Below are 57,671 nucleotides of genomic sequence, written 5' to 3' on the forward strand. Positions count from 1 at the left end.
CCCACCCGGGCCCGGCGGGCGGGGGGGGCGGGGGCCCCCGTCTCCCCCCGCCGGGGGGGGGGGGGGGGGGGGGCGCCCCCCCCCCCCCCCCCCCACGCCGCTAGCGCCGGGTTCGGAGAACCTCGCCGACGGCAGGTGCCTAGCGCCGGGCGAGCTCCTGGGCCAGTTCGACGGCGGCCCGCGCGGGGTCGTCGCCGAACCGGCTCCCGAACGCGTCGTGCACCCGCCACCCCGCGTGGGTGAGCGCGCGCCACCGCGCGAGGTGTGCCCGCACCCCCGACGGGTGCGGGCGCGTCTCCACCGCCACCGCGTCGTCCTTCTCCCCCACCACGAGGTCGACCCGCCACTGCCCCACCGGGTACCCGGTCCGCACGGCCAGCCCGGCCGCGCGCAGTTCCGCGGCCAGGTTCGCGGTCCACGCGTCCTCGGGCTCGGTCCCGGCGGTCTCGGTCGGCGCCACGTCGGCGTGCCGCAGGTACCCGCCGACCAGGCCGGGCGGTTGTGCGGCAGACGTGATGACGTGCACCTTCCGGCGGGCACGGGTGGTCAGCACGGCGAGCAGGTTGGGGTCGTTCACGAACCGCCACGCGCCCGGCTTCGCGTCCGCCGCGAGGCTGATCACGACCTCGTCGAACTCGCTGCCCTGCACGCCGTGGACGGTGCCGACGCGCACGCCGCCGGTGGTGATCTCGTCCAGCGTGAGCTCGCTGAGCAGCGCCTCCTCCAGGGCGTCGGCCTGGGCGCGGAACGGGGTCACGACACCGATCGACCGCGCGCCCGCCGCGACCCGCTTGCGGACGTGGGCCAGCACGGCGTCGACCTCGACCTGGTTGACGCCCTTGGCCGTGCGCTCGCCCGCGACGCGTTCGGTGTCGATGCAGTCGACGTCCGCGATCGACGGGTGTGTGGTGAGCAGCGCGATCTTGCCGTCGTAGAACTCGGTGGCGGCGTAGCCGATCAGGTGCGGGGCGCAGCGGTGGTGCTCGTCGAGCCAGTGCACGCCGGCCGTGGCCGCGCCCGCGTCGAACAGGCTCACCTTCGGCACGTCCAGGCGGTCGCGCAGGTCCCGGGTGCCCTCGGCGTCGACCGCCGCCTGCACGGCTTGGTCGCTGACGAACGACACGTGCCGCAACTGCCTCGGGTCGCCGCCGATCACCGCGGTCCGGCCGCGCAGCAGCGCGGGGGCGGCGAGCGGCTGGTCCACGTGGCTCGCCTCGTCGATGATCACCAGGTCGAACATGCCGGGCACGGGCGGGAGGATGTCCTCCACGTCCGACAGGGTGCCGACCCACAACGGCAGTGCCGCCACGAGGTCCGCGCTGTCGATCTCGGCGAGGCCGCGCCGCCGGGCCGCCCGGCCCGAGCGCAACGCCTTCGCGAGTGCCGCCACCGCGCGGCGCGCGCCCGTGCCCCGGCGGCTGACCGAGTACTCCCGCAGCCACGCGGCGGTCGCGGTCCCGCTCGCCGCGTCCTGGTCGGCGAGCAACGGCCGCAGCTCACCGAACGCCGTGCCGCCGGCCGTGCCGATCCGGACCGACGCCGCGGTCTGCTCGGCGGCCTCGACCGCGGCCGCCAGGTCCTCAGTGGACACCTGCCCGGCGCCGGTCAGGCCGCGCGCCTTGCGCAGCGCCCAGGCCGTGCGCAGTCCACCGAGAAATCCGGTGCGCGGCGCTAGAAGTCCGTGCAGTGCGGCGAAGTCCACGTCCGCGTCGAACGCTTTCGGCGCCACGGACCGATGCGCCGGCATCAGCGCCTGGTGCTTCTTGCCTTCCGCGGCAAGCTGTTCGTCTGTCAACGAGCTACCTGCCGTGCGTTCGACGCGGGCCACAGCGGCGGCGGCCGCGCGCCGGACGCGGTCGAGCTCGTCCAGCTTCTCCGGGCTGCTGGTGGCGGCGAGTCCGTCGCTCAGCTCGCGGGCCATCTCCTGCCGCAGCTCGGAGTCGCCGAACAACACGGGCACCGGCCCGCCCGCCTTGCGCAGCGCGGCACCGAGCACATCGGCGGCGTTGCGCGTGCGGCTCGCGAGGAGCACCGACTTGCCCGCGGCCACGGCGTCCAACGCCAGTGCCGCGAGAGTGTGCGTCTTGCCCGCACCGGGAGGCCCGCCCACGACCGTGACGCGCGCACGGCGTGCGTGCTCGACCGCGCGCATCTGGCTGTGGCTGAGCGGCAACGCGGAACTGATCGGCTCGTCGTGCTCGTCCGGCTCCGTGGCAGCCCCGTAGAGCGCCGCGAACGCCGTGCCGTCGATGCCCTTCTTGGCCGACCAGTCGTAGAGCGCCGTGCCCTGCTCGGTCTTCACGACGGGTTCGCCCGCGTGCAGCCCGGCCCCCACCGCCACGACCAGCTCGCCACCGGAGATCAGGTTCTTCGGGTCGTCGTGGACGATCGGCACGTTCTCGAACCCGGCGGTCCGCAGCGTCTCGGTGATCCACTCCTCGGTGGGCGCGAGCGCGGCCTCCCGCTCGGCGGTCTTCGCCCAGTCGTCGATCAGCGGGAACACCCCGGCGTCACCGGCGACGTGGAAGGCGTAGCCGAGGCCGAGCCCGTGGTGCAGCCGCACCGGCCGGGACACGAGCGGCAGGCAGACGCGCCGCCGTTGCCCGCCGATCTGCGCGGGCCCGGCGAGGAACGCCCAGCCCAGGCGCAGCAGCCGGTCCTCCTGGTGCAGCGCGTCGAACGCGGCCAGGCGCGCGACCTCGTCCCTGGCCCGCTTGGGCGCGGTCCACGGCACCGGCGTCCACTGCGGACCGTCCTGCACCAGCGTGATCGCCCGCCACGACGGCTCGTGGTCGCCGAGCCAGAGCAGCCCGGCCGCCTTGGTGAGGTCGAGCTGGAGCTTCTGCGGCTGTTCGGCGGCGCTCAGCCGGGCGAGGGTGCGCAGGACGGCGGGGACGGTCACGCGGGACATCCTCGCACCAGGCCCGGTAGTTTCGGGGCTCGTGGAGGATCTTCCCGCCGGACTGCCCGAGCCCGACCTGCACGCCGGGCTCGCCCGCTTCGGCATCACGGGGACGCCGGTCTACGCGCCTGTCGGCTTCGGCGACTACCACTGGACGGTCGGCGACCGCTGGTTCACGTCCGTGTCGGACCTGACGACCAAGCCGCTCATCGGGCTGCGGCGGGCGATGGAGACGGCGGCGGCGCTGGGCGAGCGGCTGCCGTTCGTGGTCGCACCGGTCCGGTCGGACGACGGCGAGGTGGTGGTGCCGCTGAACGAGCGCTACGCGCTGAGCGTCTTCCCGTTCGTCGCGGGGAGATCCGGCTCGTTCGGCGATCCCGTCGACGCGGGGGTGCGCGACCTGCTGGCCGCCCTGCACCGCTGCGAGCCACCAGACGACACGCCCGTCGCGGAGATCGACGTGCCGGGCCGTGACGCGCTCGCGGCGTTGCTCGACGACCCCGGCGACTGGTTCTCCGCCCCCGCGCGCGAGGTCTTCACGGAGCACGCCGACGTCGTCCGCGCCAGGCTGGACGACCTCGACCGGCTCGCCGCCCGGTTGCCGGACGAGCGGGTGGTGACGCACGGGGAACCCCACGCGGGCAACGTGATCCGCACGCCCGCGGGCCTCGTGCTGGTCGACTGGGACACGGTCGGGCTGGCCCCGCCGGAACGCGATCTCTGGCTGCTGGGCGGCGAATCCGGCTTCTACGCGCTGCGCTGGGCCGTCGCCGACATCGCCGACTTCACCGAAAAGCTCCGCGCCCCGCACGAACAGTCGCGGGACGCGGAGCTCACGTTGCACTACTTCACTTCGACGCTCAGGAACCTCTAGACGCGCGGATCAGCCGGCGAGCGCGAAGAGGTCGTCGCGGTCTCCGGACTGCTTGAGCTGGGCGAGCGACTGCTTCTCCAGCTGGCGGATCCGCTCGCGGGTCAGGCCGAGCTCCTGCGCGACCTCCTGCAGAGTGCGGGCACGCCCGTCCTCCAGGCCGTAGCGCAGCCGCATGATCCGGCCCTGCCGCTCGGGCAGGACGTCCAACAGCGACCGGACGCCCTCGGTGAACTCCTGCTGCTCCACCAGGTCCGGCGCGGACACCCCGTCGGTGTCCTGGATCAGGTCGCCCAGCACCGAGTCACCCTCGTCACCGACCGGCGTCTCCAGCGACACGCAGGTACGTGCCGCGTCGCGCAGGTCCTGCACGCGCTCCGGCGAGCACTTGGCCTCGGCGGCGATCTCCTCGACCGTCGCCTCGCGCCCGAGTGCCGAGGACAGCTTCTGCCCGATCTTCTTGAGCTTGTTGACCTCTTCGACCACGTGCACCGGCAGGCGCACGGTGCGCGTCTGCTCGGCCAGACCGCGCTCGATCGCCTGGCGGATCCACCACATCGCGTAGGTGGAGAACTTGTAGCCCTTGGCGTAGTCGAACTTCTCGACCGCGCGGATCAGGCCGAGGTTGCCCTCCTGGACCACGTCGCCGAACGGCAGGCCGCGGAACGAGTGCTTCTTCGCGACCGACACGACGAGGCGCAGGTTCGCGCGGATCATGTGGTCCTTGGCGCGCTCGCCCTCGACCACGAGCCGGCGCAGCGCGCGGCGGTCGCGGTTCGTCTCGCCGGTCTCCAGCAGGTGCGCGGCGTAGACGCCCGCCTCGATGCGGCGCGACAGGTCGACCTCCTCGGAGGCGGTGAGCAGCGGCGTGCGCCCCACCTCGCGCAGGTACTGGCCGACCGAGTCCCCGTCCTGCGTTCCGGACGCGCGGTTCTTCAGATCTGCAGGCACGACAAATCCCCCCGTTTCCGTTGGCAGGTGGTGCAGCCAGACGCGAGTTCGCGCCGGCCGTCCGGTTGCCCCTTCGGGTCAACCGCCGCAGGCGATTCGGCGCGAAGCGGCGGCCGGATGGCCGGCAGCCGGGCGAACTCGCCGCCGTCTGCGGAGCAGCGGCCCCATACACCGCTGCACTCGTGTGTAACGGTTCAGAGGCCCACTTCATTCCGCGGTTTCGGCTGTGACCTCAGCCTCATCTCGCTTCGAGCGCCTCAGCGTCACCTTCGTGACCGCGTGGTGCTCGACGGCGCGGACCTCGATCTTCCACCCGGACACCTCCACGACGTCGCCGGGAACCTCCGGGATGCGGCCGAGCATCAGCAGCACCAGTCCGGCGACCGTCGAGTACGGACCCTGCGGCGCGTCGCGGAGCTCGACGCCGACGTCGACCAGGTCGTGCACCGGGAACGTGCCGGGCAGCTCGATGGAGCCGTCCGGCGCGGCCTTCACCGCGACGACGTCCGAGTCGGTCTCGTCGTAGATCTCACCGACGATCTCCTCCAGCAGGTCCTCGAGTGTCACGATGCCGTCCACCGCACCGTGCTCGTCCACCACCAGCGCCAGCTGCTCGTGCTCGGCCTTCATGCGCCGCAACGCGTCCGTGACGCGGACCGAGTCCGGCAGCACCATCGGCGCGCGGGCCACGTCCGCCACGGCCACGGCGTCGTCGAGCAGGTCGCGCAGGTGGACGACGCCGATCACGTCGTCCAGGTGACCGTCCTTGGTCACCGGAGCCCGGGAGTGTCCGGACTCCGCCAGGACTTCCCGCGCGGTGGCGGTGTCCAAACCTGATTCGAGGATCGTCACCTGCCTGCGGGGCACCAGGACCTCGCGCAGCCTGCGCTCGTGGATCTCCAGCGCGCCGGTCATGATCGTGCGTTGTTCCTGGTTCAGATGTTGTTGCACCTCAACGAGATCACGCAGTTCCTCGGCGGACATCTGCTCCTCGTCGGCGTTGGGGTCACCGCCGAACACGCGCACCACGACGTCGGTCGACTTGCTGAGCAACCAGACCGCGGGCCGGGAGATGGTCGAGAGGAAGTCGAGGGTGCGGGCGACGATCTTGGCCCAGCGGACCGCGTACTGCATCGCGAGCCGCTTCGGCGCGAGCTCGCCGAAGACGAGTGTGACGAACGTCAGCACCACGGTGACGAGGGCGATCGCGACGCCGTTCGCGGCGCCGCCGAGGAAGCTCAGCAGCGGCACGACCGGTGCCGCGAGCGAGACCGCCGCGGTCGCCGAGGCGAGGAAACCGGACAGGGTGATGCCGATCTGAATGGTCGCGAAGTACCTGTTCGGATCGCGTGCGAGCCGCACGAGCCGACGGTGCCCCTCGCGTTCCAGCGAGCGAAGTTGACCTTCGCGCAACGACACGAACGCCATCTCGCTGCCGGCGAAAGCCGCGTTGAGCAACACCAGGACCGCGACCAGCGCGAGGTTGAAGCCATAGCCATCCACACGTTTGGGGTAGCACGCACAGTGGTATTTCGCACCCTGACGGCCGTCTTGAGCAACCAGGAGGGCCTGGGCCGAACTGAGGTGGGATGGAGATGGACACCCCCGAGGTGCTGAGCGCCTCCGCGAGGACCTTGCACACCCTGCCGGAGGACGAGCCCGACCTCGCGGCGATGCGCGTGTGGATCGGGACCCTGCTGAAGGACCTGTCGGAGGACGTGCGGCTTGACGTCCTCCTCGTGTGCACGGAACTCGCCAGCAATGCCTATGAGCACGCCGAGGGTCCTCGGGCCGTGCGGGTGCAACGACATACCGATTTCGTCCGGGTGGAGGTCGACGACCACACACCGGCGGAGCTCCCGCGCCTGGGGCAGTCACGGCTCGGTGACTCGCGCGGACGCGGGCTGATGTTGATCGGCCAGATCTCGCGGTGCTGGGGCACCCGCGAGTTCACCGGCGGGAAGACCATCTGGGCCGAGGTCGAGGTGCCCGAGGTGGACGCATAGGTCGTCTGGGCGTTTCGCACAGACAGGTCATGACATCGCACGGATGGGTTCTGCGGCCCTGCTCTCCGATGCTCGGTGCATGACAACAACGGTTTCACCGGCGGTACGGCCGCTGGTCCGCCACGGCGTCGAGATGCTCGTGGCGATGCTGGTCGGGATGGCCCTGCTGGGGCCCCTGTGGACGCCCGAACGGGTCGAGCTCGCCGCCCTGTGGATGGCGGTGTCGATGTCCGTGCCGATGGCGTTGTGGATGCGCTATCGCGGCCACGGCCGGATCGTCGAGATGTGCGCGGCGATGTTCGTGCCGTACCTCGTGCTGTTGGTGCCGTACTGGGCCGGATGGGTCGACGGCGCCATGGTGGAGATGGGCGGCCACGTGCTGATGCTGCCCGCGATGGCGTTCGTGCTCATCCGGTACCGCGACGAGCACGGCACGCCCAGCGCGAACCCGGTGGTCAGGACCCTGGGCGACCGCTGGCCCGCGGTGATCGCGCTCGCGGTCACGTTCGACTTCTGGCAGGCGCCGGTGGTGCCTCCCACGTGGACGCTGCTGCTGTGCCAGGCGGTCTACCTGTTCTGCGGGTGGCGGGCGCCGCGGGTGCAGCTCTTCGTGTTCGGCCTGTACGTGGCGCTGGCGGCGGCCGTGCTGTTCGTGTCGCCGCACTACGGGGTGGGGCTGATCGCGCTCGGGTGGGGCGCGCACGCCGTGTGGGATCTCGTGCACCACGTGCGCAACGCGGTCGTGCCGCGGTGGTGGTCGGAGTTCTGCGGGGTGTTCGACCTGGTCATCGCGGTCACGATCCTGCTCGTGTGGCTCTAGGCTGCCCCGTGATGAACGATCTTCCGCACGCCGCGCTGCGCGGCACCCTGCACGTGCTGTGGATGGGCTCGCTCGTCGTGCCGCTGGTGTCGGTGCTGCGCGAGCCGTCCGGCCTGCGCTGGCTCGGCGTGCTCGGGCTCCTGGTGCTGGCCGTGGCGTACGCGGTGACGTTGCGCGGCGGCCCGCTGTGGGTGCTGGTGGCGGCGACGCTCGCAACGATTCCGCTGGTGGCGCCGGTCGGGCCGGACGAGTTGTCGACGTGGGCGTGGATCGGTGGCGCGGCCGCCGGCTTCGCTCCGCTGCTGCTGACCGGCCCGTGGCGGTGGCTCGCGGCCATCGGCGCGGTGGTGGTGTCGGGCCTGGTCGGGTTCTTCGTGACGCGCGACCAGACGACGTACCAGATGATCGCGGCGTCGGTCGGCGCGACGATCATCGCGATGGCCGGTCTGCCGATGTGGTTCGCGGGCCTGCTCGGCCAGGCGCGGGCGGGCCGCGAGGCGCAGGCGGAGCTCGCCGTGAGCGAGGAACGGCTGCGGTTCGCGCGGGACGTCCACGACCTGCTGGGCCACCGCCTGACCGTGATCGCGCTGAAGGCCGAGCTGGCCGGGCGGCTGGCCGACAGCGATCCGGAACGGTCGGCGGCCGAGGCGTTCGAGGCGCAACGACTGGCGTCCTCGGCGCTGGAGGAGGTGCGTGACGCCGTGCACGGCTATCGCGCCGTGGACTTCGCGGACCAACTGGAGGCCGTGCAGAACGTGTTGACGGAGGCCGGGATCCGGTGCACCGCAACGGAGGTCGCGGTGCAGGGCGAACCCGCCACGCAGCTCGCCCTGGCACTGCGCGAGGCGTGCACCAACGTGCTGCGCCACAGCCACGCCACGTGGTGCATGATCGACGTCGCCGCTGGGTCCGGGGAGGTGCGGATGACGGTGACGAACGACGGCGCCGAGAAACCCTCCGTCGAGGGCAACGGCCTGCGCGGCCTCCGTGAGCGCCTCGCGGCGGTGGGCGGTCAGGCGTCGGCGGAGAAGTCCGGCGACGTGTTCACGCTCCAGGTCGTGGTGCCCGCATGATCCGAGTCCTGCTGGCCGACGACGAGGAGCTGATCCGCGACGCGCTCGCGGCGCTGCTCGACCTCGAACCGGACCTGACGGTGGTCGCTCGCGCGGGAGACGGCCGTGCCGCCGTCGAGGCCGCGCGGGCGCACCGCCCGGACGTGGCCGTGGTGGACCTGCAGATGCCCCTGCTGGACGGCCTGGAGGTCACCGAGGAACTCGCCCGCGTGCTGCCGTCGTGCGCGGTCGTGATCCTCACCGGCCGCGGCCGCCCGCCCCACCTGCAGCAGGCCCTGCACGCGGGCGCCAAGGGCTTCCTGCCGAAGGGCTCGCCCGGCGGCACGCTGGCGGACGTGATCCGCCGGGTGCACGGCGGTTCGCGCTGGGTCGACCCGGCGCTGGCCGCCGACGCGCTCGCGGCGCCGCCGTGCCCGCTGACGCAGCGGGAGCTGGAGGTGTTGCGGCTCAGCGAGTTCGGGACGCCGGTGGCGGAGATCGCGGCGCGCACGTCGTTGTCGGCCGGGACGGTGCGCAACCACCTGGCGGCGGCGGTGTCCAAGCTCGGGGTGGGGAGCCGGGGTGAGGCGTTCTCGGTGGCGCACGAGCACGGCTGGCTCTGACGCTCTCGAGGCTTGGGGCTTGGGGCTTTAAGGCGTCTAGCGCTTTCGGGCTCTTGGGCCTTTCGGGCTTTGGTGCTCTTCCCGGCGTTCGGTCACCGTTCCGCCGTCAGCACGTCGAACGCGTGCCGGCGGTGCTCCGCGAACAGCTTCAGCGCGCCCTCCACGTTCCCCAGCCGCAACGCCGCCACCAGGTCCCGGTGCTCCTCCCGGATCTGCTCCAGGTAGCCGTCCGTGCTCACCTGCACGCGCGTCAGCAGGAACAGGTGCACCTGCGACCGGATCGCCTCCCAGGCCGTGGTGAGCCGTGAGTGCCCGGCCGCGGCGTACACGGCGTCGTGGAACGCGATGTCGCACCGCACCATCTCGTGCGGGGTCGCGGCCCGTTCCATCTCCAGCGCCGCCGCCGAGATCTCCTCCAGCGACGCCCCGGTCGCCACGACCCGTTCCACGGCCAGGACCTCGAGCGCCCCGCGCAGGCTGTCCAGCTCGGCCACGTCTTGAAGCGACAACGCGGTGACCGTCGTCCCCCGATGCCACTCGGTGCGCACCAGCCCCTCGCGCTCCAGCGTGCGCAGCGCGTCCCGCACAGGCCCGCGCGACACCTCCAGCGCCTCGGCGAGCTCCACCTCGCGCAGCGAACTGCCCGGCGGATAGCCGCCGTCGAAGATGGCCTGGCGGATCATGTCCGCGACCTCGCTGCCGAGCCCCCGCCGCCGCGCCGGTCCCACTGTCATGTGAGCAATGTTAACAAGACACCACCTTGTCGCAATGTTAACATTCCTACATGCCGAACATCCCCCGCTTCCACCTCGCCATGCCGGTAGACGACCTCGCCGCCGCCCGCCGGTTCTACGGCGAGACCCTCGGCCTGGAACAGGGTCGCAGCTCCGACACGTGGGTCGACTGGAACCTGCACGGCCACCAGTTCGTCACCCACCTCGCCCCGAAGACCGAGCGGGTCAGCAACCCGGTCGACGGCCACGACGTGCCGGTCCCCCACTTCGGCCTGGTTCTGACCGTCGACGAGTTCCAGGTGCTCGCGGAGAGGCTCCGGTCCGCCGGCACGACGTTCGTGATCGAGCCGTACGTGCGGTTCAAGGGGGAGCCCGGCGAGCAGTGGACGATGTTCCTGCTGGACCCGACGGGCAACGCGCTCGAGTTCAAGGCGTTCGCCGACGACGCGCAGGTGTTCGCGGTCTAAGGCTTGGACGCCGAAACGACCCCGGTGGGTGTGATTGGACGGCCCGCGTGCGATACCGACGCGGGCCGTTCGGCGTCGGCGCTACCCCCAGCGGTGCAACTGGACGGCTCGCGCGCAACACCAGGCGGGCCGTTCGGCACCGGCGCGACCCCCAGCGGTGCAACTGAACGGCTCGCGCGCGACACGGGGCTGGCTGTCCGGCACCGGCGCGACCGCCGGCGGAGTGGTTTTCCGGCCCGTGCACAACGCCGGCACGGGCAGCACCAGCGCCACACCCCGCAGCGTGACCGCCCGGCCCGCGCACAACACCTGCGCGAGCCGGGCGCCGTGCGCGGGCGGTGCGCAACACCCGCGCGGGCTGGCGGCGGCACGCGGGCCATGCACGACATCGGCGGGGCGCCCAGCCGCACGCCCACGGCAGGCGCGCTGGAGGGCGTCGCGGTCGTCGAGTTCGACGGCTCGGTGTTCGCCGCGTCCGCCACGGCCCAGCCGAACAGCCGCTCAGCCACCCCGCCCGACGGCCCCGCCACCACTCAGCGCCCCAGCAGCGAGCCACCCGACTGCTCCCCAGCCCACCCGGCTGCTCCGCCACCAGCCCACCCAGCTCACACCCTCAGCGCAGCGCGGCCTCCCCGACCGCCGCAGGCGTTCCTAAAGCCCTGTTAAAAATCTTGCACAACGCGCAAGTTTCGGTAGCGTGGAGGTGACGCCGAGCCACGACCCGGTCACACCGGGTCAGACAGGGAGAGGCCATGACCACGGCCGAGCGGCAGCGCAGTGCGCAGGAGCTCATCCGCCCGCAGTTGCCCGCCGAACTCACCGAGCGCGGGAAGTGCCCGTTCGACCCCGCCGCCGGGCTGACCGAGCTCAGCGAGCGCGGGCGGATGCACCGGATCGAGCACAACGGCGACACCGTCTGGCTCGTCACGGGGCACGACGAGGCGCGGGCGGTGCTCGCGGCGCCGCAGATGAGCTCGGACCGGATCAACAGTCCTCGGGCCAGGGCGTTGATCTCGCCCGAGCTGCACGCGGAGCTGTTCCCGCCCGAGCGGCAGGCCGGGTCGTTCATCATGATGGACGCCCCGGAGCACACCCGTTTCCGGCGGTTGCTGACCGGGCAGTTCACGGTGCGGCGGATGCGGGAGCTGACGCCGCGCATCCACGAGATCGTCACGACTCGGCTCGACGCCATGGTCGAGAAGGGGCCTCCTGCGGATCTGGTGCACGACTTCGCGTTGCCGGTGCCTTCGCTCGTCATCTGCGAGCTGCTGGGGGTCGACTACGGCGACCGCGACGAGTTCCAGCGCCGCACGGCGACGTTGCTCAGCCTCAACACCACGATCGACGACCAGATCAAGAACACCACCGAGCTGCGCCGGTTCATGCACGGGCTGGTCCTCGCCAAGCGGCGGAGCCCCGGTGGTGACCTGCTGTCCGGGCTCGTCACCGACACCGACCTCACCGACGACGAGCTGACCGGCATCGCGAACCTGCTGCTCATCGCGGGCCACGAGACCACGGCGAACATGCTCGCGCTCGGCACGTTCGCGCTGCTGGAGAACCCCGACCAGTTCGCGAAGCTGCGCGACGACCCCGGGCTCGTCGAAAACGCGGTCGAGGAGATGTTGCGCTACCTGTCGATCATCAGCCAAGGGGTGTCACGGCACGCGAAGGAGGACGTCGAGATCGGCGGCGTCACCGTGCGCGCCGGGGAGACCGTCGTCGTGTCGGTGCCGGCGGTCAACCGCGACGAGCGGCAGTACGACGACCCGCACGCGTTGCTCGTCGACCGGCCTCGCGGGCACCACGTAGCGTTCGGGCACGGCATCCACCAGTGCCTCGGCCAGCAGCTGGCGCGGGTCGAGATGGCGGTCGGGTTCACCGAGCTGTTGCGGAGGTTCCCGACGCTGCGGCTCGCCGTGCCCGCCGCCGAGGTGCCGCTGCGCACCGACATGTCGATCTACGGCGTGCACCGGCTGCCCGTCACCTGGTGAAGCCGGCGCCGAGCTGGTCGATCATCCGGCCGACCAGCTCGGTGACCTCGAACCTGTCCGTGGCCTGCGGGGTGTCGAGCCACCACTGCACGACCGCGCGCATCGAGGCGAGGAAGGTCGACGCCATCACCGCCGGGTAGGGGTCGGTCCGCGGGTCGGCCCCGCAGCGCTCGGCGATCGCCGCCGTCAACGCCTGCTCGCGTGCGGAGTAGGCGGCGAACACGTGCGGAAGCAGCGCCGGGTGCTGCCGGAGCTGCCGCAGCTGGCGCAACCGGTCCAGGTCGACGTAGCGCGGGTAGATCGACTTCAGCGCCTCGCGCAGCGCGACCAGCACTGGTTCGCCGGCGGGCCGGGCAGCGAACTCCTCGACCAGCGCGAGTGCCGTGGCCGTGTCGCCCGCGACGACCGCCTCCTCCTTCGAGGAGAAGTAGTTGAAGAACGTCCGCAGCGACACCCCGGCCGCGCGCGCGATCTGATCCACCGTCACCCGGTCGAGGCCGTGCTCGACGCACAGACTCCAGGCGGCGTCGCCCAGCGCTTCCCTGGTCGCCGCCTTCTTGCGTTCACGCAGGCCCGTCACGGTACGAAGATTAGGCCGTACCGGAAATTGGTGTAGACCTTGTCAGCAGGTGATCACCTCAATACGGTCCGTGAGAACGCTCCCACAGACCTACGGAGGACCGGGTGCGCGTACTCGGAGTCGTTGTGCTGGCCGGTGCCCTGCTGACCGCGGGTCACGCCCATGCCTCTCCCCCACCAGCGGAGACGTCGCCGTCGTCCGCACCCACCATCAGGTTGATCACCGGCGACGAGGTCCACACCGGACCGAGAGCGATCCGGCCGGCGCCCGGACGTGAGCGCGTCCTGTTCTCCACCTACACGGCCGGCGGGCACGAGTACGTGGTGCCGCACGACGCCATCCCGCTGATCGCGGACGGCCGCCTCGACGAGCGCCTCTTCGACGTCACCGAGCTCGCGACCTACGGCGGCGCCCTGCCGGTCATCGCCACCTACGCGCCGGGCACCCTGAGCGCCCAGTCCGGTCTCCAGCTGCGCAGCATCAACGGCGTGGCGTTCGACGCGGCCAAGACGCCGGTTGTCGGGATGTCGACATCCCGCACCTCGGCTGACGGGATGTCGACATTCGACATGTCGACGTCCGGCATCCAGCGGATCTGGCTCGACGCGCGCCGCACGGCGACCCTCGACCAGAGCGTCGCCCAGATCAACGCTCCCGCCGCCTACGCCGCCGGGCTCACCGGCAAGGGCGTCACGGTCGCGGTCCTCGACACGGGTGTCGACAACACGCACCCGGACCTGGCGGACCGCGAGATCGGCGAGCGCAACTTCACCACCTCCCCCGACAACGGCGACCACTACGGCCACGGCACGCACGTGGCGTCGATCGTCGCGGGCACCGGCGCGAAGAGCGGCGGCAAGTACCACGGCGTCGCGCCGGACGCGCGGATCCTCGACGTGAAGGTGCTGGGCGACAACGGCTCCGGCGCGGACAGCGGGATCATCGCCGGCATGGAGTGGGCGGTCGAGCAGGGCGCCCAGATCGTCAACATGAGCCTCGGCGGCTACGACACCCCCGGCGTGGACCCGATCGAGGAGGCCGTCAACCGGCTCTCCGCCGACCGGGGCGCGCTGTTCGTGATCGCCGCCGGCAACTCCGGTCCCGGCTCGCGCACGATCGGGTCGCCCGGCACCGCCGACGCGGCGCTGACCGTCGGCGCCGTGGACGACCAGAACCGGATCGCCGAGTTCTCGAGCCGCGGCCCGACGGCGTCCGGCACGCTGAAGCCCGACCTCACCGCACCGGGCGTCGGCATCGTCGCCGCACTGCACTCGGACGGCCGGATCGGCGCGCCGGTCGTCGACGGCTACACCTCGCTCGACGGCACGTCGATGGCCACCCCGCACGTCGCGGGCGCCGCGGCCCTGCTGCGCCAGCAGCACCCGGACCTGACCGGCACGGCCCTCAAGGCCCGGCTCACCGGCAGCACCACCCCCACGGCGGACCTGACCCCGTTCGAGCAGGGCACCGGCCGCGTCGACGTGGCCAAGCTCATCAAGCAGAACGTGACGTCGAGCCCGACCTCCGTCAGCTTCGGCGCGCACCAGTGGCCGCACGCCGGCGAACCCGCGCTGACGCAGGAGATCACCTACTCCAACGCGGGCACCGAGGCCGTCACGCTCGACCTGTCGGCGGACACGAACGGCACCCTGTTCAGCGTCTCCCCCGCCACGCTCGTGGTCCCGGCGGGCGGCTCCGCCAAGGCCACCGTCACCGCGGACATCGCCAAACAGCCGGCCGGTGGCGTGTTCGGCGGCGCGGTCGTCGCGAGCGGCGTGCGCACGGCCGTCGTCGCCGACCTGGAGGTGGAGAGCTACGACGTCAAGGTCACCGGCATCGAACGGTCGGGTGTCACGACGACCTCGACGTTCGCGTACCTGATCAACGTCGACACCGGCGCCCGCGTCTGGCCGAACAGCACGACCGGTGTCGCCCGCGTCGCCAAGGGCCGCTACGTCCTGTCCGGCAGCGTGATGTCGTCGTCCGGCGCCTACACCCACGACGTCGTCAACTACCCGAACCTCACCGTCTCCGGCCCGACCACGATCGACCTCGACGCCCGCCAGGCCAAGCCGGTCCGGGTGACCCTGCCGGTCGCCGCGAAGCTCTCCTTGCTGCAGACCGGTTTCGAACGCGTCGTCGGCGGCACCAGCTACACCATCGGCAACTTCTCGGTCGGCGGCGTCGTCGACCACCTCGGCGTCGCGAGCATGGGACCCGAGTCGAAGGAGGTCACCGGCAAGACCGCGACGTTCTGGACCGCCGGCCCCGACTTCTACGGACTGGCCTGGTACCAGAAGGGCGCCGCGCCGTCGGGCCTGACCAAGACGATCGCGAAGCGGGACCTGGCGACCGTCAAGGTCGACATGCCCGCGCTGAAGCCGGGCCAGAGCGCGTCGATCGGCCACACCTCGTCCCCCGAGGGCCGCGCCGACTGGACCTACGGCTCGCTGGACAACTTCGTCCCCGGCCCGCGCACCGAGTACTACGGCGGTGAGGGCGGTGACTGGTCGCGCCGGTTCAACCTGTTCGACGAGACCGGCAACATCGGCGCGCTCGTCACCCCGCTGCGCCACTACCGGCCGGGCCGCTCGTACGTGGAACCGTTCAACCGCGCGGTGTTCGGCCCCGCCCTCCCACCGGCCCGGGACGTGCCGCACTCGTTCCGCACGGGCGACTTCGTCCGCGTCACGGTGCCGCTGTACGGCGACAGCGCGGGCAACGAGGGCTACGGCCCGGTGACCGGGGCGCGGACCGCCCTCTACCGCGACGGCGTGAAGGCCGTGGAGACGGCCGAGGCCGGCTGGGCGATGGTCGACGTCCCGCCGGGCGCCGCGAACTACCGCCTCGAAGCGTCCGCGACGCGCGCCAACGCCCTGAGCTCCGCGGTGTCCGGCGTGTGGACGTTCCGCAGCGACACGACGGCCGAACGCACGGCGCTCCCGCTGTCGGTCGTCCGCTTCACCCCGCAGCTGGACGACGACGGGTACGGCCGCGCCGGCCAGATGCTCGCCGTGCCGGTCTCCACGCAGTCGCAGGTGGACTCGGTGCGCGTCACGTCCGTCGAGGTGTCCTACGACGGCGGCACGACGTGGAAGCGCACGCAGCTCACCGGCAACCGCGTGCTGCTCGCCCACCCGCAGGACGCCAAGTCGGTCTCGTTGCGCGCCAAAGCGTCCGGCCACGGGCAGACCGTGGAGCAGACGATCGTCAACGCGTACCTCCTGCGCTGACGAAGGAGCCCGCGCGCTCCCGTGCCCACGAGGCGAAGGAGCGCGCGGGCCTGCCCAGCACGTCCTCGACTCCCCGGTCGACGGTGTACCCCACCGCGGGCATGTCCCGCCTCCACCGGAGCAGGAAGTCGGCCACCTCGGGCGGCCTGCCCTGCGCGAGCATCTCCTCCCGCGCCTGCGCCTCGGTCAGCTCGACGTACCGGATCTCCCGGCCGATCGCCGCGGAGATCGTCGCCACCTGCTGCGGCACGGTCAGGGCCTCCGGACCCGTCAACGTGTACGTGCGGCCGCCGTGCCCACCCCTCACGAGCACGGCGGCCGCCACCGCGCCGATGTCGCCCTCGTGCACGAGCGCGCTCCGCGAGGAGGCGAACGGCTCGCGCACCACCCCCTCCCGGCGCACCGACTCGGCCCAGACCAGCGTGTTCGACATGAAGTCCACGGGCCGCAACACGGTCCACTCCAGCGCACTCGCGGTGACCGCCTCCTCCAACGGACTGGGGGAGCCGCTCCACAGCACCGTGGCCCTGCGGACGCCGGCCTTCTCCACCCGCGCCACCAGTTCCGGTCCGGTGGTCAGCTCGGCGTAGTCGTCCCCCGCGGTGGCCAGCAGGTGCACACCGGTGACCCCCTCGAGCGGGATCGTCTCCGGCCTCGTCAGGTCGCCCTCCACGACCTCGACGCCGGCGGGGAACCGTGCCGCCGCCGCGTTCCTGGTGAGCGCGCGCACCGGACTTCCCAGCGCGAGGAGTTCCCGCACCACCTGAGCTCCGGCGTTCCCGGTTGCCCCCGCCACGAGAATGGTCATGGGCTCGACCGTAGGACCTGGAGTTAACTGGAGATCAAGCGAAGGAGCCGCGCGTGCGGGAACTGACCGATGAGATCGCCGTCGACCACGTCCCGCCTCCCACCGAGACCGCACCACCCGCCGTGCGCGTCCCCGGCCGTCACGTCGCCGAGGTCGCCCGGCACGCCGACGGACGGCTCGCGGTGATCACGTGGTCGTCGCCGGAGATCGACCCCGGTCTGCTGAACCCGGCGCTGCACGTGATCGGCACCGACGGCACGGTCACCGACCTGGGCGCGACGCCCGCGGACGCCGGCAAGCCGGTCTGGTGGGGCGACGAGGTCTGCTACCTCGCCCTGACACCACCGCACCTGCAGGCCGGCAACGCGGTGTTCGACCAGCGGCACCGCAACCTCACGGAAGGGCTGCGAGCCTGCCCGGTCGACCTCGTGCAGGACGACGGGGGCGCGCCGATCGTCGTCGTCGCGACCGGCCTCGACACCGAGTTCCACCGGCTCGGCGGCGGCCTGCTCGGCCGCGTCACCGGATCGCACCGGCCGGACCGGCGCGGCGCGGCCGACTACGACATCCGCTGGGGCTCCCAGGAACGCCTCGGCTACCGGGCGCGCGACGGCCTCCACCTCGACGGCCTCCTCGTCCTCCCGCCCGGCAGGACCAGGGACGACGGGCCGTTCCCGCTCGTCACGATCGTCCACGGCGGCCCGTACGACCGGTGGGCGGACGACCTGCAGCTGCACTGGGTGCCGTCGGCGCAGTGGTTCGCGCACGACGGGTTCGCGGTGTTCCTGCCCAACCCGCGCGGCGGACTCGGGCACGGCCACGAGTTCGCGCACGCCGTCGCCGGGAAGGTCGGGCAGGAGGAGTGGCACGACATCGAGGACGGCCTCGACCTACTGGTCGCCGAGAACGTGGCGGACCCGGACCGGCTCGGCATCGCCGGGTGGAGTCACGGCGGGTTCATGGCCGCGTGGGCGACCACCAGGACGAACAGGTTCAAGGCCGCGCTGGTGGGCGCGGGGATCTCCGACTGGCCGCGGCTGGTCGCCACCGGCGAGTGGGGCGCGTTCGAGGCGGCGCTGGGCGACGGGCCCAAGCACAGCCCGCTCACCTACGCGGACCGGATCCGCACGCCGATGCTGATCGTGCACGGCGCCGAGGACACCAACGTGCCGGTGGAGCAAGCCGAGCGCCTGCACCGCGCGGTCGGGCACTCCGAACTCGTCGTCTACCCGGGCGAGGGGCACTCGCTCCGGCGGCGTGAGCACAGGCTGGATCTGCTGAACCGAACCAGAAGGTTGTTCGCGAAGCTCTGAGACTTGCGCAACCCTTACGCAAGCCGAGCAAGCAGACGGCAAGCGAGCGCAAGCCGCCAGATCGAGGTCGAATCAATTTTTCCGGCAGGTTCGGGTCCGAACCTGCCGGAAACCGGTCCGTCCAGCCGCTGGTGATCGCCCTTGCGCACGCTGGGACACTGTTCGAGCACGGGAACGAACACCCGTCTTTCCTGTTCAGAGCGCGATGTCGCAAATTTGCGCAATCACGTCGAGATATTGCGGTAATCTGCTGGTCACTTCTACGGTGAGGCGCGCCACACCCCCTCGCGTCCCCACCGAGAAGGGCCAAGCACGCCATGTCACCGATGACACGCGCTCGCTCCCTGCTAGCCCCGACAGCCGCTGTGATCACCGCGGCGGCGACCCTGACGTTCGTCCCCGCCGCCCAGGCCGCTCCCGTCAGCCTCGACCTCGCCCAGCAGACCCGGATCGACCAGGTCACGCTCACGGCAGGCAAGAACGGCACCGAGACGTTCGCCGTCCAGACGAGCCTCGACGGCAGAGGCTGGTCGACGTTGGTCGCGGAGCGACCACACGACTTCAAGAACGGCAAGGTGACCTTCCAGGTCGACCCGACGGTGGTGCGGCACGTCCGCGCCACCAAGACCACCGCGAAGCTCGAGGTGCGCGAGGCGGCCGCCAGCGCCGCGCTCCAGGCCACCTACAGCGCCAGCAGCACCAACCAGAACTACGGGCCGGGCAACGCGGGCGACGGCAACCAGGGCACGTACTGGGAGAGCGCGAACAACGCGTTCCCGCAGTGGCTGCAGGCCGACCTCGGCGCCGCGGTCAAGGCCGACCGGGTCGTGCTGAAGCTGCCGACCTCCGGCTGGGGCGCGCGCACGCAGACCCTCGCCGTGCAGGGCAGCACGGACGGCAACACCTTCAGCGATCTCGTGCCCAGCAGGGGCTACGAGTTCAACCCGGGCTCGAACAGCACGGTGACCATCGACTTCAGCGCCGCCACCACGCGGTACGTGCGGCTGCGGATCACCGCGAACACCGGCTGGCCCGCCGGGCAGATCAGCGAGTTCGAGGTGCAGGGCCCGACCGGCGGTGACACGCAGGCCCCCGCCGCGCCCACCGGTCTCGCCCTCACCCAGCCGCAGGCCGGGCAGATCCGGCTGACCTGGAACGCCAGCACGGACAACGTCGGCGTCGCCGGCTACGACGTCTACGCCAACGGCACGCTGCGCACGACGGTCACCGGCACGACCTACACCGACAGCCAGCCCGACGGCCTGCGCGTGAGCTACCACGTGATCGCGAAGGACGCGGCCGGCAACCAGTCCCCCGCCAGCGGCACGGTCACCCGCGAGGGCGCGACCGGCACGAACCTGGCGCAGGGCAAGCCCGTCACCGCGAACAACAACGTGCACAACTTCGTGGCCGCCAACGCCAACGACGGCAACGTGCAGACCTACTGGGAGTCCAACGGCTTCCCGGGCACGCTGACCGTCCAACTGGGATCGAACGCGGACGTCAGCTCGGTCGCGCTCAAGCTCAACCCCGACACCGCGTGGGGTTCCCGCACGCAGAACATCGAGGTGCTGGGCCGCGAGCAGAACGCGACCGGCTTCACGAGCCTCGTCGCCGGGCGGGACTACCGCTTCGACCCCGCGACCGGCAACAGCATCACCATCAACGCCTCCGGGCGCGTCGCCGACCTCCAGGTGCGCGGCACGTCCAACACCGGCGCGCCCGGCACGCAGGTGGCGGAGATCCAGGTGTTCGGCACCCCTGCCCCGAACCCCGACCTCACCGTCACCTCGACGTCGGTCACGCCGGCGAGCCCCGTCGAGACCGACCAGATCACGCTGAACGCCACCGTCCGCAACGCGGGCACGGCGGCCAGCACGGCCACCGACGTGACGTTCTTCCTCGGCACCACCGCCGTCGGCACCGCGAACGTCGGCGCCCTCGCGGCGGGTGCGCAGGCGAACGTGAGCACGACGATCTCCGCGCGCCCGGAGGGTTCCTACCAGTACACGGCGAAGGTCGACGAGACCAAGAAGGTCGCGGAGCAGGACGAGACCAACAACGCCCGCCCGCACCCGTCGCCGATCGTCGTGACGCCGGTCCCGAGCTCCGACCTGGTCGCCGTCGGCTCCTGGTCGCCCAGCAACCCGAGCAACGGCCAGACCACGACGTTCAGCGTCGCGATCAAGAACCAGGGCAGCATCGCCAGCGCGGCGGGCGCCCACGGCATCACGGTCACGATCCTCAACAGCAGCGGCCAGACCGTCCGCACGCTGACCGGCAGCCACACCGGCGCGATCAACGCCGGCGCGACGACCGCCGCGGTCAACCTCGGCACCTGGCCCGCCGCCGACGGCCGGTACACGGTCCGCACCGTCATCGCGAACGACGGCAACGAGATCCCGGCCAAGCAGGGCAACAACACCAGCGAGCAGTCGCTGTTCATCGGCCGCGGCGCCAGCGTCCCGTGGCAGCACGTCGAGGCCGAGGACGCGACCGTCGGCGGCGGCGCGCAGGTCCTCAGTCCGAACAGGACGATCGGCGACCTCGCCGGTGAGGCGTCCGGCCGCCGCGCCGTGACGCTGAACGGCACCGGCCAGTCGGTCGAGTTCACCACGAGCGCGCCGACCAACACCCTCGTCACCCGGTTCTCCATCCCGGACAGCGCCGGTGGCGGCGGCATCACCAGCAACCTCAACGTCTACGTCAACGGCCAGTTCCACAAGGCCATCGACCTGACGTCGAAGTATATGTGGCTCTACGGCAACGAGGCCTCGCCGAACAACTCCCCGGGGTCGGGCGGGCCGCGCCACATCTACGACGAGGCGAACGTGATGCTCAACTCGACGTTCCCGGCGGGCACGAAGATCAAGCTGCAGAAGGACGCGGCCAACACCTCGAACTACGCGATCGACTTCGTGAACTTCGAACAGGTGCAGGCCGCCGGAAACCCCGATGCCGCACGCTATGCCGTGCCCGCCGGGTTCACCCACCAGGACGTGCAGAACGCGCTCGACCGGGTCCGGATGGACACGACCGGCACCCTGATCGGCGTCTACCTGCCTGCGGGCACGTACCCGACGCAGCAGAAGTTCAACGTCTACGGCAAGGCGATCAAGGTGATCGGCGCCGGTCCCTGGTTCACCCGGTTCCAGGCACCCACGACCCAGGAGAACACGGACCTCGGCTTCTCCGCCCAGGCGTCCGCGAGCGGCTCGACGTTCAGCGGGTTCGCCGTGTTCGGCAACTACACGCAGCGCAACGACGGCCCCGGCAAGGTGTTCGACTTCGCCGGCGTCCAGAACATGACCATCGAGAACATCTGGGTCGAGCACATGATGTGCCTGTTCTGGGGCAACAACGTCGACAACAACGTCATCAAGGACAACCGCATCCGCAACATGTACGCGGACGGCCTGAACATGACGAACGGCTCGTCGGGCAACCGGATCGCCAACATCGAGGCCCGCTCGACCGGTGACGACGCGTTCGCGCTGTTCGCCGCCACCGACAACGGCGGCACCGGCCAGCAGAACAACGTGTTCGAGAACCTCAGCGTCACGACCCCGTGGCGCGCGGCCGGTCTCGCGGTGTACGGCGGCAAGAACAACGTCTTCCGCAACATCTACATCGCCGACACGCTCACCTACTCCGCGGTGACGATCAGCTCGCTCGACTTCGGCTACCCGATGGAGGACTTCGGGCCCGAGCCGACGACGTTCAGCGGCCTCACCCTGGTCCGCTCCGGCGGCCACTTCTGGGGCGCGCAGACGTTCGGCGCCATCTGGATGTTCTCCGCCTCCAAGAAGTACACGGGGATCCGGGTGAGCGACATCGAGATCATCGATCCGACGTACAGCGGAATCATGTTCCAGACCAAGTACAACGGTGCCGCCGAGAACGTCTTCCAGGACACGGTGCTGTCCAACGTGAGCGTCTCGGGTGCGCGCAAGTCCGGCGACGCGTTCGACGCGAAGTCCGGGTTCGGGTTGTGGGCCAACGAGATGCCGGAGCCCGGTCAGGGTCCCGCCGTCGGCGAGGTCACGTTCAACGGCCTGAGGTTCAGCAACAACTTCCAGGACATCAGGAACACCACGACCACCTTCAAGATCAACATCAACAACTGATACCCCTGCCACGAAGGACAATTCAATGAGAAACACGCTACTGAAGCGTGCGGTGAGCGCTGCCGTCGTCAGCGCCCTCGCACTGTTCGGATTGACACCCACGGCAGGAGCAGCGGTTGTCCGGCTGTCCGCGAACCTGACCGCGTCCAGCAGCAACGGGCCGTACGGCGCCGGCAACGCCGGGGACGGCAACCAGGGCAGCTACTGGGAGAGCACGAACAACACGTTCCCCCAGTGGATCCAGGCCGACCTGGGTGCCGAGCGGAGCGTCAGCAAGGTCGTGCTGCGGCTGCCCTCGAACTGGGAGCAGCGCACGCAAACGCTTGCCGTGCAAGGGAGTGCGAACGGATCGCAGTTCGGCGACCTGGCCGGGTCGGCGGGCCGGGTCTTCTCGCCCGGCTCGAACAACACGGTGACGCTGGACTTCGCGGCGACGACCACGCGGTACGTGCGCGTCACGGTCACCGCGAACACCGGCTGGCCCGCCGCGCAGCTCAGCGAGTTCGAGGTGCACGGCGAGTCCGGCCCGGTCGACCCGCCGCCCGCGGGCGACAACCTCGCCCAGGGCAAGCCGGTCGAGGAATCAGGGCACGTGCACAACTTCGTCGCCGCGAACGCGGTCGACGGCAACACGGGCACGTACTGGGAGTCCAACGGCCTCCCCGGTCACCTGACCGCGAAGCTGGGCTCGAACGCGGACGTCACCTCGGTCGTCGTCAAGCTCAACCCCGACAGCGCCTGGGGTGCGCGGACGCAGAACTTCGAGGTGCTGGGCAAGGAAGCCGGTGCTTCCTCGTTCGCGACCCTGAAGGCGCGCGCCGACTACCGGTTCGACCCGGCCACCGGCAACACCGTCACGGTCCCGGTGAGCGGGCGGGCCTCCGACGTGCGGCTGCACTTCTACTCGAACACCGGCGCGCCCGGCGGCCAGGTCGCCGAGTTCCAGGTGTTCGGCGCGTCCGCACCGGCTCCCGACCTGACCGTCACGAACCTGACGTGGACGCCCGCGAACCCGAGCGAGGCCGACGCGATCAGGCTCACCGCCACCGTGCGCAACGGCGGCTCCGTCGCGTCCGGCGCGACGACGCTGAACGCCACGCTCGGCGGCACCGTCGCGGGCAGCGTCGCGGTCGGCGCGCTCGCTCCTTCCGCCACGGCCACCGTCAGCGTCGACGCAGGCCGTCGGGGCGCCGGGTCCTACGCGGCCGCGGCCACCGTGGACCCGGCCAACCAGGTCGCGGAGACCAACGAGGGCAACAACACCTTCACCTCCGGCTCTCCCCTGGTCGTCGGCCAGGCCCCGGGACCGGACCTGCAGATCACCGGTGTCACGCCGAACCCGTCGTCCCCGGCGGCGGGCCAGCAGGTGACGTTCGCGGTGTCGGTGAACAACCGCGGCACGTCGGCGGCGGGCGCCTCGGTGACCCGCGTGGCCGTCGGCGGCAGCACGCTCACCGCCAACACCGGTGCGATCAACGCCGGCCAGACCGTCACGGTCAACGTCGGCACCTGGACCGCCACCAACGGCGGCGCCACGGCCACGGCGACCGCCGACGCGACGAACGTCGTGGCGGAGACCAACGAGACCAACAACACCGCGACCCAGTCCATTGTGGTCGGACGCGGTGCCTCGGTGCCGTTCACGAGCTACGAGGCCGAAGCGGGCCGGCACAACGGCACGCTGTTGCAGGCCGACGCGAAGCGCACGTTCGGGCACACCAACTTCGGGTCCGAGTCCTCGGGCCGCAAGTCGGTGCGCCTCGACGCGCAGGGCCAGTTCGTGGAGATCACCTCGACGGTCAGCACGAACTCGATCGTCGTGCGCAACTCCATCCCGGACGCCGCCGCGGGCGGTGGCCAGGAGGCGACGATCAGCCTCTACGCGAACGACCAGTTCGTGCAGAAGCTGACGCTGTCGTCGCGCCACAGCTGGCTCTACGGCACGACGGACGACCCCGAGGGCCTCACGAACCGTCCGGGTGGCGACGCCCGCAGGCTGTTCGACGAGACCTCGCAGCTGCTGGCCTCGAGCTACCCGGCCGGCACGAAGTTCAAGCTGCAGCGCGACTCCGGTGACAACGCGGCGTTCTACGTCATCGACCTGATCGACCTGGAGCAGGTGGCCCCGGCCGCCTCCAAGCCGGCCGACTGCGTCTCGATCACGCAGTACGGTGCCACGGCGAACGACCAGACGGACGACACGGACGCGTTGCAGCGCGCCGTGACGGCCGACCAGAACGGCGAGATCCCCTGCGTCTGGATCCCGGAGGGCAGGTTCCGCCAGGAGAAGAAGATCCTCACCGTGTTCAACAGCGGTGGTGACAACCAGGTCGGCATCCGCAACGTCACGATCCGCGGCGCCGGCATGTGGCACTCGCAGCTGTTCTCGCTGATCCAGCCGCAGGACGCGGACACGATCAACCACCCGCACGAGGGCAACTTCGGGTTCGACATCGACGACAACACCCAGATCTCCGACATCGCCATCTTCGGCTCCGGCCGGATCCGCGGCGGTGACGGCGGTGCCGAGGGCGGCGTCGGCCTCAACGGGCGGTTCGGCAAGAACACCAAGGTCACCAACGTGTGGATCGAGCACGCCAACGTCGGTGTCTGGGTCGGCCGCGACTACACCAACCTGCCGGACCGCTGGAACCCCGGCGACGGCCTGCAGTTCAGCGGCATGCGCATCCGCGACACCTACGCCGACGGCATCAACTTCACCAACGGCACCCGCAACTCCACCGTCTTCAACTCGTCGTTCCGCACCACGGGCGACGACGCGCTGGCGGTGTGGGCGTCGAAGTACGTGAAGGACCAGAACGTCGACGTCGGCAGCGGCAACGCGTTCCTCAACAACACGATCGCGCTCCCCTGGCGTGCCAACGGAATCGCGATCTACGGCGGGTCGAACAACCGCGCGGAGAACAACATCATCTCCGACACGGCCAACTACCCGGGCATCATGCTGGCGACCGACCACGACCCGCTGCCGTTCGGCGGGACCACGACGCTCGCCAACAACGCCCTGTACCGCACCGGCGGCGCGTTCTGGGGTGAGGCGCAGGAGTTCGGCGCCATCACGCTGTTCTCGCAGAACCTGCCGATCCCCGGCGTCGTCATCCGCGACACCGAGATCCTGGACTCGACCTACGACGGGATCCAGTTCAAGGGCGGCGGCAGCGGCATGCCGGACGTGCAGATCAGCAACGTCCGGATCGACAGGTCGAACAACGGGTCGGGCATCCTCGCGATGGCCCAGGCCCGCGGGTCGGCGAAGCTGACGAACGTCACGATCACCAACTCGCGTGACGGCGACATCACGATCGAGCCGGGCTCGCAGTTCGTCATCAACTAGATCACCTTTAGAACCACCTCCGATCGGGTACTTCCCGGTCGGAGGTGGTTTTCTCATGTCCACTGTCGTCGTCGGGTTCGACGGCTCCGACCTGGCCCGCCGGGCGGTGCTGTTCGGTGCCGAGGAGGCGTCCCGCCGCGGCGCGGCCCTGCGGGTCGTCCACGCCATCCGCGCGCCGTTGCCCGAGCCCGTCTTCACGCCCATGTCCGTCCCGGTGCCGGAGTTCGTCACCGAGGAGACGATGTCCAAGGCCGCCGAGGACCACCTCACCGAACTCGCGGCCGAGCTCAGGCAGTCCTGGCCGGATCTCGAGATCGCCACGCACGTGCGCATCGGCCGCCCGGTCGACGTCCTCGCCGCCGAACCCGGCGACCTGCTCGTGCTGGGCTCGTCGGGCCGCACCGGCATCGCGAAGATGTTCCTGGGCTCCACCGCCGCCGAACTGGTGTCGACGGGAGGGCGCCCGGTCGTCGTGACGCGGTCCGGCCCGGTCGACGGCCGCGTGGTCGTCGGCGTGGACGGCTCCGAGACCTCGACGGACGCCATCGCGTTCGCCTTCGAGCACGCCGCGCGCCACGGCCGTGAACTGCTCGCCATCCACGCGTGGAACGACGCCGGCTGGGCCGAGCTGCCCGAGCAGGACTTCGACCACGTCCGCGTGGACCTCTCCAAGCTGCTGGACGAACAGCTCGCCCCGCACGCCGCGCGGTGGCCGGACGTGCACGTGGCGCAGGAGGTCGCGTTCGACGCCCCGGCCCGCGCGTTGCTCCAGGCGGCTGACGGCGCGGCACTGCTCGCGGTCGGCAGTCACGGCCGTGGCGCCGTGACGCGTGCGATCCTGGGTTCGGTCAGCCACGCTGTGCTGCACCACGCACCGTGCCCGGTCGCGGTGGTCCACCGGAGGTGACGTGAGATGCGCGGGTTAGCGGCCGTGTTGCTGTGTCTGGTGCTTGCTTCGTGCGGTCAGGTGCCTCCTCCCCCGGAGGCACCGGCGTCGAGCTCTCCCACCACCGACACGACCACACCGAGCCTCCCGGCGCCGTTGCCGCCGTCGTCCACCCCGCTGCCGGTTCCCACGCAGCCGGTTCCCACGCTGCCGACGCCCTCGCGGGCGCTGGAGCCGGGCACGACGGTGGTGCGTGGCACGATCTCGGCCGGAGTCGAGTCGGGATGCCTGTTGCTGAGCAACGAGACCGCGCAGTACCTGCTGCTCGGCGCCGACCCCGCGATCGCCGTGGCCGGCGCCGTGGTGGAGGTGACGGGGCGGCCCGATCCGGGGGCGATGACGACCTGCCAGCAGGGCACGCCGTTCCACGTGGCGAAGACCCAGCGGGGCTGACGCCACCGGCGCATCATGGACGGGTGACGGGCGGAGAGCCGGACAGACGGCTCGAGCTGGTGTTCTCGGAGTCGTTGCGCGCGCTGGGCTACCAGCAGGGCGCGCTCGACAACCTCCGCTCGCGGGTCACCCTGCTGCTGGCCGGCGCGGCCCTGGTCAGTTCCTCGTTCGTCGGCACGGCCCTGCAGGGCCCGCACTGGGGTGTGGCCGCGGTCGTCGCGATCACCGCGATGACCGGGGTGCTCGTGCTGGCGCTGGTGGTCTGTGCGCCGGTGTGGCGGTGGACGTTCCTGTCGAGCGCCTCGCGGCTGCTCCGCGCCGTCGACCTCGGGCACGACCTGGACTCGATGCGGCGGCACCTCGCGACGGACTTCGAGCAGTGGCTGACCGACAACGAGAGGAAGCTCCGCAAGCTGCAGTGGTGCTTCGTGGCCGGGCTCGTCCTGCTGCTGGTCGAGGTGGCGGCGTGGTGCGTGCAGCTCGCCCAGGTGAAGGGGTGGCCGTGATGGCCGAGAAGCCTGACGAGACCGGCACGTCCGCCGAACCGCCGTGGCCGGTGGTGGGCCGAGGGATGATCAACTACGACCCGGAGTCGACCGGGGGGATCCCGACCGCGGCCTACCAGCCCGGAGCGCACGTCGAAGCCACCGCTGCCGGAAGAACCGGCGTGCGATGGCTTCGGATCGTGCTCGTGTTCGGTGTTCTTGTCGTCGTGACGGCGCTGGTGGTCTACGCGCTGGTCAGCCCTTGAGGGCGTTGCGCAGGAACGCGGTCGCCTGGTTGATCGCGGCCTCGGCGGCGTGCGTGCCGCGCAACGCGTTCAGCATCACGAAGTCGTGGATCGCCCCGGCGTACCGGACGGCCGTGACGGGCACACCGGCCTGGCGCAGCTTGTCGGCGTAGGCCTCGCCCTCGTCGCGCAGCACGTCGGCCTCGGCGGTGATCACGAGCGCCTGCGGCAGGCCGGCGAGCTGGTCGAGCGTGGCGCGCAGCGGGGACGCGGTGATCTCGGCGCGCTCCTGCGGGTTCGTCGTGTACTGGTCCCAGAACCACTGCATGCCGTCGCGGCGCAGGAAGTAGCCCTCGGCGAACTGCAGGTACGAGTCGGTGTCGAAGGACGCGTCGGTCACCGGGTAGAAGAGGACCTGGGCCTTCAGCTCGACGTCGCCGCGTTCCTTGGCCTGCAACGTGAGCGCTGCGGCCATGTTGCCGCCGACCGAGTCACCGGCGACGGCGACGCGCGAGGGGTCGAGGCCGTGGGAGGCGCCGGCGCTCTGGATCCACCGGGCGGTGGCGTAGTTCTGGTCGATCGCGACCGGGTAGCGGGCCTCGGGCGAGAGCGAGTAGTCCGGGAAGACCACGGCGGCGCCGGTGCCGACGGCGAGCTCGCGGACCAGGCGGTCGTGGGTGTGGGCGTTGCCGAAGACCCAGCCCGCGCCGTGGATGTAGAGGATGACCGGGAGCTGTCCGTCGAGACCCGCCGGCCGGACCACGCGGACCTTGAAGCCGTCCAGCTCGACCCACTGCTCGTCGACCTCGGGCTTGTCGACGGCGCCCGACTGCACCTCGTCGACGGCCTTGCGGCCCTCCTCGGGGGCGAGGTCGAACAGGAACGGCGGCTGGGCGGTGGCGGCGGCGAACTCGGCGGCGGCGGGTTCGAGGACGGGGCGCTTCATGGCTTCCTCCTGGCGTTCCGGGGTGATGCCATAAAGCTAGTGCGCGATTAAATCGCGCACAACGTAATTACCGCCTCACGGCGTCCGGGAATACCTCCGCCGCCGCGCGCACCGAGGCGCTGACGGCGTCCAGGCAGGCGTCGAAGTCCTCGCCCGTCTCGCTCCAGCGCTCGATCGCCTCCTGGAAGCACACGGTGACCAGGCGCGCGACCAGCCGGGCCTCGTCCTCGGCGGCGCCGCGCTTCTTCAGCGCCTCTTGGAGAGCGGCGGTGATCACGGCGCTCTTGGTGCGCTCGCGTTCCTGCAGCTCGGGGCTCGACGCGATCACCGCGCGCCGCTCCGCCGTCCGGTCCACGCGCGCCACGAACAGGGCGCCGACCCGCCGGGCGGCGTCCAGGGCGATGGCGGGCGGCGTCTGCTCGGCCGAGGAGAGCACCGCCTCGGCGATCGCGGGCGGCAGCGCCTCCGAGCCGCCGAACAGCACCTCGCGCTTGTCCGGGAAGTAGCGGAAGTACGAGCGGCGGGTGATGCCCGCCCGTTCGGCGATCTGCGTGACGGTCACGTCGTCGTAGCCGTGCTCGGCGAACAGGTCGAGCGCCGCCTGCCTGAGCCGGTCTTCCGTTCCGGGGTACCACCTGGCCATCACCCCACCCTACCAAGGTGATGTCTCACTGTGCCGTCACCGGGGAGGGCAGGACCGCCCTCCCCGGTGGTCCGTCAGGCGACCGTGAAGCTCGCCGTCGCCCCGGTGAAGCCGGTGATCTTGCCGGTCCAGCCGGACTTCTCGTCGCCGTGGTGCACGATCCGGTAGGTGCCCGCGGGCGTGTCCGCCGGGATCTGCCAGGTGATCGTGGCGTTGGAGAAGGCGATGCCCACCCGCTGCCACTGGTAGCGCGTCGACCAGTCGCCGTCGTCGTGCACGCGCACCCACTGGCCGTTCACCTGCCGCTGCACCTCCAGGAAGGTGTGGTTGCGGTGCAGGTTGTTCTTCGGGTGCCCGGCGACGAACACGGCCGTGACGGTCTCGCCGCGCCCGTACGACGACTTCGGCGAGGTCAGCACATCGCCGTACTTCTTGTCCGCGGGCTTGTCGTCGAGCACGACGCCGGTCTGCAGGTTGATCTCGGTGAACGGCGGCTTGGTGGGGATCGGCCCGGCGGGCAGCGCGGACCCGGCCCTCATGGACGCGGCGAGCTTGCCGAACTCCTGCTGGTAGGCCGGGGTCGTGTTGCGGCCGAACAGGGTGGAGCCGCCCTCGTACTGCTGCGAGTCGTACTCCTCCGGCGTGGTGACGTACTGGCTGTAGTCGTTGGCGTAGCCCTGGATCAGCACGTTCTGCAGCGGTACACCGGCTTCTTGGGCGACGGCCTTGCGGATGCGCAGGCCCGCGGTGATCGTGACCTCGCCGGGCACCGCGACGAGGTGCAGCTGGCCGATGCGGACGAGCTGCAGCGGCACGATGTTCGGCGTCGCGCCGATCAGGCCGGTCGGCACCAGGGAGGCCTTGGGGAACTGGCAGTCCCGCAGCCACTGCGGGACCTCCATCTGCAGCGGCTCGAAGAGCTTCTTCCACGGCGACTGCATGCCCTCGGAGAAGCCGGGGATCGCCGGGCCGTCCTCGATGCTGCCGGCGATCGTCGAGGCGCCGACCACACCGGAACAGGTCGTGCCCGCCTTGCCGTCGCTGGTGAACCGGCCGTCGACCTGCACGGTCGACATGTCCACGAACCGCATGCGCGCGTCGACCCCGCCCGAGACGGCGGACTGCGGGCCGCGGTAGATCTCCTGCGCCTTGCGGTTCTGGCGCTCGCCGATGATCCGCGCGTTCTCCCACTCGTTCTCGGTGGGGCCGGAACCGGGCTTCAGGTTGAGGTTCGGCGACATGTCACCGGCGTTGGTGTTGGGGAACGCCGCGACGAAGCCCGCCGTGTTGTCGAGGTAGCGCACGCCCTCGTCGTCGTGCTCCCACTGGTACGCCGCGTAGCCCTTGTTGTCCGGGCTGATCAGCGTGTTGGCGTTGGTGACCGACGTGTTGTGCGTGGCGAACCAGCTGATCGCGCCGACGTTCTCCGCGCCCTGCTTGAACTTCAGCACGGTCATCTGCGGGTCGATGCCCGCCGGGAACGCGCCCTTGTCGGGGTTGCGGTCGAACGCGACGCGCGAGCGGTTGACCGACGCGTTCGTCAGTTCGCCGACGCCGAGGCTGATCGAGCCGGGCTTGAGGTCCTCGTGCGCCTCGACGACGGACTCGGTGATGCCGTCGACCACGGCGGCGAGCGCCTGCGGCTGCAGTCCGAGGATCGACAGGTTGTAGGCGAGGTTGTGCGACTGGCCGCCGGGACCGCTGTGCGTGTGCGTGGCGGACAGCAGCAGGTTCTCGCGGGTGTAGGTGCTGCCGTACCTGGCCTGCAGCTTGGTGAGCACGCCCTCCTGGACCGCGCGGAAGATCATCGCGAGGTCGGCGTTGACGTACGCGACGCGCTTGCTCGTGGCCCGGTCGACCACGACGTAGGCCCGCGACCGCAGCCGCTGGTGGATGCCCGACGTCTTCTGGTCGAACTTCGAGTAGCCCATCATGCCGTTCTCGGCGGCCGGGCCGGTGACGTCGGAGATGCCCCGGCCCACCAGGTACGGCTCGGGTTCCGCCCAGGCGAACGGTCCGCTGACCAGCGCCGCACCGACGAGTGCGGCGACCACCGTCAAGACTTTCGTCCGCATGAGCACCCCGCTAAGTGAATTGGATTCACATTTCAGGGTCGACGGTAGGTGATCCAGACCACTTGCTGCAAGTCACGGCGAGTGCGTTGGCGGTGACGACGAGCAAGATGCCCGTCCAGTGGTGCAGTGCGAGCGTCTCTCCCAGCAGCACGAGACCGGCCAGCGCGGCGAGCACCGGGTGGACGCTGCACACCAGTCCGAACAGCCGCGCCGGCACCTTGCGCAACGCGATCACGTCGGCCGCGTAGGGCACCACGCTGCAGAACACGCCCGCCGCCACCGCGTAGAGCACCGCCATGCCGGTGAAGTGCCCCTGCACGATCAGGAACACCGCGACCGGCACGTAGAGCAGCGCGGACACGCTCGTCGCCGCCGCCGGTGCCTGCAGTCCCGGCAGCCGCTGCCCGACCAGGCGGTTGAGCAGGATGTACGCGGCCCAGCTCGCCGCCGCGAGGAGCCCAGCGCCGATGCCGAGCCAGTCGCTCGACGGCCCCGGCAGCACCAGCACGTAGACGCCGAGGGCCGCGATCAGCACGAACAGGAAGTCGCGTTTCGCGCGGGACCCGGCCAGCGCGACACCGAGCGGACCGAGGACCTCGAGCGTCACGGCGAGGCCCAGCCCGATCCGGTCGACGGCGGTGTAGAGGCTCAGGTTCATCGTCGCGAACACGACGCCGAGCGCGATCGTCGGCCACCACTGCGCCCAGGTGAAGGTGCGCGGGTTGGGGCGGGCGACCGGCAGCAGCACGGCGGCCGCGACGAACTGCCGCACGGCCACGACCCCGGCCGGGCCGATCGAGGCGAACGCGTGCGCGCCCACCGCCGCACCCAGCTGGCTGCTGGCGGCGCTGGCCGTGATCGTGGCGAATCCACCGAGGCTCTTCATGCCGTCCAGCCTGCGTCCGCGCCGTTGATACGGGAAATGCATCAGCCGCGTCACCTATACGCTGGACGCATGGATCTGCGACACGTGCGGGCGTTCGTGGCCGTGGTCGACGCGGGCACGTTCACCGACGCGGCAAGGGAACTGGAGCTCACCCAGGCCTCGGTGTCCCGCTCGGTCGCCGCGCTGGAGGCGGCGCTCGGCGTGCGGCTGCTGCAACGCTCGACCCGCCACATCGCTCTCACCGCCGTCGGCACGCAGGTGCTCGAAGGCGCGCGCCGGGTGCTGGACGAGGTCGCCCACCTGCACCGGATCGCCTCGCAGTCGCTGACCGAGCTGCGGATCGGCTACGCCTGGGCGGCGCTCGGCAAGCACACCCGGCGCGTGCAGAAGGCGTGGGCGGGCAAGCACCCCGGGCTGCCGCTGGTGTTCGTGCAGTCGAACTCGCTCACCGCCGGACTAGCCGAGGGCACGGCCGACGTCGCGGTCCTGCGCAAGGCCCTCGACGACGCGCGGTTCGAGACGGCGCTGCTCGGCACCGAACGCCGCTACGGCGTGGTCGCGACCGACAACCCGTTGGCGCGCAAGCGTTCGCTCAAGCTCGCGGACCTCGCGCGGTACTCGCTGGCGGTCGACGACCGCACCGGCACGACCACATTGGACCTGTGGCAGCCCGGCAAGGCACCGGCCGTCGTGCGCAACACGCACAGCGTCGACGAGTGGCTGACGCTGATCGCGGCGGGACAGGCCGTCGGGATGACGTCGGAGGCGACGGCGAGCCTGAACCCGCGGCCCGGTGTGGCGTACCGGGCCGTGGTGGACGCGCCGCCGATCGCGGTGTGGCTCGCGTGGTGGAAGGACCAGCCGCCGCAGCACCTCACCGACCTGGTGGCGCTGGCGTGCGAGGCATACCGGGGGTGAGTACGCCGGTGGGCGAGGCTTGTCGGGTGTGGGAGATGCCGGCGCGCGAGGCCTGTCCGGTGTGAGGACGCCGGCGTGCAGGGCTCGCCGGGTGCGGGAAACGCCGGCGTACGAGGCCCGTCCGGTGTGAGAACGCTGGCGTGCAGGGCTCGCCGGGCGCGGGAAACGCTGGCGTACGACGCCTACCTGGTGTGAGAACGCCGGCGTGCAGGGCTCGCCGGGCGCGGGAAGCGCCGGCGTGCGAGACCCGTCCGGTGTGAGAACGCTGGCGTGCAAGACCCACCGCGCGGAAACGCTGGCGTGCGAGGCCTAACAGGTGTGGGAAAGCGCCGCCGCGGCGCGGGAACCAGTGGACGTTTCCACCCTCATGCCCGCCGAGGAGCTCACTTACCGTGACTTCCCATGGACGGGCTGATGCAACCCCGGCCGCTCACCCTCGCGCACGTGCTGGAGCGGGCCGAGCGGCTGTACGCGCACAAGCAGGTCGTGACGGCCGGCGTCGAGCGGGTCACGTACGCGGACGTCACCGCGGGCACCCGACGCCTCGCCACCGCGCTCGACGCCCTGGGCGTGCCGGCCGGCGCGCGCGTCGCCACGTTCGCGACCAACACCCGGCGGCACCTGGAGCTGTACCTCGCGGTGCCGGTCACCAAGCGGGTGCTGCACTCCCTCAACATCCGGCTCTCGGCGGAGCACCTCGAGTACATCGTCAACCACGCCGAGGACGACGTGGTGTTCGTCGACCGCGCGTTGCTGCCGCGAATCTGGCCGAGCGCCGACCGGATGCCGACCGTGCGGCACTGGGTGGTGCTGCCCGACGACAGCGGCGAGGAGATCCCGGCCGATCCCCGCGTGCTGCACTACGACGACCTGGTCGACGCCGCGGAACCATTCGCCGGCTCGTTCGAGGACACCTTCACGCTCGCCGACGAGCACCTGGCGTCCGGTCTCTGCTACACCTCCGGCACGACCGGTCCGCCGAAGGGCGTGCTGTACAGCCACCGGTCGACGATTCTGCACTGCCTGGGCACGCTCGCCGCCGGGTTCATCGGCCTGTGCGAGAGCGACGTCGTGATGCCGATCGTGCCGATGTTCCACGCCAACGCGTGGGGACTGCCCTACGGCGCGATGATGACCGGCGCGTCGTTGGTGCTTCCCGGGCCTTCCTCGGATCCCGTGCACCTGTTGGCACTGATGGAGTCCGAACGTGTCACGGTCGCCGGTGCGGTGCCGACGGTCTGGACGAGTCTGGCGCCGCACCTGCCGTCACGCGACCTGAACGCCACGCGGTTCCTGCTCGGCGGCGGCTCGGTGATCGCGCCGGCGCTGTCGGAGACCTACCGGGCCGCGCTCGGCGTGCCCATCACGCACTCGTGGGGCATGACGGAGATCAGTCCGGTCGGGACGATCGGCGGCACCCGCACCCAGCACCGGGATGGGACCGAGGCGGAGCGGACGGCGGTTCGGGCGGCGCAGGGCCAGCCGTTGCCGTTGGTGTCGCTGCGGATCGGCGACGTCGAGACGGGCGAGGAACTGCCGCGCGACGGGCGGGCGATCGGCGAGCTCCAGGTGGCGGGACCGTGGGTGGCGGGCGGCTACTACGAGGTCGAGTCGCCTGCGAGCTTCACCGCCGACGGCTGGTTGCGCACCGGGGACCTCGCCACCATCGACGCCGACGGCTACGTCCGGCTCGTCGACCGGATGAAGGACCTCATCAAGTCCGGCGGCGAGTGGATCTCGTCGGTCGAGCTGGAGAGCGCGCTCACGTCCCACCCGGACGTCGTGGAGGTCGCCGTGGTCGCGCGGCCGGACCCGCGGTGGGACGAACGGCCGGTCGCCTACGTCGTGCTGCGCGAGGGCAGCACCGCCACGGGCAACGACCTGCTCGCACACATCACGCCGATGGTCGCGAAGTGGTGGCTGCCGGACGAGGTCGTGTTCCGGGCCGCGTTGCCGAAGACCGGCACGGGCAAGCTGTCCAAGGCCGCCCTGCGGGACCTAAAGAGCGCGCAACCGGTGCAGGCGCAGGCCTAGCTGCAGTTCCAGGTCGTTCTCGGCGCGCCAGTCCGCGCCGAGAACGTCGCCGACCCGGTCCAGCCGTTTGAGCAACGTGTTGACGTGCACGTGCAACGCGCGCGCTGTGGCCGCGACGTTCGCACGGTGGTCGTAGTAGGCGCTCACCGTGCCGACGAGGTCCGTGCCGCGCCGCCGGTCGTACTCGGCCAGCGGTCCCACCGTGGCGGCGAGGAACCGGTCGAGCTCACCGGCGCGGTCCGGGTCGAAGACGAGCGCGAACAACGCGTACCGGCCCGTCGTCACGCCCCGGTCGGTGTGCCCGAGCGCCCGCACGACCGAGGCGCACCGGCTCGCCAGCGCGAAGGCGCGGGACCAGTCGTGGTGCGCCGCCTTCTCCCCCACCACGAGGACGGACGCGCCCAGTGCGCGACGCAACCGGCGGTGGACCTCCTCGGCGGTGCGGTCCCCGGCGGGCACGATCATGGTGGCGCGGCCCAGGTGTTCGCCCGCGAGTCCCCCGCCGTCCCTGGCGATGTCGTGCAGGTGCCGCGCGAGCTCCGCCGGGGACGACGCGGGCGAGTCCGCGACGAGGACCAGGTCCAGCCGGTCGGGGTCGAGGTGGCGGGCCTGCAGGCGGGAGCGCCGCGCCGGGCTGATCCCGGGGCTGCCGACCATGAGCTCGGTCAGCAGTTCGCCGCTGAGCCGTTCGCCCGCGTCGGCCACCGCGCGTTCCTTGAGGATGAGCAACCCGAGGATGTGCGTGGCCCGTTCGAGGGTGCGCAGGTCCATCTCGTCGGAGACCCCTTGTTCCGCCAGGGCTTTCCGGCTCCACGACAACGCGCCGAGGTGGCTGTCGCCCGCGCGGATCGGGGCCACGCTGTGCGCGGTCCCGTCGGCGTCCACGGTGGTCGTGACGCGGCCGGAGCACGGCCCGGCGGCCCGGTCGAGCACGACCACGGTCCCGCCCAGCTGCCCGGCGAGCAGGTCGGCCACGTCGTCCGGGGTGCCGCCCTCCAGCACCACGCCGGTCAGGGTCTCGTGGATCGCCTGCGCCCGTTCCACCACGGCCACGTGCTCGCGCAGGTCCCGCAACGCCTTCCGGCTCTCCTCGTAGAGCCGGGCGTTGTCGAGGGCGACGGCGGCGTGGTCGGCGAACGCGCTCAGCAGCGCGATCTCGCCCGCGTGGAACGACCGCTCGGAGCGGTACGCGGCGAACAGCGCGCCCACCACCTCGTCCCGGATCACCAGCGGCACCCCGAGCAGCGCCACCAGGTCCTCGGTGCCGACGAGCCGGTCGAAGTCCGCGTCGTGGTCGATCAGCGTCGAGGCGGCGTAGTTGGGCACCCACTGCGGCCGCCGGGTGGCGAGCACCTTGCCGCCGAGCCCGACGCCGGACGGGATGGTCGCGCTGAGGAACGCCGCCGAGATCGTCCCCTCCGCCGCGCGGGCCGACAGCCGGCCGTCCGCGACCAGCGAGAGGTAGGTGAAGTCGGTGCCCATCAGGTCGTGGGCGTGGCGGACGACCGACTGCAGCACGTCGTCCAGTTCGCCGAGCGCGGTGAGCGACTTGGCCGTGGCGTACAACGACGCCAGCTCGCGCTGCCGGCGCACCAGTTCGTGCGACTCGCTCGGGTCGATGGTCACCCCGTCATTCTGACCCACCCGGTGGTGGTGGAAAGTCCCACCGAACTGAGCGTGAGGGTGTGTGATCCAGACCTCAGCCACGCGGGGTCGCCGCCCTAGCATTGGCCGTCATCACCTGCCGGTTCATCGACGAAGGCGGCACGTATGGCAACCCCTGTGGCCCAGCCGGAAGAGCAGTCAGCGACCCGGCGGCGCGGCTTCCGCAAGCTGCTGACCGTGGGACTGATCGGCAGCTCGATCGAGTGGTACGACTTCTTCCTCTACGGCACCGCGGCCGCCCTGGTGTTCCCCAAGGTCTTCTTCCCGCAGTCGTCGGCGCTGACCGGCACGCTGCTCGCGTTCAGCACGTTCTGGGCGGGCTTCGTGGCGCGGCCGGTCGGCGGGGTGCTCGCCGGGCACTTCGGCGACAAGTACGGGCGCAAGCCGGTCGTGGTCACGTGCCTCGCGCTGATGGGCGCCGCGACGTTCCTGATCGGCTGCCTGCCCAGCGCGTCGTCGGTGGGCGTGCTGGCGCCGGTGCTGCTGGTGACGCTGCGGTTCCTGCAGGGGCTCGCGGCGGGCGGCCAGTGGGGCGGGATCATGTTGCTGCTGACCGAGTCCGCGAGTCCCAAACGGCGCGGGTTCGCCGGCACGTTCGGCCAGACCAGCGTTCCCGTGGCCGTGATCATCTCGAACCTGATCTTCGTGGCGGCGAGTGCGCTGATGCCGAACGACGCGTTCCTCAGCTGGGGCTGGCGGATCCCGTTCCTGATCAGCATCGTGATGTTCGGCGTGGTCATGTACATCCAGTCCAAAGTGGAGGACACGCCGGAGTTCCGCGAGCTGCAGAACGAGGTCGCGCGGCCCGAGCGCGCCGTGGTCCGGGCGCCGCTCGCCCAGGTCATCCGCACCCGGTGGGGCACGATCCTGCTCGCCTGCGGCATCCTGTCCGCCACCAACAGCCTCTTCTACGTCAGCATCGCCGGGCTGCTGAACTACGGCACGACGTCGCTGAAGCTCGACCGCAACGGGCTGCTCACCGTGGTGCTGCTCAGTTCCGTGGCGATGCTCGCGGTCCTGCCGTGGGCAGGGCACGTCTCCGACAAGATCGGACGGCGTCCGCTGATCCTCATCGGCGGCCTGGGGGTCGCGCTGTGGGGCTTCCCGTACTTCGGGCTCGTGAACACGGGGTCGCTGCCGCTGATCTTCATCGCGGTCGTGACGGGGTTCATCTTCCAGAGCCTCACGTACGGCCCGATCGCGAGCTTCCTGGGCGAGCTGTTCGCACCGAACGTCCGCTACTCCGGCGCGTCGCTGTCCTACCAGCTGTCGGCGATCATCATCAGCGGTGGCACGCCGTTCCTCATGACCGCGCTCATCGCGGAGACCGGCAGCACCGTCCTCGTCGCCGCCTACATCACGCTCATGGGGCTGATCACGTTCGTCAGCGCGTGGTTCCTGCCCGAGACGAACCCCGCCGAGGTCCGCGCGGATCCCCGGGCCGTGCCCGGCACGCACCTCTACCGCTGAGAGGACGACCGCTGTGAAGACCGCCTTCGTGCTGGCCGCCGCGGTGTTGCTGCCGGGCGCCACCCCCGCTCCCGCCACGGCCGCGACGCCGTGCGCCGCGCTGGACCAGGTGAGGATCCCCGCCTCGGCCATCAGCCTGCCGACCACCGGTGGGCTGGTCCGGGCCGCCGCCAGGACCACCACCGTCGTGAGTGGACAGACGATCGAGCTGTGCCAGGTCGACACCGACATCTTCCCGGTCGACCCGGCCGCACCGGCCATCAAGACCCGCCTCGCCCTGCCGGACGGCTGGAACCGCAAGGCGATGATGTTCGGCGGAGGCGGCTACAACGGCACGATCCCCGCACTGACCGGAAACGTGCCGTTCGCCGCCGCGGACGCCCCGGCTCCGCTGGCACGGCGGTACGCGACGTTCGCGAGCGACTCCGGCCACCAGCAGGGTCCGGGCTCGGTGCCGTCGCTGGACGGGTCGTTCGGCCTGAACGACGAGGCGTTGCAGAACTTCGCCGCCGGTGACGCGCTGAAGAAGACCTACGACGCCAACATGTTCCTGATTCGCAAGGCTTTCGGGCGCGCACCGACCAGGGCGTTCTTCGCGGGCGGCTCGACGGGCGGGCGTGAGGCGCTCGTCGTCGCGCAGCGGTGGCCGCACGCGTTCGACGGCGTGATCTCCGGCTATCCCGCGTGGAACAACCTCGCCGAGGGCCTCTACCTCGGTCACCTCACGCAGGTGCTGGCGCGGCCCGGCGCGTTCCCCGGCCCGGAGAAGCAGAAGCTGCTGTACGACAGCGTGATCAACGCGTGCGACGGCCTCGACGGCCTGCGCGACGGGGTCGTCTCGCACCAGCGCGCGTGCCACTTCGACCCCCGTGTCCTGCGCTGCCCCGATGGCGCGGACACGGGCCCCACCTGCCTGTCGGACGCCCAGATCGGTGCCGTGACGGCGATGTCGACGCCGCTGCGGTGGCCGTACCGGGTCGCGAGTGGCGAGACCCACTACCCCGGGTTCCCGTTCCTGCAGGGCGCGGACATGCGCACGCCGTTCCTCGGGTTCGGCACGACCCCGCCCGCGCACCCGATGCCCGCGACGGCCGGCTACGGCATGCAGTACTGGGACCAGTGGGTGAGGTACTTCCTGACCCGCGACCCCTCCTTCGACTCGCTCGACCTCGACCCGCTGCGGCCGGGGAGGTGGCTCGGCCGGATCAGCGAGCTGTCGCGGATCCAGGACCGCAACGACGTGGACCTGCGTCCGTTCGCCCGCTCCGGCGGCAAGCTGGTCCTGCTGCACGGCGACGCGGACGAGCTCGTGTCGCACCGCTCGACCAACGACTACTACGAGCGGGTGCGCGCCCTCCTCGGGCCGGGCACGACCGAGAAGTTCCTGCGGTACTACCTGATCCCGGGCGCCAACCACGCGAACTTCGGCACGCCGTCGTTCGCCGCCGGGTGGGACTCGCTCACCGCGCTCGAACGCTGGGTCGACAGTGGACGGTCGCCGCGCGAGCCCGTGGTCGCGGACAACGCGCACGACCGGACCCGTCCGCTGTGCGAGTACCCCGGCTGGCCGCGGTACCGCTCGGGCGACCCGGACAGCGCGGCCAGCTTCACCTGCGCCCGCTGACCTACCGCCCGAACACCTCGCGCACCACGTCGATCAGAGCTCTGGTCGCCGCGCTCGGCCGGCGGCCGGCGGGCCAGGCGAGCCCGAGCGGCCAGCGCAGGTCCGCGCCGGTGACGGTGAGCGTCCTCACCCCCGGCGCGGACCCGATCACGTAGTCGGGCAGCAGCACCACGCCGAGGCCGTGCCGCACGAAGTCGACGCCCGTGTAGATGTCCGCCATCTCCACGGTCACCCGGCGCGGCACGGCGCCGGCGGCGAACGCCCGGTCGGCCACGGCCCGGTTGCCGTAGCCGAGCGGGGAGTCGATGAAGTCGAGCCCCGCGAGGTCGGCGATGGACACCTCGTCCCGTGCGGCCAGCGGGTGGTCCTCGGGCACGACCAGGTTCATCACCGCGTGCGCCAGCTCGTCCACCACGATCCCGTCGGGCACCTCACCGGGCAGCGACACGAAGGAGACGTCGAGCCTGCGGTCGAGCAGCAGGTCGACGAGCCCGAGCGACCCGGACGTGGACGCGTTCGTGCGCACCAGCACCCCGGGGTGGCGGCGGTGGAACTCGCCGAGCAGCGCCGGCAGGTCGATCAGCGCCACCGAGGTGAGCGTGCCGAGCCGGACCGTGCCCGTCAGCCCGCCCTGTGCCTGCGCCACGGCGTCCCGCGCCTCGACCACGGCGTCGAGCACGGCCTGGGCCTTCGGCAGCAGCGCCTCGCCCGCGTCGGTGAGCAGCACGCGCTTGGAGTTGCGGTCGAGCAGCGTGGCGCCGAGCTCCCGTTCGAGGATCTTGACCGCGGCCGAGACGGCGGACTGCACGACGTGCACGCGGGCGGCGGCACGGGTGAAGCTGCCCTCCTCCGCTACCGCGACGAAGTACTCCAGCTGACGAACGTCCACACCAGGGAGTATCTCAGAAAGTGATGATCGTCAGCTCCAAGTTTCGTTGGACGTGATGCTTGCTGGCCCGCAAGGTGGGGACATGTCCCTGGTCCTCGACAGGCCCGCCGAACACCCCGTCACGAGCAAGCACCACGGCCGTGGCTTCTGGGCCGTCGCCCTCACGTTCCTCGTCGCGATGGCCTACTCGACCGTCCCCGCTCCCCTGTTCCCGCTCTACGTCGCGAGGGAGGGCTTCTCGACGTTCGCGATCACCGTCGTGTTCGCGGCGTTCGCGGTCGGCGTCGTGATCAGCATCGTGCTCGCGGGCCACCTCTCGGACCACGCGGGCCGCAAGACGATCCTGATCCCCGCGCTGGGCCTGGAGATCGTCTCCGCGCTGCTGTTCCTCACCGGCACCTCGCTGCCGGTCCTCGTGGTGGCGCGCACGATCAACGGCCTGGGCGTCGGCATGATCGCCGCCACCGCCACCGCCTACCTGCACGACCTGCACACCCGCCACCGCCCCGGCGCCGGCCCGCGCCGGTTCGAGGTCGTCTCGACGGCCGCGAACATCGGCGGCCTCGGCGTCGGCGCCCTGGTCTCCGGCGCATTGGCGCAGTACGCGCCGTCCCCGCTGAGCACGCCGTACGTCGTGCTGGCGGTGCTGCTCGTGGTGAGCGTCGCCGCCGTCGCCCTCACGCCGGAGACGGTGGACCGCCGCCGGGTCCCGTACCGCCCGCAGCGGATCAGCGCCGACCACGGCGACCGCCGCGGTTACCTCGCCGCCGGAGCGGGCGCGTTCGCCTCGTTCGCCGTGTTCGGGGTCTTCACGTCCGTCGCGCCGGGCTTCGTCGCGGGCGAGCTGCACCACCCGTCCCGGCTGCTGGCGGGTCTCGTGGTGTTCCTCGTGTTCGGCGGCGCGGCCGTGGCGCAGACGGTGACCGGCGGCCTGTCGGCGGGTGTCCGGCGCGCGCTCGGACTGGGCGGGCAGGCCGTGGGCGTGGTGCTGGTCGTCGCCTCGATGTACGCGGTGAGCTTCCCGGTGTTCCTGGTCGGTGGTGCGCTCGCGGGGATCGGCGCGGGCGTGCAGTTCAAGGCGTCGATCGGGGCGGTGGCGGCGACGGCGGCTTCGGCCCGGCGGGGCGAGGCGCTGGCGACGTTGTTCTTCGTCGCCTACCTCGGGCTGAGCGTGCCGTCGCTGTCGATCGGGCTGGCGAGCCGGTACCTGGCGCCGGTGAGCGTGATGACGTGGTTCGCCGGGGTCCTGCTGGTGCTGCTGGCCGGGGTGGCGGCGCTCAGTCGACGACGATCCTGACGGGGTGCAGGGCGTCCCGGGAGCACAGGAAGACGTTGAGCGCGCCGTGGTCGCCGAGCAGCCACCCGGCGGCCTGGCCGGGCGGCTGCTCTTTCGTGGCCGGCGCGAGCGCCTGGCGCCACGGCGCCCCGCACTCGGCACAGGGCCGCGCGGACGTGCCGGTGTGCCACCAGTTCGTCCAGCCGCCGATCTTCGACCCGGTCGCCGGCACCGGCCACTCGTCGCAGTCGTCGCGGTCGAAGTCCTCGTCGTCGGAGAACGGCTCCAGCACCTCGTCGGGCAGGTCGTCGAGGCCGGGGTGCTCGGCCGTGCGGACGGGGGGCGAAGAGCATCGGCCGCGGCGGACCCTCCGGCGCGCGGTAGACCGGCCGCGGCACTTCGCCGAGCACGGGGCCGACCGCCGCGGCGTCCCGCCAGGACAACCGGACGCCGGCGTCGTCCTGGTAGTGCTCCGGGCAGAACAGCACCTGCAGCAGGTCCGTCCCCTCCGGGAAGGGCAGTTCCGGGAAGTCGCGCCGGTAGAACTGCGCGGCGGCCGCGAAAGCCGTGTCCGCGCACCACGGCCACCGCTCGGCGGCGGGCCAGAGGAACGGACCGCCGAGGTGGCTGTCGGCGGCCGTCGGAGAGCCCGGCACGGGGTTGAGGACGACGACCGGCCGCACCCAGTCCTCGATGCCGGGAACCGGACGGCCGCCGATCGAGGGCGGCTCAGTCAACGTGCACGGTGACCGTGTGCCGGACGTCCTTCGCGCACGTGAGGACGTTCAGGTTGCCCTCGCGGCCGAACTCCCACTCGACGTCCTCACCGGACGGCTCGTGCGTCCCGAGCGACAGCGTCTGCCGTTGCGCCGCACCGCAGTCCGGGCACGGGAACTCGACGGGCTCGGTCTGCCACGGCGTGAAGCCGCCGATCTTCGTGCCGCCGGAGACCTTGTCCGCGTGCTCGGTGTAGCGGATCGGCTCGAGCGCGTTGACCGTCGGGACGTACAGCTCCTCCTGCACCGACGGTTCCGGCTCCTCCTCGATCAGCTCGACGACCGTCGAGGAGTCGCGCCACACCAGCCGCACGTCCGGGCCGTGCGCGTGCGGGAGCTCGTGGTGCAGGGTGCAGAGGAAGACCTGGAGCAGGTCGGCGCCTTCGGGGAACGGCAGTTCCGGGTAGTCGCGCCGGTAGAGCTGCACGGCGCCGACGAACGGTTCGGCGCCGCTCGCGGGGTCGTGGGTCGTGCCGTCGCACGTGGGCCACGGTTCGTCGATCGGCCACAGCAGCGGGCCGCCGATGTGGCTGTCGGCGTCCGTGGGATCGCCTGCGAGCGGGTTGAGCAGGACGGCGGGCCTGGCCCGGTCAGCGTCGATCGACACGAGCCGTAACACTATCGGGGTAACGACTTCGCGGGTGACACCGACCTCGGGGGCATGAGGTTCTCGATCACCGCCGCACTGCTCGCCGTCCTCGTGACCGGCTGCGCACCGAACGTCACCGGCACGCCCAGCACCGGGGAGCCCGCCCAGCAGTCCACCTCGGAGGAGACGACCGCGGCCGCGCCGACCACCACGACGACGAAGGCCAAGGCGAACGCGCTCGGCGACGTGCCGTTCGACCAGTACGAGAGCCTGCCGTCGCAGTTCTGCGACAAGACCTTCACCGGCGCGCTCGGCAAGCCGATGCTCGCCGTGGTGGTGGAGACCCCGGCGGGACGGCTGAACTGCGACCAGGCCGGGGCGGTGCTGTTCGACTACTACGCCCAGCGCGCGGACCCGAAGACCGGGCTGCCCGCGGTCGAGATCGGGCCGATGTCCTGCAACCAGGTGCCCGAGGGGATCATGCCGCAGGTCGTGTGCGCGGACGAGGACAACGTCATCTACTCGATGTGGCCCCAGACCTGACCGCGGGGGGGCGGGTCTCCCCGCCCCCACCACCGTCAGTCCGTGCCGAACTCCATGGCCGCCGCGTCGAGCAGCTCGTCGGCCTCCGAGACCTCACCGCGCGAGGCGATGGCCTCCGCGCCGCCGTCCGGCACGTCGCCGATCAGCTGCGTCGGCTCCGGCTGGGCCGAGATGAGCGCCGACTGGCGGGTGCCGACCATGCCGAGGCCCGCGAAGAGCTCCAGCTTGGCGCGCGAGTCCGCGATGTCGAGGTTGCGCATGGTCAGCTGGCCGATGCGGTCGACCGGGCCGAACGCCGAGTCCTCGGTGCGCTCCATCGACAGCTTGTCCGGGTGGTAGCTGAACGCCGGGCCGGACGTGTCGAGGATCGAGTAGTCGTCGCCCCGGCGCAGCCGCAGCGTGACCTCGCCGGTGACCGCGGCGCCGACCCAGCGCTGCAGCGACTCGCGCAGCATCAGCGACTGCGGGTCGAGCCAGCGGCCCTCGTACAGCAGCCGGCCGAGCTTGCGGCCCTCGTTGTGGTAGGCCGCGACGGTGTCCTCGTTGTGGATCGCGTTCACGAGCCGGTCGTAGGCGATGTAGAGCAGGGCCATGCCGGGCGCCTCGTAGATGCCGCGGCTCTTGGCCTCGATGATGCGGTTCTCGATCTGGTCGGACATGCCGAGCCCGTGGCGGCCGCCGATCGCGTTCGCCTCCAGCACCAGGTCGACGGCGTCGTGGAACTCCTTGCCGTTGATGGTGACCGGGCGGCCCTGGTCGAAGCCGATGGTGACGTCCTCGGTCGCGATCTCGACCGACGGGTCCCAGAACTTGACGCCCATGATCGGCTCGACGATCTCGATGCCCTCGTTGAGCAGCTCGAGCGACTTGGCCTCGTGCGTCGCGCCCCAGATGTTCGCGTCCGTGGAGTAGGCCTTCTCGACGCTCGACCGGTACGGCAGGTCGCGCTCGAGCAGCCACTCGGACATCTCCTTGCGGCCGCCCAGCTCCGTCACGAACGCGGAGTCGAGCCACGGCTTGTAGATGCGCAGCGAGGGGTTCGCGAGCAGCCCGTAGCGGTAGAACCGCTCGATGTCGTTGCCCTTGTAGGTCGAGCCGTCGCCCCAGATCTGCACGTCGTCGTCGAGCATGGCGCGCACGAGCATGGTGCCCGTGACCGCGCGCCCGAGCGGCGTCGTGTTGAAGTACGCCCGGCCACCCGAGCGGATGTGGAAGGCACCGCAGGCGAGTGCCGCGAGGCCTTCCTCGACGAGCGCGGCGCGGCAGTCGACGAGGCGGGCGATCTCGGCGCCGTACGTGCCGGCGCGACCGGGGACGGTCTCGATCTCGGGCTCGTCGTACTGGCCGATGTCCGCGGTGTACGTGCAGGGCACAGCGCCCTTCTCACGCATCCACGCGACCGCGACGGAGGTGTCGAGACCACCGGAGAAGGCGATGCCGACGCGTTCGCCGGCGGGAAGTGAAGTGAGCACCTTGGACACGTTGAGAATTATGCACGAGAATGTATGAGCATGCACGCCGGGGTGTCTGTTAGCTGCGCCTCACGGATGTTCCCGCAGGTCGCGCTCCCCCGCAGCGCGCACGACGCGCAACACCGGCTGGACGCCCGCGACGCTCAGCGACGGCACCAGGTAGTGGTCCATCGTGTAGGGCTGCAGGAAGAGCGGGATGTCGTCGACCGACCCGCCGGGCAGCACCACGGGGAGCATCCGCCGCGTCCACCACCGCCGCCGGGAGTGCATCAGCTCGCGCAGCAGCCCCATCTCGGACCGTCCGCCGAAGTTGCCGTCCGGATCCCCCGCGGCGTCGCCGATGAGGCGGCACATCGGCGAGGCCACCACGACCACGTAGTCGGCGCTCGGCACCCGGTTGAGCATCCACTCGTACCAGTCCCGCCGCACGTCCGGGTAGTACTGGTCGAGCTGGACGTCGATCCCCTCGCCGCGCAGCAGGTCCGCGAACGCCCGCACGTCCTGCTTGTGCCGCTCGGAGTCGTGGATGTAGCTGACGAACACCTTCGGGCCGCTCCGCCGCACGGGCGCGGACCGCACGGCCCGGGGCGCCTCGACCGCGTCCAGCTCGTCGTCGAGCCGCGTCAGGAACCACGTGCCGAGCGCCAGGTCGTCCGCCACCGGACCCCCGTCCGTCAGCAGGTCGCCCGCCACCGCCTTGCGCAGGTTCTCCACGACGATCCCGGTGCCGCGCCGCATCCTGCGCAACGCCGGCGCGATGACGTGAGGCTCGTCCCGCTCCCGTGCGATGGCACGGTCACGAAGGAAAACCCTCACCTGGTAACGGAGTTTGGCCGCGTGCACCAGGTGCCTGGCCAACGGCGTGAGCTCACCGTCGCCGGAGGTCCACACCAGCCGGTCCAGGGGCCGTTCCAGCCCGGACGGTGCCACGGCGACCAGCCGCCGCACGGCACGGTCGTCACTGCCCGGCCCGGTCTCCCACACCCGGACCTCCCCGCCGGGCACGGTGATCCGGTCGGGCCGGCGCGACCACCCGACCCCGCCCGCGCCGGGCACCGCCGCCCGCACCGAGTCCTCGGGGTCGTCCTCGTCGCTCAGCGCGAGCAGCACCCGGACCTCCCCGAGCACCGGGTGCCCCAGCCGGTCCAGAGCCGTCTCCAGCTCGGCCCACGCCGCACCGCAGTCGCGGTCGCGGGCGGGCGCCATCATGACGGTGAGGCAGTGCACGTCGTGCTCCAGCCGCACCGACGCCTGCCACACCTCCTCACCGGGGCGCTGCCGGGCGGCGAGCAGCTCCGTGCCGCCCGCCGGTTCCGTGCCGACCCCCAGGCCCGGCACGGGGTCGGTGAAGCCGAGCTCCTCGCCGAGCACGCGCCAGGCCCCGGTCAGCCAGTCGCGTCCCCGCGCGGCGTGCGGACCCTCCAGCGGCACGAGGAAGTAGGCCAGCAGGGCGGGCGCGATCACGCGTCCTCCGGCTCGTCGGGCAGCAACGTGTGCACCAGTTCGTTCGCGCGGTCGCGGACCTTTGGCTCCGGCTCCCGCGCGCTCTCCTGGCCGAGCTTCTCCCCCACCCGGCGGGACAGCAGCTCCAGCTCGTACAGCACCTGCTCCAGCGCGGCGTCGTCCTGCGCCTCGTGGGCCGCGCGCGCCGCCGTCAGCGCGTCGGAGAAGCGCTGCCACGTGACGGGCGTCCGCTTGCCGCCGAGGATCCACCGGACCTTCTCGGCCACGTCCCGCACCAGTTCCTGATCCATGGTCACCGGACCATCATCGGGAACTCCCCCGCCGCCACCACGGCGTCGCGATGACAGGTCCCTGCCGAAGACAACTTGTTGCCACGCAACGGGAGCGGCCGCGCGGCTACCGTCGTGCGCAGAGCAAGCGCACCGAGGAGAACGCCCTGAACGACGACGAGCTGACCGCCCGGCTCGAAGCCGCCCACGCGGCGGCACGGCAGCGGCACGGCGTCGAGCCCACCGAGGACACGCGGTCCCTGGTCGCCGAGCTGCGCGCGCTGCGCCGGGAGACCGGGGACGACCACCCGCTGCGGGTGCCGGTGGCGGTGCTGCTCGGCCCGCAGCTGACGATGGACGCGCTCGCCGAGCCCGGCTGCCCCACCGAGGTGCTCGACGAGGCGGTCGGCGAGCTGGCGCTGGCACTCGCCCACGTCGACGACGTCGAACTGCGCCACCACCACGCGGTCGCGCTCGCGCTGCGGTTCACGCTGCACTCCGGGCCGGACGAGGACCACGACACCGCGCACGCCGAGTTCACCGACCTGCTCGAGACGCCGGGGTACCCCGAGCCCGCGCACGACCTCGCCAGGATCATGCTCGTCCAGCTGGGCTGCGCGAAGACGCTCGGGCCAGAGCGCCGGCGGTACCCGGTGCGGCTCGACGACGCGGTGGTGGCCGAGTTCGTCGGCGACGCCCCGACGGCGGCCTCGATCGCGGCGTCGATCGCGGAGGTCAACCGGCACCTGTCCCACCTGTCCGAGAAGGCGAAGGCGGACAACGGGATCAGGGCGACCGCCCTGCTGTTCGAGACGATCCCGGCGTTGTTCGCCAAGGACCAGCCCGCGGTGCTCGACGAGGCGATCGCGCGGCTGCGCGAGGAGACCGGCGTCGCGGAGGACGAGTTCGGGCAGGCGTTGCTCGCCACGCTGCTCGCCGGCCTCCTGGACCGCAAGGCACAGGGCGGCAACTCGCGCGAGGACACCGACGCCGTGCGCGCGGCGGCGCGGGAAGTCCGGTCGTTGGTGCGGGACGACATGCCTCTCGCTCCGCTCCTGCGCGACGCGGCCACGCTGCTGTCCGCCACCAACGACAGGTCCGCCGCGTCGCCGGACCAGCTCGCGGACGAACTGGAGGAGGTGCGCGCCGTGCTGCGCCGGCTGCCGGCGTCCGACCCGGCCCGCGCCGAGATCTTCACCAGGTCCGTCATGGCGCTGGCCTACCGGGTCGGCGAGTCCGGAGACCCGTCGGGCATGGCGCAGCTGCGCGCGTTCGTCGCGGCGGAGGGTCCCGGTGCCGCGGACGAGAGCGCGCTGCTGCTCGTCGGTGGCATGGTCGACGTGCTCGAAGGAGTGCTGAGCGAGAGACCCGAGTCGCTCAACTCCGGCATGGCGCGCCTGGAGGAGGCCACCCGCGTCCTGCCGCGGACCCACCGGGTGTACCCGCTGGCCGAGTCGTTCATCGCGATGGCGCTCTCGCAGCGGGCGATCAGCGGACGCAGCCTGGAGGACCTCGACTCGGCCCGCCGGCTGCTCGCCGCGCAACGGCGGGACGACACCTCCCAGGCCGGCACGAAGCTCAGCGAGCTGACCGTCGCGCTGTCGGCGATGCGGCACGGCACCCCGACGGGCGAGAAGCTGGACGAGATCATCGAGATGGTCCGCGGGCTGGACGAGCACGAGAAGCGGTTCGCCGACTTCGACGTGGACGAACTGGTCGGCACCCTCGAGTACATGCGGCTGGTGTCCCAGTCCTACGGCAGGCAGGTGCCCGCCTGGGTGCCCCCGCCCACCCCGGCGACCGGGTTCTGGGCCGACCGCAACGGCGACCTGATCGAGGCGATGACCCTCGTGCACAACGGGTACGCGAGCGGCGACCTGGCGATGCTCGACCGCGGGGTCGAGCTCCTGCGCGGGCAACCGGTGCCGAACCCGAGCGAGCGGGTGCGGGTGCTGATGGTCACCGCCCTGTCGATCATGTTCCGGTACGCGCGGTCGGCCAGGACGGCGGACCTCGACGCCGCCATCGCGGAGATGGAGCAGGCCGCACCGCTCCTCGACGAGGTCGACCTCTCGGACGCGTCGAGCGTCCACTACTTCCTGGGCGAGGCGCTGCACCTGCGGGGCAACCGCAGGCACGACTCGGCGGACCTCGGGCGCGCGGCCGAGCACGGGCTCCTCGCGATGAGGGGCCGCGCGAACGAGGTGCTGCTGCAGTCCAAGGCGGACCACGCGCTGGCCACCGCGGAGACCGCGGCCGGGGAGGCGGCGAAGGTCGTGCGGTGGTGCGTCGGCGCGCGGCGGTACGACGCCGCCGTGCAGGCGCTGGAGCTCGGCCGGTCACTGGTGCTGCACTCGGTCGGCGTCGAACCGTCCATCCCGGACCTGCTGCGCTCGGCGGGCGAAGCGGGCCTCGCCGAGCGCTGGCTCGCGGAGAACGGCGTCGAGAACCCCGGGCTCGTCCCGTCGGACCTGCGGTCCCAGGTGCTCGTCGCGTTGGAGGGCACCAGGTCCGAGTCGGCGCTGCTGCGGCCGCCCGCGATCGAGGACGTCCACACCGCGCTGCGGCGGACCGGCAGCCGGGCGCTCGTGTACCTGCTGCCACCCGAGTCGGGGCAGAACGGCTTCGCGCTGGTGGTCGAGGAGGGCGCCGAGGTGCGGCTGCTCGCCCTGCCGCACCTGCGGTCCGGTCCGGTCGAGGAGTTCGAGGCCGCCCGGCGCCTCCTCGTCGACCCGTCGGCCGAGGACGAGCAGCGGTGGCGGGACGCGGTCGCCCTGACGTGCGGGTGGTCCTGGACCGCGGTGATGGGGCCGTTGCTCGAGGAGTTCCGGGGACTGCAGCGGCTCGTGCTCGTGCCGGTCGGGGAGCTCGGCGCGGTGCCGTGGCACGCGGCGCGGCGCGAGGTCGGCGGCACGACCCGGTACGCGTGCCAGGACGCGGTCGTCACCTACGCCGCCTCGGCCCGGCAGTTCGTCGACGCCGCCCGCCGCGAGCGCAGGCCGGTCGAGTCGGCGCCCGCTCTCGTGCGGGTGCGGGACAGCGAGCTCGACTGGGCGGCCGCCGAGACGGCGACCGTGCGCGACCACGCCTACCCGGACGCGACCTGCGTCGAGGACGGCGTCCGGGCCGCCGACGTGCTGGGGCACCTGCCGAGCGAGCTGCGGCCGGGCGCGTCGGTGCTGCACCTCACGTGCCACGCCTGCCACGCGACGCCGGCCGTGGACTCCCACCTCGTGCTCGACGACGGGGAGGTGCTGCCGGTGCGGGACGTGCTGCGGCAGGCCGCCGGCCGTCCCCCGGACGCCGAGGGCGGGCTGGTCGTGCTCGCCTCGTGCGCGAGCGACCTCACGGACTCGGCGCACGACGAGGCGCTCACGCTCGCGACCGCGTTCCTCGCCGCCGGTGCCACCGGTGTGGTCGGCGCGCGCTGGCCGATCGTGGACGTGACGACCACGTTGTTCGTGATCATGTTCCACCACTACCTGACCCGCGGCTACGAGGACCCGGCCGTGGCACTGCGCGCCACGCAGCTGTGGATGCTCGACCCGCGCCGGCGGGTGCCGCCGAGCGTCCCGGCGCGGCTCGCGCGGATCGCGCGGCGCTGCCGCCTGGACGAGGCCGGGAACTGGGCCGCCTTCACCTACCAGGGACGTTGAGATGAACACCAAGGCGTTCGGCATCGACCTCGGCACGACGCACTCGGTGCTCGCCCACCTCGACCACAGCGGCAAGCCCGTGGTCGTGCGCAACGCAGTCGACGAGGAGATCACGCCGACGGCCGTCTACTTCGAGGCACCTCTCGAGGTGATGATCGGTGGCGCGGCGAAGAACTCGGCGGTGCTCGAACCGCGCAACTACTGCGAACTCGTCAAGCGGCACATGGGATCGCCAGGAGTCCGCTACCCGCACCACGGCCACAGCTACTCGCCCGTGGAGATCTCCGCGCTGGTGCTGCGGTACCTCGCCGAGTGCGGGCGGCGCGCCACCGGGGTCGCCGTCGAGGACGTCGTGATCACGGTCCCCGCGCACTTCGGGATCGCGGAGCGGGAGGCCACCAGGGCGGCCGGCGAGATCGCCGGTCTCACCGTGCGCGACGTGATCGTCGAGCCGGTCGCGGCGGCGCTGCACTACGGCCTCGGCCGGGCGGACGCCGGTGTGCGGCACGTGCTGGTGTGCGATCTCGGCGGAGGCACGTGCGACACGACGGTGATCCGCTTCGAGGGCGACCTGGTGCAGGTGGTGTGCACCGGCGGCGACGGCGCCCTGGGCGGGGCGGACTGGGACGCGCGGGTGCGCGACCACCTGGTCGACGAGTTCGTCCGGCAGCACCCGCGCACCGACCCGACCGCGGACGACGTGTTCATGAACGACGTCGTCCAGCGCGCCGAACTGCTCAAGAAGGAGCTCAGCAGCGCGCAGACCCGCCACACCGAGCTCCGCTTCCGCGGCGCCGTGGCCCGCGTCGAGCTCACCAGGGCGACCCTGGACGAGCTCACCGCCGACCTGGTCGGCCGGGTCGTGGACCTCACCCGCCGGACCGTCGAGGAGGCCGCGCGCAAGGGCGTGCGGGAGTTCGACGACGTCCTGCTCGTCGGCGGCATGACGAAGTCCCCGGCGATCGCCGCGGCGTTGCGCGCCGAGCTCGGCCTGGACCCCCGTTCGCACGAGCCGCACCTGGCCGTGGCGAAGGGAGCGGCGATCTTCGCGGCGCAGCGCCAGGTCCGGATCCGCGAGGAACGGCGTGCCGCGGGCATCAGCGCCGACAAGGCGGCCACGACCGCGGCCGTGGTGCCGCGCAGCGTCGGGGTCAAGGCCCTGGACCCGAGCGACCCGATGGTCGAGGTCGACGTGCGCAAGGCGCGGTTCATCGTGCAGCACCTGCTGATCGCCGGCGAGACGCTGCCCGCCAAGAGCGACACCTACCAGTTCGCCGTCGTGTTCGCCAAGGCGAGGATGGCGGAGATCGAGGTGTGGGAGCAGAACCCCGGCGAGGACTCGATGGACCTGTCCACGAACAGGGTGGTGGGCAAGGGTTTTCTGCGGGACATGCCACCGAAGCCCAAGGGCGCCGTCATCCTCGTCTGGTTCGCGATGTCGGCGACCGGGGAGCTGTCCGTGCACGCGTCCGATCCGGACTCCTCCGCGCAGGTCCGGTTCGACCTGCGGATCGACGGGCTGACCGAGCCGGACGTGAGCCGGTCCCGCGACTGGATCACGCGTCACCGGCTGCGGGACTGACCGTCACGCCGTGGCGCCACCGGGGCGGCGCAGCCGCAGAGAACGTTGCGAGGGAAGGGAAGCGCTGCGGCCCGCGCGCTTGAGCAGCACGGCCTCGTGCGTGTGCACCACCGTCTCCAGGCTGTCGCAGTAGTGCGCGGCGGCCTGGCACATGCGTCCGTAGAACACGCGCGCGAGAGCCAGCGCCAGCGCGGCGAACGCCAGCTTCGGCGGTGTGCCCGGCAGCAGCGGCAACCAGCCGAGCGAGGCCAGCAACCACATCAGCGCCTGCGCGCGGGTGAGCAGGACCCGGGAGGCGAACTCCAGGTTCGTCATCTCGGTCGAGGTCGCGACGGACTTCAGGTGCGGCCAGCAGCTCTGCAGCTCCAGGCCGCGCTCGTCGCGCACGTGCTCGGCGGCCGCCGCGAACACGTTGCCGAGCCTCGTCGGTTCGAGGGGCAGGTCCTCCTGGGGCGGGACCTCCCGCCCGCGCAGGCGCCCGTTGTGCGGGAACCGGTGCAGCTCGGCCTGCGCCCGGCGCACCGGCGGGGTCTCCAGCGCCCGCCGCTTGATGCGCTTGCGGCGCTTGCTCTCGAGCCACGCGCCGGCGAACCTCGCCGGACGCGGCCAGTGCGTGCCGGTGAGCAACGACGTCACCGCCATCGCCTCGCCGAACCAGAGGCAGTGGGAGACGACCATCGCGACGACCACGCACGCGATCAGCGGCACCGCGCGCGCCCAGCCGCCGGTCAGCGCGCCGCAGAGGTCCTTGCCGCCGGACGGGCAGCCCGGCAGCGGCTGGGGGTGCAGCCAGAAGAACAGCACCACGCCCACCAGCCAGTAGGTCAGCGTGGACACCGCGGCCGAGGTGGCGAGCCTGCTCGCGAACGGGCCGAGGAGCTCACCGACGATCTTGTCCACGGCTCACCACCGCTTCCGGCGCAGCTCGCCGTGCTCGGGCGCCTTCTCGCACACGCCGTCGCCGTAGGCGCGCTCCGGGAGCCCGGGCTCCTCGTAGCCGCACTCGGCCACCGGGCAGACCCACACCGCCGCGGGTCTGGGTGGAGGCAGGGGAAGCGGGTACAAAGGTCGTCACTTCCCCTTCGTGCGGCGGTTCTTCGTGAGCCCGCCCGCCATCGACGCGATCCCCGCCCGCAGGTCGGCGACGTCCACGATGACCTGGCCGGTGTCGTCGTCGCCGCCGGGACAGGTCAGGCGGCCGAGCGTGCGCGCCGCCTTCGGCCCCAGGCCGCGCACGACGATGCGGACGCCCATCTCGCACAGTTCGCGGGCGAGCCGCTCGGCCGCGCCGATCCGCGGGATCTCCCCGTCGCTAAAGATGCAGACGACCCGGTCGCCCCGCATCTGCTCGTAGATCTCCTTGCAGCGCTTCAGGGCGGGCACGACGTCAGTGCCGCCGCCCAGTTTCGCGTCGCGCAGGCTGCCGATGACCTTGCGCAGCGGTGTGCTCGGGGGCAGTGACCGTTCGACGCGGCGGCTCCAGAGGATCAGGCCGCAGTCGTAGTGCGCGCGGTCGGCCTCCTCGAGGAACGCGACGCCGCCGGAAATGGCCTCGCGCAAAGGTTTCCCCTCCATCGACCAGCTCACGTCGATGCACAGCAGCACGGTGCCGCCGTACCGCGCCTGCACCGCCGCGAGGTGCGGGCCGGGCGGGGCCTGCGTGAGGCCGATGCCGTCGAAGTCCCGGCGGATCCACGAGCTCACTGGGCCACCCTCAGTCCGGCGAGCGACCGCGCCAGCTCGGCGTGCGCTCCCCCGTCCACCACACCATCCACATAGGACTCCAGGGTCAGGGATCTGCCGCTGCGCGGCTCGCGGGCCGTGACCGACAGCAGGCCGTCCGCGCTCACGCCGAGCGTCACCTCCACGAGCGAGCCCGCCGGCAACGGCGGCAGGCCGCTCAGCTCGCCGTCGAGCACCCGCCGGTTGTGCGCCGGCTCGCTCGACGGCACGTCGCCCGCCTGTTCGCAGATCTGCACGCGCACGCGGTCCTGGTCGTTGACGATCGTGGCGAACCGGGTGGTCGCCGTCGCGGGCAGCGGGTCGTTCCGGTGCACCACGTGCACGACGAGCCTGCCCTCCCCGGACGGGTCGTGGCTGTCGTCGACCAGCACGCCGAAGCTGCGCGGCACCACCGACCGCGTCGGCTGGTCCGCCACCACCGCCATCCGCCCGCCGGCCCGGCGCAGCCGCTCCGGGCTCGCGAGCTGGTGCGCGCGGATCGCCGCGCCGTACGCGACGGCCAGGTCCGGCTCGACCAGGCGCGGCTCGACGCCCAGCTCGGCGCGCAGGGCCCGGGCGACGCCCGGCATCCGCGACGCGCCGCCCACCAGCACGACGGACCCGGCCCGCGGCACTCCCCTGGCCGCCGCGCTGTCCAGCACGCGGCGGGTGATCTCGAGCGTCCGGTCCACCAGGTCGGCGCCCATGGCCTCGACGTCGGCGCGCGTGACCTCGACCGCCGCGCTCGCACCACCGCAGCGCAACGCGACCGTCCTGGACGAGACGCGGCTCAGTTCGCGCTTCACCTTCTCCGCCAGCACGACGACCTCGCTCAGGAACACCTCGTCCTCGTGCGGGTCGACCTCGGGCACCGCGGCGGCGAAGCTCTCGAGCAGGTGGCTCGCGAGCCGCGCGTCCCAGTCGGCGCCGCCCAGGTGGCTGTCCCCGTCCACCGCCACCACCTCGGCACCCCGCAGCACCGTCGTGTCGAACGTGCCGCCGCCCAGGTCGTACACGAGCGTGGTGTCCGGGGCGTCCGGGAACGCGGTGCGGTGGTGCAGGGCCGCCGCGACGGGTTCGCTGAGCAGCTCGAGCACCTCGATGCCCGCCAGCGCGGCCGCCTGGAACGTGGCCTCCCGTTCGCGGATGCCGAAGTAGGCGGGCACGGTGACCACCGCGCGCACCCCGGGCACGTCGCCTGCCACCGCGCGCAGGATCAGCGCGGAGATCGACTCCGGCGTGTGCCGCACCCCGTGGAAGAACAGGTCGAACTCGGTGCCCATGCGCCGTTTGATCAACGCCACCGTGTTGTCGGGGTCGACCGCGGCCGCGGTGCGGGCGGTGCTGCCGACCAGCACGCTGTCCGCCGACTCGAAGTGCACGACCGACGGTGTCGAGGTCTCGCCGAGCGAGTTGGGCAGCACGACCGGGCGGCCGTCGTCGCCGATGCCCGCCGTCACCGTGCAGGTCGTGCCGAGGTCGATGCCGAGGATCACGACGAGGTCCACTGCTGCCGCGTGCCGCTGATCATGTCGAGGATCTGCGCCCAGACCGGCTCGTACACGAGCCACAGGCCCAGCCCGAACAGCAGGGCCACCACGGCGTACAGCACGACCAGCGCGATCCGGTGCACGCGGTACGCGAGCGGCGGGTCGTGGCTCATACCTTCTCCTCCTCCGCGCGCGTGGCGGGCAGCAGGTCGCCCGCGCCGCTCTTGCCGATCAGCCACTCGAACGGCGCCGACGGCCGCATTCCCTCTCCCGCGGCGTGCCCCGGCACCGACGCGGCGACGAAGTAGCGCACCTCGCCGAAGTCCCGTTCGGCGGAGAGCACGAGGTTGTCGAGCCCCGCCTCGCAGAGCCAGTCGCGGACGCTGCCCCGCCGCAGCCCGTCACCCGGTGACAGCCCGGCCAGCAGGTCGGCCTTCACCACCGTCATCGCGAGGCTGCGGCGGCGCGTGTCGACGCCGTAGTCGCGCAGCCGCCGGGCGGTCACCTGGTAGACGCCGTCGGGGTGCGCGGTCGCCGGGTTGGCGCGCGCGACCTGGGCGGCGCTCTGCGACCCGAGCTGGTCGCGCACCCACGGCACGGAGAACGGGTCCACCACGAACACCAGCCCGTGGGCGTGGTCCAGGAACTCCAGGTCGCTGTTGTCCTCGCGGTCCGCGTAGAACTCGCCCGCGGCGTCGAACAGGTGCAGCAGCGCTCGCCTGCGGCCCCTGGTGAGCCGGGCGGTGAGCGCGTGCGGCAACGAGGCCGCCTCCGTCTTCGCCGTGTTCTGGCCGGACGAGATGATCGCGGAGGCGTTGGCGAACACCGCGCCGCTGTCGTCGTCGACGAACGCGAGCTCGCCCCCGGCCGACGTGAGGTCGTCCCGCAACGCCACCAGTCCCGCGTAGACGAGCCGGGTCTTGCCCGCGGACACGGGACCGAAGACGGGCAGGCGGATGTCGGTCGTGACCGCACCGCCCTCGCGCAGCTTCGTGGCACAGCGCGGACATTGCGGCGCCACCCGGTGCGCGGCGCGCAGGACCGTGGTGGGCAACGACTTCCCGCACCCGCACCGGCGCCACACGCCGCCCAGGCGACCCGGCCGCAGGTCCCGGTGGACCTCACCGCACCCGTCGCACGGGAACGCCGGCAGCGTCGTCACGTGGTAGCAGACCGGGCAGCTGCCGGTGGCCCTGCGCAGCTTGCGCACCGCGGAGTCCAGCCCCCGCAACGAAAGCGAGACCAGACCCCACACCACGTGCGTGAGACCCAGCACGAGCCAGCTCAACGCGTACAGCACCACCGCCGCGACGATCGCGCCGGCGCTGAAGGAGATCAGGACCGGGAACACGACCCCGATCACCGGGATCCACACCCACCAGTGCCCGACCGCCTTGGTGCGCCCGGTGACGTAGGTCCAGACGGTGTTCAGCAGCGACCCCATGGCCTCGAACGCGGTCGACAGGTCGTGCCGGCTCTGCGCGGTGGTGTACACCGGCCACGCGCGGTCCCTGGTGAACGGCCCCTTCACCTCGGGCAGCTCCCTGCCCGCCACCACGTCGTCCGGGGTGACGAGCTTCGGCGCGGACGATCCCAGCGCCAGCACCGCCGCGCCGAACAGGTAGCACACGGCGAGCACACCGCCGGCGAACGCGAACGGCATCACGACGTACAACAGCGGCAGCAGCAGGAACACCGACACCCAGGCGAGGGCCCACAGCGCGAGCCCGGCTCCCACCAGGACTGCCATGATCACGACGAGGTAGCCCACGGCTCA

At 71.7% G+C, this 57,671-nt stretch carries 47 protein-coding genes (1 of these 47 running past the window's edge); 23 read left to right on the plus strand and 24 right to left on the minus strand.

From position 1 onward, the window contains the following. Positions 1-139: 139 nt before the first annotated feature. Complete coding sequence (locus ABZX02_RS17165) at positions 140-2,902, minus strand: AAA domain-containing protein (RefSeq protein WP_355299160.1); 2,763 nt, start codon at positions 2,900-2,902, stop codon at positions 140-142. A 40-nt stretch (positions 2,903-2,942) separates the two neighbouring features. Here ABZX02_RS17165 and ABZX02_RS17170 point away from each other — a divergent pair, with 40 nt between their 5' ends. After that, on the plus strand, positions 2,943-3,776 hold the full coding sequence (locus tag ABZX02_RS17170; RefSeq protein ID WP_355299162.1) for an aminoglycoside phosphotransferase family protein: 834 nt from the start codon (positions 2,943-2,945) through the stop codon (positions 3,774-3,776). A 9-nt stretch (positions 3,777-3,785) separates the two neighbouring features. Here ABZX02_RS17170 and ABZX02_RS17175 read toward each other — a convergent pair whose 3' ends face one another. Then, entirely contained in the window at positions 3,786-4,724 is a 939-nt protein-coding gene (locus tag ABZX02_RS17175; protein ID WP_355299164.1) for a sigma-70 family RNA polymerase sigma factor, read from the minus strand. A gap of 207 nt (positions 4,725-4,931) precedes the next feature. Beyond that, complete coding sequence (locus ABZX02_RS17180; protein WP_355299166.1) at positions 4,932-6,227, minus strand: hemolysin family protein; 1,296 nt, start codon at positions 6,225-6,227, stop codon at positions 4,932-4,934. A 92-nt stretch (positions 6,228-6,319) separates the two neighbouring features. Between ABZX02_RS17180 and ABZX02_RS17185 the strand changes: the two genes are divergently transcribed. The 4 genes from ABZX02_RS17185 (at position 6,320) to ABZX02_RS17200 (ending at position 9,225) form a co-directional block, all read left to right on the plus strand. Further along, entirely contained in the window at positions 6,320-6,730 is a 411-nt protein-coding gene (locus tag ABZX02_RS17185) for an ATP-binding protein (RefSeq protein ID WP_355299168.1), read from the plus strand. A gap of 79 nt (positions 6,731-6,809) precedes the next feature. After that, positions 6,810-7,550, plus strand: a complete 741-nt coding sequence (locus tag ABZX02_RS17190) for a hypothetical protein (RefSeq protein ID WP_355299170.1) — start codon at positions 6,810-6,812, stop codon at positions 7,548-7,550. An 11-nt stretch (positions 7,551-7,561) separates the two neighbouring features. Beyond that, complete coding sequence (locus ABZX02_RS17195) at positions 7,562-8,623, plus strand: histidine kinase (protein ID WP_355299172.1); 1,062 nt, start codon at positions 7,562-7,564, stop codon at positions 8,621-8,623. Beyond that, complete coding sequence (locus ABZX02_RS17200; protein WP_355299174.1) at positions 8,620-9,225, plus strand: response regulator transcription factor; 606 nt, start codon at positions 8,620-8,622, stop codon at positions 9,223-9,225. The genes ABZX02_RS17195 and ABZX02_RS17200 overlap by 4 nt, the downstream gene beginning before the upstream one ends. Before the next feature lie 92 nt (positions 9,226-9,317). Here the strand turns inward: ABZX02_RS17200 and ABZX02_RS17205 are convergent, their stop codons facing one another. Beyond that, complete coding sequence (locus ABZX02_RS17205) at positions 9,318-9,959, minus strand: GntR family transcriptional regulator (RefSeq protein ID WP_355299176.1); 642 nt, start codon at positions 9,957-9,959, stop codon at positions 9,318-9,320. A gap of 50 nt (positions 9,960-10,009) precedes the next feature. On the opposite strand from ABZX02_RS17205, the gene ABZX02_RS17210 reads away from it, so the two are divergent. Together ABZX02_RS17210 and ABZX02_RS17215 are read left to right on the plus strand one after the other, a co-directional pair. After that, positions 10,010-10,426 carry a VOC family protein gene (locus tag ABZX02_RS17210; protein ID WP_355299177.1) on the plus strand — a complete coding sequence of 139 codons (417 nt, stop codon included), beginning with the start codon at positions 10,010-10,012 and terminating at the stop codon, positions 10,424-10,426. 752 nt (positions 10,427-11,178) lie between these two features. Next, the gene (locus ABZX02_RS17215; RefSeq protein WP_355299179.1) at positions 11,179-12,420 is read left to right on the plus strand and encodes a cytochrome P450; all 1,242 of its coding nucleotides are present in this window, start codon (positions 11,179-11,181) and stop codon (positions 12,418-12,420) included. Here the strand turns inward: ABZX02_RS17215 and ABZX02_RS17220 are convergent. Then, positions 12,410-13,000, minus strand: coding sequence for a TetR/AcrR family transcriptional regulator (locus tag ABZX02_RS17220; RefSeq protein WP_355299181.1), 591 nt, complete (start codon positions 12,998-13,000; stop codon positions 12,410-12,412). The genes ABZX02_RS17215 and ABZX02_RS17220 overlap by 11 nt on opposite strands. A gap of 104 nt (positions 13,001-13,104) precedes the next feature. Here ABZX02_RS17220 and ABZX02_RS17225 point away from each other — a divergent pair, with 104 nt between their 5' ends. Next, the gene (locus ABZX02_RS17225; RefSeq protein ID WP_355299182.1) at positions 13,105-16,233 is read left to right on the plus strand and encodes a S8 family peptidase; all 3,129 of its coding nucleotides are present in this window, start codon (positions 13,105-13,107) and stop codon (positions 16,231-16,233) included. On the opposite strand, the gene ABZX02_RS17230 is transcribed toward ABZX02_RS17225, so the two are convergent. Then, positions 16,211-17,041 carry an NmrA family NAD(P)-binding protein gene (locus tag ABZX02_RS17230; RefSeq protein ID WP_355299184.1) on the minus strand — a complete coding sequence of 277 codons (831 nt, stop codon included), beginning with the start codon at positions 17,039-17,041 and terminating at the stop codon, positions 16,211-16,213. The two genes, ABZX02_RS17225 and ABZX02_RS17230, sit on opposite strands and share 23 nt — an antisense overlap. A 53-nt stretch (positions 17,042-17,094) precedes the next feature. Here ABZX02_RS17230 and ABZX02_RS17235 point away from each other — a divergent pair, with 53 nt between their 5' ends. From ABZX02_RS17235 to ABZX02_RS17265, 7 genes are all read left to right on the plus strand, one after another. After that, the gene (locus tag ABZX02_RS17235) at positions 17,095-18,354 is read left to right on the plus strand and encodes a prolyl oligopeptidase family serine peptidase (protein ID WP_355299186.1); all 1,260 of its coding nucleotides are present in this window, start codon (positions 17,095-17,097) and stop codon (positions 18,352-18,354) included. Between the two features lie 326 nt (positions 18,355-18,680). Beyond that, positions 18,681-22,481 carry a discoidin domain-containing protein gene (locus ABZX02_RS17240; RefSeq protein WP_355299187.1) on the plus strand — a complete coding sequence of 1,267 codons (3,801 nt, stop codon included), beginning with the start codon at positions 18,681-18,683 and terminating at the stop codon, positions 22,479-22,481. 25 nt (positions 22,482-22,506) lie between these two features. Further along, the gene (locus ABZX02_RS17245; RefSeq protein WP_355299189.1) at positions 22,507-25,836 is read left to right on the plus strand and encodes a CARDB domain-containing protein; all 3,330 of its coding nucleotides are present in this window, start codon (positions 22,507-22,509) and stop codon (positions 25,834-25,836) included. A gap of 55 nt (positions 25,837-25,891) precedes the next feature. After that, positions 25,892-26,743: a universal stress protein gene (locus tag ABZX02_RS17250; RefSeq protein WP_355299191.1), complete on the plus strand. Its 852-nt coding sequence runs from the start codon at positions 25,892-25,894 to the stop codon at positions 26,741-26,743. A 6-nt stretch (positions 26,744-26,749) separates the two neighbouring features. Continuing rightward, positions 26,750-27,175 (plus strand): hypothetical protein, encoded by a 426-nt coding sequence (locus tag ABZX02_RS17255; protein WP_355299193.1) that lies wholly within the window; start codon positions 26,750-26,752, stop codon positions 27,173-27,175. A gap of 23 nt (positions 27,176-27,198) precedes the next feature. Then, on the plus strand, positions 27,199-27,681 hold the full coding sequence (locus ABZX02_RS17260) for a hypothetical protein (RefSeq protein ID WP_355299195.1): 483 nt from the start codon (positions 27,199-27,201) through the stop codon (positions 27,679-27,681). Further along, complete coding sequence (locus ABZX02_RS17265; protein WP_355299197.1) at positions 27,681-27,926, plus strand: hypothetical protein; 246 nt, start codon at positions 27,681-27,683, stop codon at positions 27,924-27,926. The genes ABZX02_RS17260 and ABZX02_RS17265 overlap by 1 nt, the downstream gene beginning before the upstream one ends. Here the strand turns inward: ABZX02_RS17265 and ABZX02_RS17270 are convergent. The 4 genes from ABZX02_RS17270 to ABZX02_RS17285 all read right to left on the minus strand — a co-directional run bounded on the left by ABZX02_RS17270 (position 27,916) and on the right by ABZX02_RS17285 (position 32,455). Continuing rightward, complete coding sequence (locus ABZX02_RS17270; protein WP_355299199.1) at positions 27,916-28,851, minus strand: alpha/beta hydrolase; 936 nt, start codon at positions 28,849-28,851, stop codon at positions 27,916-27,918. The genes ABZX02_RS17265 and ABZX02_RS17270 overlap by 11 nt on opposite strands. 67 nt (positions 28,852-28,918) lie before the next feature. Then, positions 28,919-29,494, minus strand: a complete 576-nt coding sequence (locus ABZX02_RS17275; RefSeq protein ID WP_355299201.1) for a helix-turn-helix domain-containing protein — start codon at positions 29,492-29,494, stop codon at positions 28,919-28,921. A gap of 74 nt (positions 29,495-29,568) precedes the next feature. Continuing rightward, positions 29,569-31,569 (minus strand): neutral/alkaline ceramidase, encoded by a 2,001-nt coding sequence (locus ABZX02_RS17280; RefSeq protein WP_355299203.1) that lies wholly within the window; start codon positions 31,567-31,569, stop codon positions 29,569-29,571. 25 nt (positions 31,570-31,594) lie between these two features. Beyond that, positions 31,595-32,455 carry an EamA family transporter gene (locus ABZX02_RS17285; protein WP_355299205.1) on the minus strand — a complete coding sequence of 287 codons (861 nt, stop codon included), beginning with the start codon at positions 32,453-32,455 and terminating at the stop codon, positions 31,595-31,597. Positions 32,456-32,524: 69 nt separating this feature from the next. Here ABZX02_RS17285 and ABZX02_RS17290 point away from each other — a divergent pair, with 69 nt between their 5' ends. Together ABZX02_RS17290 and ABZX02_RS17295 are read left to right on the plus strand one after the other, a co-directional pair. Continuing rightward, positions 32,525-33,373 (plus strand): LysR family transcriptional regulator, encoded by an 849-nt coding sequence (locus ABZX02_RS17290; protein WP_355299207.1) that lies wholly within the window; start codon positions 32,525-32,527, stop codon positions 33,371-33,373. 402 nt (positions 33,374-33,775) lie between these two features. Beyond that, on the plus strand, positions 33,776-35,407 hold the full coding sequence (locus ABZX02_RS17295) for a long-chain fatty acid--CoA ligase (RefSeq protein WP_355299209.1): 1,632 nt from the start codon (positions 33,776-33,778) through the stop codon (positions 35,405-35,407). Here the strand turns inward: ABZX02_RS17295 and ABZX02_RS17300 are convergent. Beyond that, entirely contained in the window at positions 35,372-37,033 is a 1,662-nt protein-coding gene (locus ABZX02_RS17300; RefSeq protein ID WP_355299211.1) for a GAF domain-containing protein, read from the minus strand. The genes ABZX02_RS17295 and ABZX02_RS17300 overlap by 36 nt on opposite strands. Before the next feature lie 144 nt (positions 37,034-37,177). Here ABZX02_RS17300 and ABZX02_RS17305 point away from each other — a divergent pair, with 144 nt between their 5' ends. Then, positions 37,178-38,542, plus strand: coding sequence for an MFS transporter (locus tag ABZX02_RS17305; RefSeq protein WP_355299212.1), 1,365 nt, complete (start codon positions 37,178-37,180; stop codon positions 38,540-38,542). Positions 38,543-38,555: 13 nt separating this feature from the next. Next, positions 38,556-40,166 carry a tannase/feruloyl esterase family alpha/beta hydrolase gene (locus ABZX02_RS17310; protein WP_355299214.1) on the plus strand — a complete coding sequence of 537 codons (1,611 nt, stop codon included), beginning with the start codon at positions 38,556-38,558 and terminating at the stop codon, positions 40,164-40,166. 1 nt (position 40,167) lies between these two features. Here ABZX02_RS17310 and ABZX02_RS17315 read toward each other — a convergent pair whose 3' ends face one another. Then, the gene (locus ABZX02_RS17315) at positions 40,168-41,055 is read right to left on the minus strand and encodes a LysR family transcriptional regulator (RefSeq protein WP_355299216.1); all 888 of its coding nucleotides are present in this window, start codon (positions 41,053-41,055) and stop codon (positions 40,168-40,170) included. Positions 41,056-41,137: 82 nt separating this feature from the next. Here ABZX02_RS17315 and ABZX02_RS17320 point away from each other — a divergent pair, with 82 nt between their 5' ends. Continuing rightward, a complete protein-coding gene (locus ABZX02_RS17320; RefSeq protein ID WP_355299217.1) occupies positions 41,138-42,352 on the plus strand; it encodes an MFS transporter in 1,215 nt (404 codons plus the stop codon). Here the strand turns inward: ABZX02_RS17320 and ABZX02_RS17325 are convergent. Both ABZX02_RS17325 and ABZX02_RS17330 read right to left on the minus strand, forming a co-directional pair. After that, positions 42,333-42,623 carry a hypothetical protein gene (locus tag ABZX02_RS17325; protein ID WP_355299219.1) on the minus strand — a complete coding sequence of 97 codons (291 nt, stop codon included), beginning with the start codon at positions 42,621-42,623 and terminating at the stop codon, positions 42,333-42,335. The two genes, ABZX02_RS17320 and ABZX02_RS17325, sit on opposite strands and share 20 nt — an antisense overlap. 437 nt (positions 42,624-43,060) lie before the next feature. After that, positions 43,061-43,714, minus strand: coding sequence for a hypothetical protein (locus ABZX02_RS17330; RefSeq protein WP_355299221.1), 654 nt, complete (start codon positions 43,712-43,714; stop codon positions 43,061-43,063). A 54-nt stretch (positions 43,715-43,768) separates the two neighbouring features. Here ABZX02_RS17330 and ABZX02_RS17335 point away from each other — a divergent pair, with 54 nt between their 5' ends. After that, entirely contained in the window at positions 43,769-44,239 is a 471-nt protein-coding gene (locus tag ABZX02_RS17335; RefSeq protein ID WP_355299223.1) for a hypothetical protein, read from the plus strand. Positions 44,240-44,274: 35 nt separating this feature from the next. Here ABZX02_RS17335 and argG read toward each other — a convergent pair whose 3' ends face one another. Genes argG through ABZX02_RS17350 form a run of 3 tightly spaced genes read right to left on the minus strand, consistent with a single transcriptional unit; the run spans position 44,275 to position 47,465 of the window. Beyond that, positions 44,275-45,720: an argininosuccinate synthase gene (argG, locus tag ABZX02_RS17340; protein ID WP_355299225.1), complete on the minus strand. Its 1,446-nt coding sequence runs from the start codon at positions 45,718-45,720 to the stop codon at positions 44,275-44,277. A 60-nt stretch (positions 45,721-45,780) separates the two neighbouring features. Next, on the minus strand, positions 45,781-47,175 hold the full coding sequence (locus ABZX02_RS17345; protein WP_355299227.1) for a CATRA conflict system CASPASE/TPR repeat-associated protein: 1,395 nt from the start codon (positions 47,173-47,175) through the stop codon (positions 45,781-45,783). Beyond that, the gene (locus tag ABZX02_RS17350) at positions 47,172-47,465 is read right to left on the minus strand and encodes a CATRA system-associated protein (RefSeq protein ID WP_355299846.1); all 294 of its coding nucleotides are present in this window, start codon (positions 47,463-47,465) and stop codon (positions 47,172-47,174) included. The genes ABZX02_RS17345 and ABZX02_RS17350 overlap by 4 nt, the downstream gene beginning before the upstream one ends. Positions 47,466-47,515: 50 nt before the next feature. Here ABZX02_RS17350 and ABZX02_RS17355 point away from each other — a divergent pair, with 50 nt between their 5' ends. Together ABZX02_RS17355 and ABZX02_RS17360 are read left to right on the plus strand one after the other, a co-directional pair. Further along, positions 47,516-51,100, plus strand: coding sequence for a CHAT domain-containing protein (locus tag ABZX02_RS17355; protein WP_355299229.1), 3,585 nt, complete (start codon positions 47,516-47,518; stop codon positions 51,098-51,100). A gap of 1 nt (position 51,101) precedes the next feature. Beyond that, complete coding sequence (locus ABZX02_RS17360; RefSeq protein ID WP_355299230.1) at positions 51,102-52,682, plus strand: Hsp70 family protein; 1,581 nt, start codon at positions 51,102-51,104, stop codon at positions 52,680-52,682. 3 nt (positions 52,683-52,685) lie between these two features. Here ABZX02_RS17360 and ABZX02_RS17365 read toward each other — a convergent pair whose 3' ends face one another. The 7 genes in view from ABZX02_RS17365 to ABZX02_RS17395 are tightly spaced (at most 45 nt apart) and all read right to left on the minus strand, a layout consistent with a single transcriptional unit that may run on beyond the window. Then, entirely contained in the window at positions 52,686-53,582 is an 897-nt protein-coding gene (locus ABZX02_RS17365) for a hypothetical protein (RefSeq protein WP_355299232.1), read from the minus strand. Between the two features lie 3 nt (positions 53,583-53,585). Further along, positions 53,586-53,708 (minus strand): hypothetical protein, encoded by a 123-nt coding sequence (locus ABZX02_RS17370; protein ID WP_355299234.1) that lies wholly within the window; start codon positions 53,706-53,708, stop codon positions 53,586-53,588. Between the two features lie 45 nt (positions 53,709-53,753). Next, positions 53,754-54,386 (minus strand): vWA domain-containing protein, encoded by a 633-nt coding sequence (locus ABZX02_RS17375; protein WP_355299236.1) that lies wholly within the window; start codon positions 54,384-54,386, stop codon positions 53,754-53,756. After that, on the minus strand, positions 54,383-55,912 hold the full coding sequence (locus ABZX02_RS17380) for an Hsp70 family protein (protein ID WP_355299238.1): 1,530 nt from the start codon (positions 55,910-55,912) through the stop codon (positions 54,383-54,385). Before ABZX02_RS17380 ends, ABZX02_RS17375 begins: the two co-directional genes overlap by 4 nt. Then, on the minus strand, positions 55,897-56,067 hold the full coding sequence (locus tag ABZX02_RS17385; protein ID WP_355299239.1) for a hypothetical protein: 171 nt from the start codon (positions 56,065-56,067) through the stop codon (positions 55,897-55,899). Before ABZX02_RS17385 ends, ABZX02_RS17380 begins: the two co-directional genes overlap by 16 nt. Further along, entirely contained in the window at positions 56,064-57,665 is a 1,602-nt protein-coding gene (locus ABZX02_RS17390) for a hypothetical protein (protein WP_355299241.1), read from the minus strand. Before ABZX02_RS17390 ends, ABZX02_RS17385 begins: the two co-directional genes overlap by 4 nt. 3 nt (positions 57,666-57,668) lie before the next feature. Next, positions 57,669-57,671 carry the 3' portion of a GTPase-associated protein 1-related protein gene (locus ABZX02_RS17395; RefSeq protein ID WP_355299243.1) on the minus strand. 2,379 nt of this gene lie beyond the right edge of the window, so the window shows 3 of its 2,382 coding nt (coding positions 2,380-2,382); its start codon lies off the right edge, out of view — the gene reads right to left on this strand; it ends in the stop codon at positions 57,669-57,671.

Source organism: Lentzea sp. NPDC003310, assembly GCF_040610935.1.
In the GTDB taxonomy this organism is placed as follows: domain Bacteria; phylum Actinomycetota; class Actinomycetes; order Mycobacteriales; family Pseudonocardiaceae; genus Lentzea.

Coding starts and splice junctions, on each gene's coding strand:
- ABZX02_RS17185 (WP_355299168.1), top strand. CDS start 6,320: ATGGACACCCCCGAGGTGCTGAGCGCCTCCGCGAGGACCTTGCACACC.
- ABZX02_RS17190 (WP_355299170.1), top strand. CDS start 6,810: ATGACAACAACGGTTTCACCGGCGGTACGGCCGCTGGTCCGCCACGGC.
- ABZX02_RS17195 (WP_355299172.1), top strand. CDS start 7,562: ATGAACGATCTTCCGCACGCCGCGCTGCGCGGCACCCTGCACGTGCTG.
- ABZX02_RS17200 (WP_355299174.1), top strand. CDS start 8,620: ATGATCCGAGTCCTGCTGGCCGACGACGAGGAGCTGATCCGCGACGCG.
- ABZX02_RS17205 (WP_355299176.1), bottom strand. CDS start 9,959: ATGACAGTGGGACCGGCGCGGCGGCGGGGGCTCGGCAGCGAGGTCGCG.
- ABZX02_RS17210 (WP_355299177.1), top strand. CDS start 10,010: ATGCCGAACATCCCCCGCTTCCACCTCGCCATGCCGGTAGACGACCTC.
- ABZX02_RS17215 (WP_355299179.1), top strand. CDS start 11,179: ATGACCACGGCCGAGCGGCAGCGCAGTGCGCAGGAGCTCATCCGCCCG.
- ABZX02_RS17230 (WP_355299184.1), bottom strand. CDS start 17,041: ATGACCATTCTCGTGGCGGGGGCAACCGGGAACGCCGGAGCTCAGGTG.
- ABZX02_RS17240 (WP_355299187.1), top strand. CDS start 18,681: ATGACACGCGCTCGCTCCCTGCTAGCCCCGACAGCCGCTGTGATCACC.
- ABZX02_RS17245 (WP_355299189.1), top strand. CDS start 22,507: ATGAGAAACACGCTACTGAAGCGTGCGGTGAGCGCTGCCGTCGTCAGC.
- ABZX02_RS17250 (WP_355299191.1), top strand. CDS start 25,892: ATGTCCACTGTCGTCGTCGGGTTCGACGGCTCCGACCTGGCCCGCCGG.
- ABZX02_RS17255 (WP_355299193.1), top strand. CDS start 26,750: ATGCGCGGGTTAGCGGCCGTGTTGCTGTGTCTGGTGCTTGCTTCGTGC.
- ABZX02_RS17265 (WP_355299197.1), top strand. CDS start 27,681: ATGGCCGAGAAGCCTGACGAGACCGGCACGTCCGCCGAACCGCCGTGG.
- ABZX02_RS17270 (WP_355299199.1), bottom strand. CDS start 28,851: ATGAAGCGCCCCGTCCTCGAACCCGCCGCCGCCGAGTTCGCCGCCGCC.
- ABZX02_RS17275 (WP_355299201.1), bottom strand. CDS start 29,494: ATGGCCAGGTGGTACCCCGGAACGGAAGACCGGCTCAGGCAGGCGGCG.
- ABZX02_RS17280 (WP_355299203.1), bottom strand. CDS start 31,569: ATGCGGACGAAAGTCTTGACGGTGGTCGCCGCACTCGTCGGTGCGGCG.
- ABZX02_RS17285 (WP_355299205.1), bottom strand. CDS start 32,455: ATGAAGAGCCTCGGTGGATTCGCCACGATCACGGCCAGCGCCGCCAGC.
- ABZX02_RS17290 (WP_355299207.1), top strand. CDS start 32,525: ATGGATCTGCGACACGTGCGGGCGTTCGTGGCCGTGGTCGACGCGGGC.
- ABZX02_RS17295 (WP_355299209.1), top strand. CDS start 33,776: ATGGACGGGCTGATGCAACCCCGGCCGCTCACCCTCGCGCACGTGCTG.
- ABZX02_RS17305 (WP_355299212.1), top strand. CDS start 37,178: ATGGCAACCCCTGTGGCCCAGCCGGAAGAGCAGTCAGCGACCCGGCGG.
- ABZX02_RS17320 (WP_355299217.1), top strand. CDS start 41,138: ATGTCCCTGGTCCTCGACAGGCCCGCCGAACACCCCGTCACGAGCAAG.
- ABZX02_RS17335 (WP_355299223.1), top strand. CDS start 43,769: ATGAGGTTCTCGATCACCGCCGCACTGCTCGCCGTCCTCGTGACCGGC.
- ABZX02_RS17350 (WP_355299846.1), bottom strand. CDS start 47,465: ATGGATCAGGAACTGGTGCGGGACGTGGCCGAGAAGGTCCGGTGGATC.
- ABZX02_RS17355 (WP_355299229.1), top strand. CDS start 47,516: ATGACAGGTCCCTGCCGAAGACAACTTGTTGCCACGCAACGGGAGCGG.
- ABZX02_RS17360 (WP_355299230.1), top strand. CDS start 51,102: ATGAACACCAAGGCGTTCGGCATCGACCTCGGCACGACGCACTCGGTG.
- ABZX02_RS17385 (WP_355299239.1), bottom strand. CDS start 56,067: ATGAGCCACGACCCGCCGCTCGCGTACCGCGTGCACCGGATCGCGCTG.